Below are 57,671 nucleotides of genomic sequence, written 5' to 3' on the forward strand. Positions count from 1 at the left end.
ACCACTCCGACCCATCCCGAACTCGGTTGTGAAACGCTGCAGCGGCGAAGATACTTGGGGGGTAGCCCCCTGGAAAAATAGCTCGGTGCCAGGGCTATTATTAAAAACACCCCCTCTGCCCACGTGGTAGAGGGGGTGTTTTGTTGAGAGTTGGAATCGCTTTCGGTGACCGTTTACGATTAAGGTGTTGATTGTAGCGTGGAGCTCTGTGGCAGGGCTCTGGGTTGCTCATCTTGAGGGACAGCGTAGCCGTGGTTCAAGACATTCAAGAATTTCAGATTTCCCTGACTCCGATTGGAGCGTATCAGTACCTTGTTCGCACGGAAAAGGTCTCTCCAGGCGTGCCGTTGGCGGAGGAGCAGGTGACTTGGCCGATTGATGTGTGGATGCGGCAGGCTCAGCGCTGTATGGTGAGTCCTTTGCTGGGTTTGTTATCCAGTGATGCGTTGGAGCCACAGGATCTTCAAGAGACTGGAGCGGCTCATTCCTCGTCGTCGGGCTTGCTGCATCTTGGGCATCAGCTCTATCAAGCTTTATTTACGGGCAGTTTGCGAGATAGCTGGGTAATTGCTCAGGGGATTGCCAATCATCGTAATACCTATTTACGGCTGCGTTTAGGTCTCAAGGGAACGGATGTGCTGGCCTTGCCGTGGGAGGTGATGCATGATGGCGATCGCGCTCGTCCTGGGGTGATCTATCCTGTGGCGACAGGAGAAATTATGTTCTCTCGTTACCAGGCTGGAGTGGCTTCTGCTTCTGCTTTACGCAAGTCTTGGACGGAGCGGGATCCAATTTTGCGCATTTTGTTGGTGATTGCCTTGCCTGATGACCAGGAGCGCCTTGCCTTGGCTCAGGAAGTGCAGCATCTCAAGCAGGAGTTAGAAAACGATCCGGTGGTGCCTGATGTAGGGGGCGATCGCCCTCCTGTTCAATTAACTATCTTAGAGCAACCAGATCGAGAGCAACTCACCCAAGCCTTAGAGCAAGGACAGTATGATGTGCTGCACTACTCGGGGCATAGCGATCTGGGCGAGATGGGCGGAGATTTATATCTTGTTAACCGTCATACAGGGCTAACTGAGCCGCTGAGTGGACAAGACTTAGCGGGATTGTTGGTCAATAATGGCATTCGCCTAGTGGTGCTCAATTCTTGCCGAGGAGCCTATAGTGCTTCCGCTAATGCTCAAGGCGAAATGGGAGCCAATAATCTGGCGGCGGCGATCGTTCGCCGTGGGGTGCCGGCTGTACTGGCTATGGCTGAATGTATCCCTGATAATGTGGCGCTCACGCTCACTCAGTTGTTCTACCGTAACCTCCGGCAAGGGTATCCCATTGACTTGAGTTTGAATCGAGCCAGGCAGGCTTTGATGTCGGTGTATACATCTCACTACTTGTATTGGGCTCTGCCGGTTTTATACCTGCACCCTGATTCGGATGGCTACTTGGTATGGAACGATCGCCTGCAGATTGAGCAACCGGGGGATTGGTTGGGAGATGAGGGAGGGCTGTTGCCAGATTGGTCTGATACTCTAGAGCCGCTTTCCCCCACTGAGCCAGCTCCGTTGCCGAGCGCCAAGGACGAGACCCAGCGTTCTGATTGGGCTGATCACCGCAAACCGTTAGGTCAGGAAGGAGACAGGGATGAGATAACTGCCGTTTGGGAGCAAGAGCCTGATTTGCTGGATGAGCTACCCAATGAAGATGATGCTTTGGTGGTGTCTGACTTAATTCGGCAGCTTTCCGACTCGCCCACCCCATCGATCGCCTCCCGGCAAGATGATCAACAGCCTGACTTAGCCACATCTGAGCAATCGCTTCCTGAGCAGCAGGCGACGGTTGAGAGACCATCTGAGAGCAAGGACATGCCGCTAGCGTCGCGGGAGACGGTGAGTGTATCGCCGTCGGTGCCAAGTATCTCACCTTGGGTGGGGTTGCAACGGGCCAACTGGCGCTGGCGGGTGATTGCCGGGGGCGTAGTTGTGCTGCTGGTGCTGGGCGTGCTGCAGTGGCAGCGATCGCCTCAAGATGTGCCTGCCGTTGTGCCTGGAGATGAGCCGAATGCCCTCAATGGTGAGGATCTGCCCGTGGATGATGCTTTAAATCAAGAGACCCGAGAGGCGATTGAAGCTCTTCAGCAGGGAGAGATCGATCAGGCTAATCAGTTCATTACCCAGCTCTTAGATGAAGGCAACATAACTGCTGCTGCGTCTGCCTTAGAGTCAGCACCTGTAGACGATCTTAACGATCCAACCGTGAGCTTTTTACGCGGGCGACTGTCTTGGCAAGCGGCCAAGCTGGAGGATCCCAACTTTAATCCTAGTGATGCTATTTTGCTATGGCAAACGGCAGTTCAGGGGCGTCCTGACTCCGTGCTTTACGGTAATGCCTTGGGTTTTGCCTATGCGGAGGATGGGCAATGGGAACAGGCGCTTCAGGTTTGGCAAGAGACCTTAGATCGCCAGGGGGCCGATCCGGTGGTGTTGATTGAGTCGGATGGCTGGATTGAGATCCTGGAGACTCCGTCCTTGCAAGGGTTGGCAGGGGATCGGGATCGGCTGACCACCTATGCTGGACTGGCGATCGCCCTCTATGAATTAGCCGAGCAAGGGCAGTTAGCAGAACCGGATCGAGCGGTGCAGGTGGCGATCGCTCTTCGAGAACAGATTCTGGAACAAAACCCGGCTGAGTTTCAACTGACGAGCTTAGAAGTCGATTGGCTATGGACGCCCGCAATGAGGGAACGCTGGCAGCAGCTTAGAGTCTAGATATGGGAGCCTACCGACGCTTGCCGCTCCGGGCAATCATCATAGACCCTAGAACAGACGTGAAGGCGATCGCGCCTAGGGCCCAAAATGGGGATGTGGAGCGATTAGACGGGACAGCCGTGGCAGGTGGCGCAAGACCTGCATCCTCACGGGCAGGCGAGAGCGTTGTAAATAACGGATTGGATAGGAGGGCCAGAGCAATGGACGATACGATGACCGTCACTACCCAAGCTGATCCCCACAACACCCATGGATGTTGAAGGGATGTTGATACCATTTGCCTGAGCCAAGACGATGAGGATGGCGGGCTGCTGCCATGCAGATGGAGGGGAGTTTCTACTTCATGGATCGGGGGAATTGGGCGGGACGGAGGACGACGTTTCATGGTTCATGTTAATACGCTGGAGCTGCTAGCCAGGAGATCAACAGACCAAGCAAGGAGCCGACTAGAACCTCTAGAGGGGTATGACCGAGAATTTCCTTGAGGCGATCTTCATTAAATTCGGTGCGATCGCTGAAGAGTTCGTCAATCATTTGATTAAGTAGTCGAGCCTGTTTGCCTGCTGCCTGCCGCACTCCCATTGCGTCATATAACACGATGATAGCGAACACAGAGGCGATCGCAAATTCCACGGTTTGCCAGCCGATACTTTGCCCTACTCCAGCCGCTAGAGCGGTGACCAAAGCAGAATGGGAACTGGGCATTCCTCCCGACTCAACGATGGCTCGTACGTTGAACTTTCCATGCTGAATGAGTTCAATAAACGGCTTGATGCCTTGGGCGGTAATGCAGGCCAGGAGTGCCACAATTAGAATGCGGTTATCTAGAATCGCACTAATGTCTTGCATCAATTTTCCTCATGGATAGGTAGGGACGCAGTAGGGGGTAGGAACTGGAGCAAGACAGCACTCATGGATTCGTTCGTTACTGCGGGACACTTAGTTACTGCGGGACACAATGTAGTCGGCTAGCGAGAGGAGGGGCGCTGCTGCAGGGCCAAAGGAGGTTAGATTAGCCTTGGCTGCATCGATTAACTGTTGGGCCTGGCGACGAGATTCATCTAGCCCCCAGAGACTGGGATAGGTTGCCTTTTGCGCCAGCAGATCTTTACCGGCTGTTTTACCCAACTCCTCTTGCGTAGCGGTAATATCCAAAATATCATCGACAATTTGGAAGGCTAAGCCAATATTTTGCGCATACTCCGACAGGCATTGCAGTTGAGGGTCGGACGCTCCTCCCAGAATGGCACCGCAGACAACGGATGCTTCCAAGAGGGCACCGGTTTTGTGGCGATGGATAAACGTCAAGGTTTCTACCGAGACATCGGGTTTGCCTTCACACTCTAAATCTACCACCTGGCCTCCCACGAGCCCGGCAGCACCCACAGCGCGCCCCAGCCGAGCAATCACCTGCAATACTCGCTCGGCAGGCACCCCTTGCGTTTGGGTGGCGATAAACTCGAAGGCATAGGCCAGCAGCCCATCACCGGCAAGGATTGCAATATCTTCGCCATAGACCTTATGGTTGGTCAGCTTGCCGCGTCGATAGTCGTCATTATCCATGGCTGGGAGGTCATCATGGATGAGAGACATGGTGTGGATCATTTCCATGGCGCAGGCGCTGGGCATGGCCATGGTGGTTGTCCCGCCTATGAGGTTACAGGCAGACAAGCAGAGAATTGGCCGCAGACGTTTTCCTCCCGCTAGGAGTGAATAACGCATCGCGTCATAGATTTTCTCAGGATAAACAACGGCGATCGCCTCTTCTAGGGCCGTTTCTACAACCTGCTTCTGCTCCTCTAGATACTGCTTGAGGTTGAAGGCGACGGATGGAGGGTTGTTGGTAGACACTATCCCGAAACTCCTTGGGGTAAAACGTTGAGCGGTGTGTGGGCAAATTCAAAGGGGGATTTGAGGGGCAGGATTTGAAGCTACTGAAACCGTTGCTGATAGCTCCAAACGGTATTTTGCAGCAGCATAGCGACGGTCATGGGGCCAATGCCACCGGGGACTGGGGTGATCCAGCTAGCAATGTCTTGGACGGCATCAAACTGGACATCGCCTACGAGGCGGCTTTTTCCTTGGGTATCTTCTAGGCGGTTAATGCCTACATCAATGACCACTGCCCCCGGTTTGACCATGTCTGGGGTTACCAACTCAGGACGTCCGACGGCTGCCACCAGGATATCCGCTTGGCGGGCGATCGCCCCCAGGTCTGGCGTGCGCGAGTGGGCGATGGTCACCGTGCTATGTTCAGCCAAGAGCATCAGGGCCAGGGGTTTACCTACCAGAATACTGCGCCCTAGCACCACAGCCTGTTTACCAGCGACGGGGAGCTGATAGTGATGTAGCAATCGCATGACGCCGGCAGGCGTGCAGCTTTGTAGCCCTGGTTCTCCCCGCAGGAGGCGACCCATGTTCACAGGATGTAAGCCATCGGCATCTTTGTCGGGATGAATTTCGTTGAGCAGGGCAACGCTGTCGAGATGATCCGGCAGCGGTAGCTGTACCAGAATGCCATCAACGCGATCGTCGGCATTCAGAGCATGGATCATCTGGGTTAACTCGGCTTGGGTCGTGCTCTTGGGAACATGTTGACCAAAGGAAGCAATACCCACGCGATCGCAGGCCCGTTCTTTGCCCCGCACATAGGCTGCACTAGCCGGGTTATCGCCCACCATCAGCACGGCTAGACCGGGCGATCGCCCAACGACGGGGGCAAGGGTGGCGACTGTGTCTTTTAGCTCCTGCTGTATGCTTTGGGCAAGGGCTTTACCATCGAGTAATCCAGCCATGGTAGAAGATAGACGTCAAGATAGGATGGAGAAACAAGGTGCTGCACCATGGAATCATGGTTAGAGTGGTGCATCATGTCCCATTAGTTTCTCAGATTTGGTTCACCCTGGGGCCGTTCAGAGGATAAATTGCCGGATTGATGGGGCAAGATAGTGCTGGATGGCTACTAGATGGCTATCCAAAGCAGAGCCATTTCCGTCAGATAACATCAACATCCTCTAGATGCCCAACGCCATGGGAAACGTTCAGGTAAAAGAGGTGTCGGTGTCGGTTCCGTCATGCTCCAAATAGGTCATCATCATGGGTAGGCAACGGTGGATGAAATGGGGATTAGGGGCGATCGCAGCCACGATGCTGGGCTGCGGTAATCCACTGGCACTGTTGCCGGGCATGAACCTAACCATGACCATTGAGTCTATTCCTACGGATGCTGCTGGCCAAGGGCACACCGTCATTGTGCGTGGCACCGTGGGCGATCGCGTGCCGTTGATAGGAGCACAGGTTTACCAACTCCAGGATAGAACGGGAGACATTTGGGTACTGTCATCCGATGACACCATCCAAACCGGTGAGCAGCTCAAGATTCGAGGCAGGGTAGAACACCAGCCCATCTCAGCCGTAGATGGCGACCAGAGCCAGGTTTACATCCAAGAATTGGAGCAACTAGAGCGATCGCCGCAGTAGCGATCGCCTCCAGCGCCCAACCGCTAGCCCCGGAGATCAGGGTTGAGTCGTTTGCTCACCCAACTGATGATCCCGCTCAAAAGGGCACCAATCATCAAAATGCCGATGGCTGGGGTAAAAAGCGGTTCCCAAAGGCGATACCAAAGATCTAGACCTAGGGAAACCCCAACGCCTTTGCCAATGACCGCGATCGCCAGCCAAGCAAAGCTGAATAACACGAGGAATAGATTAGCCATCAGGGCCAGGTTAATCCAGCCAAAAATTCGATCTTTCATCACAGAGTTCAAATACAACGAAGGACGCTTAACGACATCACCGCTCTAGTGTTAATTCTTAACAAAGCGATCGCCCTTTCGTACATTAGATGGCAAGCATTTTAGATGGCAAGCATTTTAGATGGCAAGCATTCTTAATGGTGGCTTGACCTAGACAGCGGCTGATCCCTGAGCCGCCGTGCAAACTATCCAGATCTCCATGGGCTAGGGCCGACCCCGACCCATAGGTGAGAGCTAGGGTCGTGAGGTTGAGTCGCGTAGCCTCCATCAACTCTCTCAAAAAATATGGCTGCATCTTGGGAAGATCACAGCCACATCTGTAGAGACAGAACAATTAAAAAAATTGTCAAGGAATCTAGTTTCCTACTTGCTCGTCTATGAATTGCTGCAAATTATCTGGGTCTACATAGTGGCATGTGGCATCGTCAACACAAATTAATGCCCAGCCGGAGTCGTCAATACCCATGAGTTTGTAAGACCCATCTTGAATGAAAAACCCGCGATGATTACGAGTGTCAGGCTTGATACCAACAACCTCAGTGTTCGTAAACATAGAACCAACTCCCTATTTAAAAACTGACGATCAATACTTAAAGTGGTAAGCGATGAGCAATGCTAATCTTTCACTTCACCGAATCTTATCATTAGAATCTTGGAGAATTTATTAAATTAAGTTGAGCGTTCTTGATGTTTTTGTTGTTAAAACGTAATAAACGCCTCAAGAATGGACGAAAAGTAAGATTCAGGCAGATATATACGAGTTTACGACTTGGATTGGATTCGTAATTCTTAATATAAGACAGTCCTGTGTGAGAGATAACCGCAGGTGTAGCTGAATCATGGCATCCGGTCATGATTTAGGTTTTGGCCCACCGGAATGCATTGTTGGATGGAAGATGGTGTTCCTCATGCCGGTGGTGCTCAACGTCTCAGCCTAGCTGCCGAAAATCCAGTTATAGACGCGCTGGGCATGTTCCCAGTCTGGTTTGCGGTTCAAGCCATCGGCAAAGTTTTTCTCAACTTCTTCCTTGAGTTCGGGTACAGCCATTACCAACTGGGTAGCAACTTCAATATGTTGCCGTACGCCTTTTTGCCCTTTTTCTAGCATGGCGATCGATAAATTGACCCGTGCTTGAGGATCTTGAGGATTGAGCTTGACGGCCTTCTGGGCTGCTTTGATGGCAGAGTTGGGCTTGTCTTCTAGCAAGTAGAGCCAAGAGAGGCACGTCCAGGCTGAGCTACTTTTGCTGGCGCGATCGCATACTTCTTTGAAAACAGGAATCAAATCGGCTGGAGATTCCCCGGCTTGATACCGTTCTAGTCCTTGGTCAAACAGGGTATCAACGTTTAAGGTCTCAACGTTTTCCATCATGGTTTTGCATACTCTACATTGGTTTTTATCATAGTCTCAGGGGGGATCCCCACGCCTTTCTGCGGCTAGAAAGCTGAGATATCTCTCGTTGGCGGACGGATTGTCCGATAGAAAAAGCCGCTATGAAAAGCGGCTTAGAGGCATGATGTTACGAGGGCGATCGCTCCCGCTTGCAGGAAGGCGACCTAGGAAAAGGATTTTCCACAGCCACAGGTTTGGGATGCATTGGGGTTGGTGAACTGAAAACCACCGCCGATCAGCGCATTGTTGTAGTCCAGCATCAACCCGTATAGGTACAGCATACTTTTAGGATCACAGACAACCTGAAAGCCGTCGTAGTCAAATACTTCGTCGGTTTCTTGGATATTTTCAAGGCTCTCAAAGTCCATGGTGTAGGACATGCCTGAGCAACCACCCTGACGCACCCCAACTCGCAAACAGAGGTCTTCACCCTGTTGCTCACGGAGAGCCCGAACATGGGCTAGGGCAGCATCCGAGATCATGATGCCTCGTTTAGCAGACTGAGTTGCTTGTGTCATGGGATTTTAACGACTCCTTTGAGATAGCGGTAGCTGGCAGATGGACTTGATCGACGAGGGCGGCAGCCCAGGGTGACTCGTTCTACCATCTTGCCCTAGCGGTTGAGAGAGGTATGAGATTGAATAGAGTGAAGGTTACACGATGGCTTCGATTCCAGAAGATCGTAGCTGCTTCTAGCATAGGGCCGTGGTCGTTTAGCAAACTACAAACAACGGTTGGCAGGTAGCCCTAGAGGTTAGTAGGTATTGCGCTATGGCTGTGCTTAACATCACCCTACACCACGGTTTATGGAGAGCCACCGACTGCCTAGAATGCCAAAGAATTGTTTCACGGTAGTTTCATCCATACTGTTCACCGCTGCAATTCACTATTCTGATGGTAGCGGATTCAATGAAGTCCTGTCTTTACGTAAATCGAATGACTAGGGTAGCGATCGCTCTATTGCTTCACCCCTAACAGCGGCAACATGAGCGGCTGTAAGAATAGACCAAGATAGCCGCAGGGACTAGGTGGCAGTCGTCATAGGTCATGTAGGACGGATCAGAATCATGGGTTCGCGCTATAAGAAAATTATTGTTCCCATCAACTTTGGCAAGCGCTACCGTTAAAAACGTTGCCTTGAAAGTTGCTTAGGTTGTCTCTGTACGCATTACTTATTAATTCTATGACTGCGCTGAATCGTTCAACCCGTCGCCGACTCCAGAAATTGCCTCAGTCTTCTAGTGTTTGGGAGGGCGATCGCTGTGCTCTCGGCAGTCGAGCATCGATTGCCGATATCGGTGCCAATTCCAAGGGTGATGAATGCATTTTGTGGGTCGATGGTACCGATGCAGTGGTGCGGTCGATGGAGTTGGTGTCTAGTGATACGGGGCCTGAGGTGATCGTGCGTGGGCTGTTGCGATCGATGGAATCGCCCCATAGTCCCTCCCGTCCTAGCCGACCCAAAAAGATTTTGGTGCGCAACCGTGAAATTCAGTTTTACCTGCGCGGTGTTTTACAGGGGCTCGACATCATTGTTGACTATGTGCCTGAGCTACCGCTGATCGATGAAATCTTTCGCGGGCTGTACGATTTTGTATCGAACCGTGCGCCCCAGTTGCCTGAGGCCTATGCTCAACCCCTCCTTGAGGTTGCGGAAGGACTTTGGCAGGATGCACCTTGGCAACGCCTGGATGAAGAGAAGATTTTAGAGATTGTGGTTAAGCAGGCGGAAGTCACAACGCTCTATGCCTCTATTTTGGGCATGGAAGAGATGGAGTATGGGATTTTAATGTACCGCTCCCTCGATTCTCTGAAGGCATTTCGTCAGCAGGTGATGACCCTATCCGATGAGTCTCCCCAGCTCTTAGAGGAGGCCTTTTTGTCCCAAGATTGCCTATTTCTCACCTACGATGTGCTGGAGGAGGATGACCTTGAGATCGTTCTAGATCCCAAGGCAGGGGAGGATGGCAGTACGGTTGAGCCTCATTTTGGCAACCTGCATCCCTTAGAGGGAATGCGTCCGGTGCTGTATGACGAGGAAGCGGTAACGGTGCTGTTGGCCCTATCTGCCCTGCGTCGGTTCTTTCGTAACCATCTCGCAAGCCTCGCCATCGATCAGTTTCCGAAGAAAACGGGTCGCTATCGGATTCCTAATCCCACGGAGGACTCTGAAAAAGTGTTGGTGCAGGTTTCAACCTTGCCAGATGTGGCAGATGACCTAGCGGCCATGGCAGACGATCTGGCTTCAGACGATGATATCGACTCCCTACCGTTCTTGAGCAGCGATCTCATGCCTGAGGATGCTTTTTATAGCTTGGGAGCCATGCCCTGGGAGGTTGTTGCCATGGTGCGGAAGCTGGCCCGCACCTACCAGGCAGCGACGGATGCTATTCCTGAAGCGGCGGATGGGTTGCCGATTGTGTTGATTCAAACGTCTCGACCCAAAGCGATCGCCATGATTGAAGCGTTGCAGGCTGGGGGTGGGCTGCAGGGGATTGGGTTTAGCCCTGGGGAAGATCCTTTTGTCGGGGCGCGCTATGACCTGGGTATTTTGCAAACGATTAATGGCGAAAACCATCTATTTGGCGAGTTTGTTGACGACGATCCGGTGCATATTCAGGCGCGGAAAAAATGGGATCGGCGCTGTCAACAGACCTCTGGCATGTGCGGATTGGTGATTGCTCGGGGGCTTAAGGGGGCATCTCGCGGCTCGCCGGGCATGAATGACATGATGGCCCTATTTGAGGTGCGATCGCTCTCCAAGCAAGATTTAGGGCTAGGGATGCTGCAACTCATGCCCAGGTTTGACCTTTGATCCAGCGGCACATCGACCGTCTGGAATCTAACCGTCTGGAATCTAAAAACTGTTAACGACCGTAACAAGAACCCTGAAGAACTGTTACAGATCCATACGAAGGTGAACGGTTGGTAAAACATGAGTGATAGCATTCCTTAAAAATGCTCAGAGTAAAAACTCATGACGGAAACGCTTACTGGACAAACTCCTATTTTCGGTGGCAGCACAGGCGGTCTGCTCACCAAAGCTGAAGTTGAGGAAAAGTACGCTATCACCTGGACTAGTTCTAAAGAGCAGGTGTTTGAAATGCCGACCGGTGGAGCCGCCATCATGAAAGAGGGCGAAAATCTGCTCTACTTGGCTCGCAAAGAGCAATGCTTGGCGCTGGGTACACAGCTTCGCACTAAGTTCAAGCCTAGAATCGAAGACTATAAAATCTATCGCGTTTACCCGAGTGGGGAGATCCAATATCTCCATCCCGCAGATGGAGTGTTCCCTGAGAAGGTGAATGCTGGTCGGGAATTTAATGGCAAGGTTGATCGCAATATTGGCAGCAACCCTGAGCCGGCTACGATCAAATTTAGCGGCCGTCAACCTTTTGACGCATAAACTGGGATGCCTTCGGGCTATGCCTAGTATTTGATCTGTAATCTAGCGTTCATAATACTGAGTTGGAGGCAATGGTTATAGTTGCCTCCAATTTTTTCGTTTCAGGGGTTCTCTAACAACAGCCTGACGACAGTCTGACGACAAGTGGACTATCGTCTACCGGCTCGGTGAACCTTGAGCCAAGCGGCATGATAGATTTTTAGGACGCGATCGCCAACGAGAAGCACAGCATGATTTTTCCGACGTTTGAAGACTTTTCAGCCTTGGCCCAAGAGGGAAATTTCGTTCCGGTCTATCAAGAATGGGTCGCCGATCTCGATACGCCCGTGTCGGCTTGGTATAAGGTCTGTGCAGGGCAGCCCTATAGCTTCTTGCTGGAGTCGATTGAGGGGGGCGAAACCATTGGCCGCTATAGTCTATTGGGGTGCGACCCTGTATGGGTGCTAGAAGCAAGGGGCGATCGCACCATTCAAACCCACCGCAGTGGCGAAACTCAGATCTTTGAGGGCGATCCCTTCACCGCCCTATCAGACTGTTTGTCTCCCTATAAGCCGGTGACCTTGCCCCAGCTCCCGCCGGGCATTGGCGGCCTATTTGGCTTTTGGGGCTATGAGCTGATTCATTGGATTGAGCCACGGGTGCCGGTGCATCCGCTCACGGATGACGACTTGCCCGATGGTCTCTGGATGCAGATTGACCATTTGCTGATTTTTGACCAAGTGCAGCGCAAGATCTGGGCGATCGCCTATGCGGATTTACGCGATCCAGACACCGATCTGCGCCAAGCCTATGATCAAGCCTGTGCCTGCGTGAATCGCTTGGTGAGCAAGCTGCAACTGCCGTTGACCAATCAAGACACGGTGCTGGAATGGACGCCGCCGTCGGATGCGTCCCGCGCTCCCCTCAACTACACCAGCAACACCGAGCCGGAGCACTATTGCCGCAACGTGGAAACGGCCAAGGCCCACATTCGCGATGGCGACATTTTCCAAGTCGTCATCTCCCAGCGGTTGACAGCCCAATACACCGGCGATCCCTTTGCGCTATACCGTTCCCTGCGCTTGATTAATCCATCGCCCTACATGGCCTACTTCCAGTTTGGCGACTGGCAAATTATTGGCTCTAGTCCAGAGGTGATGGTCAAGGCCGAGCGATCGGCAGAATCGACGGAGGCGATCGCCACCCTACGACCCATTGCCGGCACTCGGCCGCGCGGCAAGACGGTGGCAGAGGATCGGGATCTGGCTACGGATTTACTCCAGGATCCTAAAGAGGTGGCGGAACACGTCATGCTCGTAGACTTGGGGCGCAATGATCTGGGGCGAGTTTGCGTAAATGGCAGCGTCACGGTGGATGAGCTGATGCTGGTGGAGCGCTACTCCCACGTCATGCACATCGTCAGTAACGTGGTTGGTGCTCTGTCGCCCAGCAAAACGGCTTGGGATTTGCTCAAGGCTTGCTTTCCGGCAGGAACCGTCAGCGGTGCGCCCAAGATTCGCGCCATGGAGATTATCCACGACCTCGAACCCGATCGCCGGGGCCCCTACTCCGGTGCCTATGGCTACTACGATTTTGAAGGACAGCTCAATACAGCGATCGCCATTCGTACCATGGTGGTGCGCCGTCAAGCAGATGGCTCCCATACGGTCAGCGTGCAGGCTGGCGCGGGTCTGGTAGCCGACTCGGTGCCCGAACGGGAGTATCAAGAAACCCTAAACAAGGCGCGCGGCATGTTGGAGGCGATTCGCTGCTTAGCTGGATCGGCGCAGTAATTTAGGCTGGCAGCAGGAATTCCCAGTCCTCGAAGTAGTGTGCTGTTAGGAAAAGCCGTAACGCACCGTCTTGTAAAACGTTGACGCGTTAACCTACCGCATCCTCCGAATCAATAGGGTTGTCTGCTCGTTGAATCAAAGTCCCTCGCCCGACTTGGGAGAGGGATTTAGGGTGAGGGTTACAAAAGTGAGATGCGCCTGCCCTGTTTCTTGCCTGGATCGTGGCTGCTCTTAAGTGGGTATATTAAGGGAAGAGCGAGGCGCTCAGGATGCGCCATCAACCGTTTGACAAGGGTTCTGTAATTTACCCTTGCCGTGGCTCAAGGTACATAAAACGTTACTAGATGGCTCCAGGCGGGTAGAACATGTTGGACTCAGATGCTGGATAGGCTCCAGCCATCTGGTTTGGCCATGGGCCATGCTTTGAAGCAGATCTAGGAGTCAATCGGTACGCCTGCAACCTTATGGCTGCAAGGTTTTGACTATCATGCCTATGGGAAAGTTATGTTCTGTCAGCCTCGGGCGATCGCTCCCAGTTCTTCCATAAATCACCCGGAGGAAGGGTGATCGGGGTCGCTTCTGTTGATAGGGTAATCGACAGGGCAAGAAGACCTAGTTGCTAGCGAAGTATCGTTCTAAAGCCCGCGATCGCCCCCTATTGTTGGTTTTAACGTCGTGAAACGTCCGTGAACACGCCACCCTCCATTCGTGATCATCATCGCTTGCCCTCGGAAGAGGTGCCCCTGCCGGTAGGGGATAGATTGGTGAAGCCTGCGAGCCCGTCGTCCTCTTGGTCTCGGCGACTGCGCTGTAGACTGCGCTATGGCTGGGGCTGTTTGTTGGGTGCGGCGGTGCTGTGGAACGGTGGATCGGCGATCGCTGCTGAGCAGGTGGCAGTACGCTTAGGCCCGCTAAGACAGTCGGTGGCGATCGCTGACCTAGAAACTTTTGCCCAAACGGGAACGGTGCCCCCCTCTCTTCACCTCTATTCCGCCTTCATGGGCGATGATGTGCGCCACACCCTAAATGGCTACCTACAGGTGGATCCAGCGGTAGGGGAAGTGCTAGTCCAAGACCTGCTCAACTCCTCAGCGGGCGATCGCCTGCTCTCGATGCTAGAGGTGATTGTTGTAGACAGCACCCCCGAGCAGTTGCAGCAAACTCTAACGACGGCTGCCCAAACCTCTAAGGGGCTGAGTCTGCTGGGCATTCTCAAAAGCTTCCCCGAGGAAACCGTCACCCTGGATCTGCAGGCGGCGATCGCCATGGCCTCCCAGATGAGCTTGCCCTATTGGCAAAGTCAGTCGCTTCGTTCCACCCTAGAGCGAGAATTAACGGCGGAAACGGTGCCTTTTCATGGAGCCTTCGATCCCACAGAATCAGGCTACCGTCCCGTGCGCCGTCAGACCCTGAACTTGCGCGATCGCGAACGCAACCGCACGATTCCCGTCGATTTATACTGGAGCGATCGCTCTAGCGGCCCCCTCGTAGTTCTCTCCCATGGCTTTGGAGCCGATCGCCGCTTCTTCAACTACCTGGCCAATCATCTCGCATCCCATGGGCTAACGGTGGCCTCTGTCGAGCATCCTGGGAGTAGCGTCAATTGGCTGAATGACCTAGCGCTAGGGCAATTTGAGCGAGACAATAAGCCCGGAGACTTGCTACCCGCCACCGAGTTTGTCGATCGCCCCAAAGACGTCACCTTTGTGCTGGATGAACTGACGCGGCTCAACCGCTACTCCAGCATTTTGCGAGATAGGGTCAACACTAGCCAAGTTGTGGTGATTGGCCATTCCCTGGGCGGCTATACGGCCTTAACCTTGGCCGGCGCTCCCCTCAACCTAGAGCACCTGCGGCAGTTTTGTAACGATCCTACCATTCTTGGCTTTGCGCCCTCCGATTGGCTGCAGTGTAGCGCTGCCGACCTGCCCGATCAGCAGCTTAATTTTCGAGATGAACGGGTGGCGGCGGTGATGGCCATGAACCCAGTGATGGGGCGGATGTTTGACGAAGCCAGTTTGGCTCAGATCACCGTGCCCACGATGATTTTAGTAGGTACGGATGACCCGATTACCCCCGCCATTAGCCAGCAGTTGTTGCCCTTTACCTACCTACAATCTGAGAAGTATTTGCTGTCGGTGATTGGCGGTACCCATTTGAGTGTGGGCGATCCGAGCAACCTCAACTATGCTCTCACCCAGAATATTTTTGTGCGAGAACGTGCTCAGCAAGACACGGAGCCGCTGCGGCATCTACTGCGAGGATTTAGCCTAGCGTTTATTAAGCAGCTAACGCCAGAAGCGGATCTCTACGCACCCTTTTTGGATGCCGCCTACGTTCAATCCTTTTCCTCGGACACGTTAAAGCTCCGGCTCAATCAAGAACTGCCAGAGGACTTGCCCACTTGGATGCAAAAGGCGGCACCGCTAGAGCAATTGGTGGCCTCCACCCTGAGTAAATCATCCCAATCCTCCCAGGTGATGTGCCGCTCGGGACGGTGCCTATTCGATAAACTGCCGTTGGTGATGTTGATTTTACCCGGTGGGCAATTATTGGTGGCTGGGCATCGATTCTTTAGCCAACATCGTCAGCGCCGTCGTTGGTTTGGGGGGCGATCGCGCCCATAGACCCGATCCGTAAATATTTTTGGGTACGGATGAAGAAACCGAGAGGCGATCGCTACACTGGTTATACAGCCGATCTAGACGTGTGAACGATCTGCCCATCACGGCTGCCAACTTACCAGGTTTTCCGGATTGTTTGAAGAATTATGACGCGCTCGATAGGGGGCATGGAGCTTTTGTATCTATGTCTAGAGGAGCGATCGTCTAGGGACGGGATCATGGGTGATGAATACGCCACAACCATGTGATCTAGCGTAAGGGCTGCTCCCACCATGATGAATATGCCATCAATGTGGGATCGCAAGTAGGAGCTGCTCCCACTTGGTTACGTTCTGATCGTCAGCTTGTTGGCGGATCATCAAACCTGTTGCCCAGGATAAGCGATGCGTCACATATCTAGATCTGGAGGCGATCGCCCTAAGTCTGTTGGAGCCTTCGGGGTGCAGTGTATTGAACCATCACAAAAGCGCAGATGCCTTGGCATTTGACTGCTTCCCCCGAATGTATTGGACGTGAGATTGCCGCGATTTCCTCGTGCCATTCGATGGGGGACGACCTGTGGATAGCCTTGATTTTTTTGAACAGTTACTGTCAAATCAGGGTCTATGGCTACTAAGTGGTTTAGCCACCCTAGCCTTAGGCTGCTTTGTAGGCGAACCGGTGATGCTGTCGCTGGGGCTTGCGGCGCTGATTACGGCGATCGCCTCAGTTCATCCAGCCTTGAGTTACAGCCTACAGATTGTAGTATGGATCATCCTTTCCATTGCCTTCACGGTTCTCATGCAGGGATTTATTCCTCGGGAGTCGGATGTGCTGCGGCTGCCTGTGGAAGCGACGGTGCATGAAGAAATACCGATCCAAGGCTATGGTCATGTTTGGTATAACGGTGCCCTCTGGAAAGCCTGCTGTCATTTAGACTATGGGGCGATCGCTCCTGGGCAAATTGTCTTAGTGGTGGGCCGCCAAAATAATACCTTGATTGTGGTGCCGACCTATGTGCCGCTGCCGCCCTCCCGTCTTTCGTCCAACGGGGCAGAGCGGTGATGGAGGTGGCCTGAATCCTTGTGGGATGGGAATGCTAGAATGCGCCTAGCTAACGCTAGCTGGCTAGAGAGAGATATCTAAACCTAAATGATGGAACGAGCCACGCTGGCCCTAGCGTGTAGCCCTTACGGTTGAATCTATGTCCTGCTGGCGATCGCCCTCTTTGCCCACATCCTTGCCCGCATCCTTGCCCATATCCTTGCCCGCATCCTTTTACCGCAGTCTATCCTATGGCTCCTGAGATTACTGTCCTTGCTGCATTGGTGCTTGCCGTTGTTGGGTATATGGTGGGCTCGGTCAAAATTATTAACCAGGGCAACGAGGCCTTGGTAGAGCGGCTGGGACGCTTCCATCGTAAGCTGACGCCGGGGCTGAATTTCATCGTGCCGGGCTTAGATAAGGTGGTGTGGGAAGACACGACCCGTGAGCAGGTGCTCGATATTCCGCCCCAGGAAGCGATCACCAAAGACAACATTGCCTTGGGCGTTGATGCGGTGGTGTATTGGCGTATTTTGGAACTGCCGCAGACCTATTACGCGGTGGAGGACATTGAGAAAGCGCTGGCTGACCTGGTGACGACCACCTTGCGATCAGACATCGGTTTGATGGAGCTGGAGGAAACCTATTCATCCCGAGGGCGCTTAAATCAACGGTTGCTCTATCAGCTTGATGAAGCGACGGCTCCATGGGGCGTGAAGGTATTACGGGTGGAAGTGCAGAACATCACCATTCCCGAGCGGGTACGGGAGTCCCTTGAGCTAGAGCGGGCATCCCAGAGTAAAAAACGGGCAGCGATCGCTGAGGCGGAAGGGAAGAAGCGAGCCGCCATTGAAGAAGCCCAGGGTACCGTTGAGTCGATTCGCCTCATTTCCGATGCGTTGAAGGAGCAAACGAATCCCCAAGCGGTATTGCAATACCTAGTGGCTCAAAAGTACATGGAGACCAACTACCGTTTAGGTCAAAGCAACAACGCTAAGATTCTCTTTATGGATCCGAAGGCGATGACCGAAGGCATGGCCGAGCTGATGTCTCCTGGCCACGAGCCGCCCAATGGCGGCTCCCAGCCACCGTCAGGCGAACCGTCGAATCGTTAACATAGCTAGCGTCTAGAGCAGCGATCGCTCTTGGGCAATGGCGCGGCGCAGAAGATTACGGTAGGCACTATCGGTGACGTTATACGCCCCAAACCGCGCTAGATGAGGATTCATCATCTGGGCATCGAAGAGCAAAAACCGTTGCGATCGCAGCCGTTCAACCAGCTTCACCATCGCCACCTTAGAGCCATCAGGAATGCGGTAGAACATCGACTCGCCAATAAAGGCACCGCCAATCACAATGCCCAAAATGCCGCCCGCTAGCTCATCGTCTCGCCAGGTTTCAATGCTATGGGCCCAGCCAGCTTCGTGGAGCTGCTGGTAGATCTCCTTGAGTTCCTCAGAAATCCACGTCTGGTCGCGATCGGCACAGCCATTGACGACGTCTTGAAAGGCGCGATCGATGGCCAAGGAAAAGCAGTTTTGATTCAAGACCCGCCGCAGCGACTTGGGATAATGAAAGCGATCGTCGAGGGGGATGAGGGTGCGCTGACGGCTGGCATACCAGTTGAGGTTGTTGCCCTCCTCATCGGCCATCAAAAAATAGCCTTGGGCATAGCCGTGAATCAAGGTGGGGATGTCATACTGGGAAGAACTGATCAAGCGCGTCTGAGCCTCACGGATGATGAAAGACTGACAACGTTGCCGATCACCCCTAGGTATGGTTCTCTAGTCACGCTCCTATGCTAATGATCAGCCGGCTGATCACCCTAGATAGGCGTAGACTCCAGAGCATCCCAGATGCGATCGCCAAGGACTGAACCCATCATACGACCATTCAAACCTCGGCGTGGGGCTAACCTATCTGCTGAGAGCGATCGCTTGATTGGGCTGCACCTGATCAGATTCCAGGGATGCGATCGCAGCACACCGTTTGATATGTTGATGTTGAGGTTGATGTTGAGATTGAGATCTGTTTATGGCTGAATCAATTCCAGCAATTACCCTACCGCCGGCTGATAATCCTCAACAGGAAGGCATTTGGCTGCAGCAAGCCTTACACCAATGGCTTGACCAAGAATTTTTGCCGGAGCCTGCCAACGAAGAGATTGCGGCTCGGGCGGCTCAGGTGTTTGTGCGCCATCGCATGGAAGGGGAAAATGATGTGGGGTCGCTGTTGATTGCCGTGCTCACCGAGATGCAGGCGTTTGACTTCTCCAATAGCTTCTACGGCGAGTTTGCCGTGGCCAACGCCATGAGCGATTTGCTGTTAGATAGCTTGGGTATCGATCGCTGCTGTGGTCAGTAGTTGGGCATTGTCATCAGAATCCGGTTATGGATCCGGTGAGGGCAGTGGCGATCGCCCAGCCATCGACGAGGAGCAGGAGTAAGGTAAGGCTCAGCAAGATCAAATACATCCAAGGCTGGGACAGAGGCCGCACATCGCTGGTGTCGATGGTGGTGTAGGCTTCAACCTGGCGCACGAGTTCGGCAAAGCCCGCCACCCGCATGGGTAGCAGATAGGCGCGATCGCGTTCGGCGGTGACGAAGTAATACACTAGACCACCCTGCCCCGTGGTGCGCGGCTTCAGGGCTTGAATGCTGCTCCAGTTGAGCGACCAACCCCGGCGAAACAGGCTCGGCACCCAGCGAGGATAGGCCACCTGAATGGTGGTGGGCGTAATCACTACCCGCTCACTCAGGGCTGCATAAAGGGCGATCGCTCCTAGCACTAGACCCACGATGAAAACCCAAGGAGAAATAGGAGCTTGGGTGGCGATCGCCAAGATGGGTAGGGGAATAGTCAGGGCAGTATAAAAGCTGAGGAGCGTCAGCCGAATGAGCGGCGAGATCCGAAATGTTCTGGAGGTTTGCTCTTGATTTTGCCCATCTGCAACCGTGGTCATAGACGATGTCATCTCATGAATATCCGTTTCTAGTGTAGCTAGTTTGCGATCGGGGGCAAGGCAGCTCGTATCGCTGGTCATCAGCCTCTGAATTGTTCAAGAAACGTTGAGATGGAGACCCAATCCAAGATTTCCCCTTTCATAATGGGTATCAGGGGATTGCTGATTTGAACCATGAGCCCTGTAGAGATACATCAGGGCTAAAGCCGCACGCAAAATTTGTACGAGATCTCGTTTTTGGCGTATGGGTTGCGATCCGTAGTGAGTTTACGCCTAGAGTCTCAATGGTTACACTGGAAGCCTGAGCAAGCCCATTGCTAATTGCATCGACTAGAGCAGGGTAGGGGGCGATCGCTTAGGCAAAAGGGTGCATGACTTAGATAGGTACTAGCTCAAGAGATCTCCATGGGTGGGTTAGCCCCTTCGTCACAGGATGAGCTTGAGCGGTATTCTGGTTGCTGGATATATAGGTTGCTGGACACATATAGATGTCCCAGTCGTCACTCTATGACCATACGAGGCCTTCCGATGGGTGTGCTGGTATCGTCCTGGCCGTGACCCGTACAGCCTTGGGCAGCATGAATTGCCGACAGCCACATGATCACTCCTGTCTTGACTATTGAAGATGTTTAATCCCACGACGACCCTGATTAATGCCTTTGTACAAGAGCTACATCAGGGCTATGAACAAAACTATGGTGGTCTGAAACCCGACTACGCCAACATCATCAGTTGGTCGGGGCGGATGGCGCTGGAAAATATCGCCAACAGCGACGCCCTCTACCACAACGTTGAACATACCCTGTTGGTGACTCTTGTGGGGCAAGAAATCTTGCGCGGCCGGCATATCCGTGAAGGGGGTGTGTCCTGTGAAGACTGGATGCACTTCATAATTTCGCTGCTCTGCCATGATATCGGCTATGTCAAAGGGGTGTGTCGCAATGATCACAACGGTTTCTATTCCACAGGGCTAGGTACCGAACTGGTAGAAATTCCGCCCGGTGCCACCGATGCCAGCTTGGCTCCCTACCATGTGGATCGTGGCAAGCTGTTTGTGGCGGAACGATTTAGCGGCAACCGTCTCATTGATGCCGAGGTGATTAAGTCCAACATTGAGCTGACGCGATTTCCGGTGCCGGAAGATGGCGATCATGCGGACACCAAAAATTATCCTGGCTTGGTCAGAGCGGCTGATTTAATTGGGCAACTGAGCGATCCGCGCTATCTCAAAAAAGTAAGTGCCCTGTTCTACGAGTTTGAAGAAATGGGGTTTAATGAGCGCATGGGCTACAAGACGCCGGGTAATCTACGGCGTAGCTACCCTAAGTTTTATTGGTCTGTGGTCTACCCCTACATCAAAGACTCTTTGGGATATCTCTCGTTGACCCAAGAAGGACAGCAGGTGATCGCCAATCTCTACTCCAATGTGTTTGTGGTGGAGCATGAGGGCGAGGACGGCACGCTCCAAGGGTGAGATCTGCTACCCAAACTCTTTATCAAACGTGAGGTTAAAGGCTAGGCTCTGTTTAAAACCTGCTAAACCCCTTGATCTTTCGTACGAGAGAATCAGGGTTTGGATGAGTTTTAAACCACTCCCTAGTACTCTGAGGCGTCAGTAACCCGCCTATGAGCTGAGACGGGAAACCTTGTGTCTCCCGGATCCTTTTCGTTTTTCTGTTTTCGTTTTTCTGTTTTCGTTCTTCTGTCTTCCGGCACTAGGGCGCTTAGAGACTAGGGGTGACGGGCTGAGCAAGCTCGTTTTGCACAAGGGTGCGGATGGCGCGAAACTGAGACTCGGTCAGCATGGCGATGGGATGCTGGCGGGTGACCACGGCCACGGCTTCCCATAGATCTAATCCTTGATAGAGACAGAGATAGCTGGCACAGACGGTGGGCGATCGCTCCACTCCGGCTAGGCAATGAACATAGACGGTCTGGCCGCGCTGAATGCGGGTGTGGATATGGTGAACAATATGACGCAGTTGGCGTGGATCGAGACCAAAGATGTAGCTGCTATCGGGAAGAATGAAGCGCGCATGGTCAAACTGCTGGGGGATGTCTGTGGGAATGAGCCCTTCTGAGGGGGCGCAGAGCGACACCACCGACTGAATGCCCGCTTGATGAAGGCTGGAGTAATTTTGGGGAGTGGGGAGTGGGCCAACGGCAAGCTGTTGGGGCAGGATCCAATCTAGGGCAAGGGCAGCGATCGCTGTTCGGGGGTTAGGATGTTTGGACGGATGCGACGGTCGAAATACAGCCTGAATATGTTTCAACATAACGGTGGTTGCCAAGATCTAAAACAATAGCCATGCATCCCCAGAATGAGAGTGCAGACATCCAGCAGGGATTGTGCTGCCTTCAGGGAAGGCTATGCAGGTGCAAGCTCAAGATGATAGATGTGGCAAGTTTTGGACAGCGATGAAATGGGGCAGGATTGGCTAAGTTCCTGCGTCCAGATGCGTTCACGTTGTCCTTGCGAACAAAAAACGTGAGCCCGTTCTGCAAAAACAGCAAGGTTCACGCTTCATGCCATAGCTTTCTTTTTTCCCAGGCTAGGTATCAGATCCGGATAGTTTTCCCAACCGATGTCGCTAAACCGACCTCGCCGTCAACTCATCTAGCCAAAGCGACCGGTGACGTACTCTTTGGTAGATTGCTGTGCTGGGTTTTGGAAAATGGTGCTGGTTTGGTCATACTCAACTAAGTAGCCCACCTTGCCGCCTTTGTCCGTGGCTTCCGCATTATAGAAAGCTGTATAATCTGACACCCGAGATGCTTGCTGCATATTGTGAGTGACGATGACGATGGTATATCGTTCCTTGAGTTCATGCAGCAGTTCCTCAACCCGCAGGGTCGAAATTGGGTCTAATGCAGAGCAAGGTTCATCCATGAGAATAATCTCAGGGGAGATTGCAATGGCGCGAGCAATACACAGCCGCTGTTGTTGACCGCCAGAAAGAGATAGACCGCTCTCCTTCAGCTTGTCTTTCACTTCATCCCACAGCGCTGACCCTCGCAGGGATTGTTCAACCAGCTCATCCATATCACCTCGGTAGCCATTAATCCTGGCACCAAAGGCAATGTTTTCATAGATGGACTTGGGAAAGGGGTTCGGCTTTTGAAACACCATGCCAATGCGTCGCCGCACTTCCACTGGGTCCATGCTTTTGGCGTAGAGATCTTGACCGTGGAAGGTAATCCGGCCTTGAACCCGAGCTGTGGGGATCAAGTCATTCATGCGGTTGAAGCAACGCAGCATGGTGCTTTTGCCGCAGCCAGATGGGCCAATAAACGCCACGATTTTGTTTTTAGGGACATCTAGCGATACATCCCGGACAGCAAGGCTCGACCCATAGTAAACATTGACGGCCTCAGCCATGAGGGCAGGTTCAGTTGCCATACTGGTTGTAACAGAGTCTTGCATCATTTTGTGTGTCAGGGTAATTCAACAGATTGCTTCTGGGGTCGGGCTTGGATAGGGCTTGTAACGTAGAACTGAAGCTTCAAGGCTAGTAATGGGTGGGGGATGGGGGAGCGATCGCTTTCCCATAGACAGGATCGACAAGACCCTTAGAGTCGTTGTTGAAACTTGTTGCGTAGGAAAATAGCGGTCGAGTTCATCAACAATAAGACAGCCATCAAGACAATAATCGCCGCCGCTGAGTTGACATGAAACTCTGCCTGAGGGCGAGAGACCCAGTTGAAGACCTGGATCGGTAGAACGGTGAAGGGGCTTTGAGGGCCTTCGGGCAAGAATGAGATGAAGGTGAGCGCCCCAATCATGATCAAAGGAGCGGTTTCCCCGATCGCCCGCGACAGGGCCAAAATCGTGCCGGTGAGAACACCCGGAAACGCCAAGGGCATCACCTGGTTGAGCACAACTTCCCAGCGAGTGGCACCCAGAGCAAACCCAGCCAGCCTGAGGCTGTCGGGCACCGATCGCAAGGCTTCACGGGTGGAAACGATGATAATCGGCAAAATCAACAGCGCTAGAGTTAGTGCTCCAGAGAGAATGCTACGTCCGCCTGTGATCGGCTCCATGATCCGCACAAAGACTTGTAGACCCAAGAGACCATAAATAATGGACGGAACACCCGCCAAGTTATTGATGTTGATTTCAATCGCCTGGGTGATCCAATTATCCTCTGCAAACTCTTCTAAGAAAATCCCTGCACCCACACCCAAAGGAAATGACACTATGGCCACAATAGCCATGACCCAGATTGTGCCGACGAGTGACGATAAGATGCCTGCATCGGCCGGACGACGGGAAGGAAAGTTGGTGAAAAATGACCAATTGATGCGCGGTAACCCATCGATCAACACATCGACTAGAAGAACAACCAAAACCAAAATGGCGATGGAGACGGCCACAATGGTGGCACCTTTAAAGATGCGGTCTAAGCGGTACCGAAACTTAATGTTGATATTGAACAATGAGCCAGCATCTGCGATGGATGACAGATTCCCAGCAGATGCCTGTGGTTCTTGCGTGGTCATTCGTACTTCTCCCGAAACCGGCGGACAAACCAGAAGCTAAAAATATTGAGGGTTAGGGTAATGACAAATAGGGTCATGCCCACGGCAAAGATCGTTTGATAGGCTAACGACCCGGCGGGGGTATCTCCCAAGCTAACCTGGACGATAAAGGCAGTCATTGCCATCACAGGAACCAAAGGATTGAACCCTAATGTCGGGTTTTGACCAGCCGCTAGGGTGACAATCATGGTTTCCCCGATCGCTCGGGAAATAGCCAAGATCAAGGCTGACACAATACCCGACAGGGCTGCTGGCAAGACAACGGCAATAATCGTTTCGCGCTTGGTGCTACCCAGGGCATAGGCTCCATCCCGGAGACTACGAGGCACGGCAAACAGGGCATCCTCACTCAGTGAGGCCACAAGCGGTGTGATGGAAATACCTAAAACAATGCCCGCACTAAGGGCATTAAATCCTTGAAGTCCTGGAATAAATTGATCCCAGTTTGGGATGATGCTTTGAAGCCAAGCGGGCGTTGCTGTTCGCAGCAATGGCGAGACAAAGAGCAAGGCAAAATACCCGAAGACAACACTTGGCACCCCAGCTAGGAGTTCGAGCGCGGGCTTGAGCACTGCGCGCACCTTAGGAGAGGCATACTCACTGAGGAAAATGGCAGATAGGAGACCCAGGGGCAGAGCAACCACAATGGCGATAAAGGACACCATCACCGTTGCACTGATGAGCACCATGATCCCAAACTGGGCACTGGAAAATAAAGGTGTCCAGCGAGTTTCTGTCAAAAAACGCCACAGAGGAACTACTTGGAAGAACGCAACGGCTTCAAAAATAAGCGTTAGGACAATACCAATCGTGGTTGCCACGGAGACCATAGCAAAGGCTCCGAAGATCATCTTAACGATAAATTCGGTGCGCTTGCTTACGGCTCGATTGGGCCGCCACAGGTCGGACTCTGAAGGTGTGCTAGCAGTCATGCCATGAAAAAAGTGATTGTATGGACAATAAATTGTAGTGTGCCACTGCCTACGGCTGGTGCTCCTGAGTCTTGATGGAAGCTAGGTTTGGCGTGAGTTAGACGCTTTGCTTAATACTTAGCTGACGTGCTCAACAACGACTATAGGACAGCGACATAGGCCAAGACGGTGACTGCTATGGTGATGATTCATCCTCCATAGCAGTCAGTATGTCATGAAAGGCTTGCTACTAAAGGCTTGCTACTAGAGGCTACTATTACAGCACATCAGCTAGCTTAACGCCTACAGCAGAACCACCTTCAAACACAGATCCGGTTGTGCCGGCTGCTAAACGCTCTTGTGCAGCCTCTAGGACGGCATCAGGCAGCGCCACATAGCCGACTTCTTCAACTAGACCTTTGTTTTCGAGAGCAATTTGATACTCGGCGAATGCAAGCACGGCTGGGTTGTCGAGAGAGGTCGTCTTAACGTAGAAGAACTCAGGACGGGATAGGGGCTGATAGGATCCATCGCCAATGGTTTCTGGGCTGGGTTCAACACAGCCGTTGCCGTTATCAATGGCAACTAATCCGAGAGAGTCTTGGTTTTCTTCGTAGTAGGCATAGCCAAAGAAGGCTAGACCATTCGTGTCGCCGATCACCCCTTGAACCAAGACGTTGTCATCTTCGCTAGCGGTGTAGTCGCCGCGGCTTTCACCTTCAGCATCGAGCAAGGCTGCGGTGAAGTAGTCGTAGGTACCGGAGTCTGTGCCTGGGCCGTAGAGACCTAGCGTTGCATCGGGGAAGTCAGGACGAATTTGATTCCAGTTGGTGATTGTTCCTTCTGCTGAAGGCTCCCACATGGTCTTCAGCTCTTCTACCGTGAGGCACTGAGCCCAGTCGTTCTCAGGGTTAACCACGACGGAGAGGCCATCAAAGGCGATGGGAATCTCTACAAACTCAATGCCGTTTTCAGCACAGAGGTCGATTTCTTCTTGCTTGATAGGACGAGATGCGTTGGAGATGTCGGTTTCACCGGCACAGAATTTTTGGAAGCCGCCGCCCGAACCGGATACCCCAACGGTGACGCGAACGTCAGCGTTTTCCGCCATAAACTCTTCAGCCATAGCTTCAGAGATGGGGAATACAGTACTAGATCCGTCAACCAAGACATCGCCAGCGAGCCCAGAGCCCTCGGACGATGCTGCTGTTGAGGTACCGTCTGTCCCTTCGGTACCTGCGGTATCTTGACTGCCGCCTCCCGCACAAGACGCTGCTATGCTCAGAACCGCCATGAAAGATAAGATGCCTGCAAGGCGCTTGAAGCGGATCGTTGGTGCCATATACATAATAGTTGCTTTGTGTTGACTCAAAAGTTGGATACGACGTGATTACACGAGCCGTCCATGAGAACCTATCATCTCAACATAAAGCCTAGGTTAAGATGCCTACGGGTTCAGAGAATTGGGTTTTTTAGAAAAGAAAATCCGAGTATTATCGTATTAAAGGGCGATCGCTTGAGCATAGTACATATTCCTGCCTCAAAACCGGTTGAAGAGGCTAATTTTTATCTAAACCTCCGAAATATGATCATCATAGGGTCTGTGTGGGACACTAGGCAGAGTAGATGAATGGGGTAGGCCGATGCGCTATGTCATATATGATGGCACCTGCAATCTTTGTGTGAACTGGGTGCGACTCTTGGAAGCCATCGACCAAGGTCAACGATTTTGCTACGTGCCGATGCAGGATGCAGCTATGCTGGAGCAGTTGGACATCACGGCAGCGGATTGCGAGATGGGCATGATCTTGGTAGACGGGGCAGATGCTTCTCAGCGCTGGCAGGGCAGTGATGCGGCGGAAGAAATTGGGCGATCGCTGCCCTTGGGGGAGATGCTGGTGGCGGCCTATCGAAATGTGCCGGGGATGAAGTGGATGGGCGATCGCCTCTATGAGCAGGTGCGCGATCATCGCTATCCATGGTTTGGGCAACGGGCCCTGTATACCTCGGCCTACGGTGCCTGTGAGACGGGAAGCTGTGGTGCGGAGTCTGCATCGCCGTCGGTGCCCCAGCCAGATTGATCTAGAATTTGTCCTGAAACCAGGGGCGATCGCTTGCAAAGAGGGATGAACATACCCAGCGATCGCCATGAGTGATATTTCCCTGTTAGCGATGAGCCTTCTGACCCAGACTCAAGTGCCGGTCTGGATGTTGGAACCGCCGCCGTTGCCCCACGCATCCTTGCCGGATGCCATGACGACTTGCCAATCATGGGGACTGTCGGATGTGATTCCGCTCACCATGGCTTGCTCCCAGGTGTTGCCGGAGACCAGTCGAGAGCGATCGCTGCCCCTGTTTAGCACTGCTGTTCAAGCCCCAGAGACCCATCCAGTTGCTTGGCAGCCGGCTGTGCAACAGGTGGCGGCGGAACCCTCCCAACTTGCGGTGGCCAGCCCTGGAACGCTGAACTGGGATGAACCCATAGTTAGCCCTCGCCCCCGCCCTAGCTCTGGGGGGCAGATGTATGTACAGCGGCGGGCGGCCCTGCGGGCCGGGCAAACCTATACGCGGCTGCCGGTGGATAGCTTTCAGAGTGATTGGCAAGGGGCGACGCTACAGCCCACCTATGAGGAATGGGTAGACTTGCTGAATCAAGAGGCTCAGTCTATGGCGCGAGGGCAAGGCAGCAATCGTCTGACGGTGATGGTCGGCGATTCGCTCAGCCTTTGGTATCCCACGGAGCAACTATCAAGCGATCGCTTTTGGTTGAACCAAGGTATTTCTGGAGATACATCGGCGGGCGTTTTGCAGCGGCTGTCGGCGTTTGACCAAGCTCGTCCCGATCGCGTCCATGTGATGGTGGGCATTAACGACCTACGGCGGGGAGCGTCGGACGAGGAACTGCTGGGCAATATTCATCAGATTATGCAACGCTTGCGGCAACAGCATCCCGATGCGGAAGTGGTAGTGCATTCCATCTTGCCAACCCGGCTGCCTGCCTTGCCAAGCGATCGCATTCAGGGCTTGAATCAACAGATCGCCCGCTTAGCTCAGGCAGAACAGGTGAGCTATCTCGATCTCCAGATGTACTTTACAGATGCGGCGGGAGTGCTCCACCGTGATTTGACCACGGATGGCATTCATCTGAGTCAGCGGGGATATGCGGTGTGGCGCTTGGCGCTGCAGCAGTTTAACTTGGCTTAGGGTTGGAGATATAAAGAGGGGTAAGGGTTGAGAGCAAAGAGGCGATCGCTTGCTTAGGAATGCTAAACTATTATACAAAGTATAATTCAGCTCGGCAGTATGGATATTCAACTGAAAAAGTGGGGGAATAGCCTAGGCTTACGCATTCCCCATCGGTTGGCGGAGAGCTTTGGATGGGATGAAAACTCGACAGTGGAGATGTTGGAAGTAGATGGGGCGTTGGTGATCCGCAAGAAGGCGATCGCCACCTCTTTGGACGAGTTACTGGCCAGTATTCCTGACGATTTTTACTACCCCACGGATGTGAACGACTTTGTGAACAGTGGGCCAGAGGGGCAGGAATTGCTCTAGGAAAGGAGATCAGGATGCAGTTGCGCCGAGGTGAAGTGATTCGCGTCAATTTGAATCCCACCCAGGGAAGAGAGCAAATGGGAGATGCTCTCTCCTGCTTAGTGTTGAGCCAGATGTCTTTTAACGCGGCTAGGGGTGGCCTGGTGATTGTGTCACCCATTGCCAGCACGGTTAGACCTGAAATTAAGACGCTAATTCCTATTCCTGAAGGGTTTCGGGTGAGCGGGTCGGTGATTGCCGAGCAGATTCGCACCATCGATTTGAGCCAGCGCTGGTGGCGCAGTATGGATGAGCATTTGCCTTCGGCAGTGGTTGATCAGGTTGTGGCAACGCTGAATCTCATCATTGGCAGCTAGGCGGGGGCAGTAGGAAAATTAGGTGAATAATCCCTATCGTTTCTACGCTCTGCGTGGGAATGCTCCGGTGGCGCTCTTGCACCCAGATCTCAATGGTTGTAGGAGCGCTCGAGATAGGTGTCAACGCGGGAGCATTGGCACCATAAATCTTCTTAGCTCGAACGGCGTTGACCCAGCAAAATGGGAATCAGCAGCAGTTCAACGCCAACCAGTAGACAGATAGAAATCAGGAAAATCAGCGTGCCGATAGCGTTAAGAGCGGGGGTGAGGTTTGCGCCGAGGAAGGTGTAAATCGCCACGGGCAGGGTTTGCTGAAATCCAGATACAAACCAGGCAATTACAAATTCATCGAAGGAAAAGGTGAAGGCTAGCAGCCAAGCGCCAGCGATGCCAGGAATAGACCAAGGTAAGACAACTCGCCACAGTGCTTGCCATTCTGTTGCTCCCAGATTCCAAGCGGCTTCTTCCAAATCTTTGGGCATTTGCGATAGGCGTAACCCAATCAGGGCGATCGCTGTGGGGATCAAAATCACCACATGGGTAAGAAAGATGCTGATCAGTTTGCCTTGAAGCTGCAGACCAGACAGCAGCCCCAAAAAGGCCACGCCTAAAATTAGCGGCGGGATGATGATCGGAATAATCAGTACGATGGACAGGAGTTTTTTGCCCAGAAACTGGAAGCGATTTAGGACATAGGCCGCGCAGAAGCCTAGAACTGTGGCGGCGGCAGCGGCGGCGGGGGAAATCCATAGGCTGTAGCCGAGGGACTGGATCAAGCGTCCATCCCTAAACAGGTCGCCGTACCAGCTTAAGGTCCATCCCGTCCAAGGCAGGGTAGGAAAGCGGGAATTTTCAAAGGAGAAGATCACCAAGGTCAAAATAGGCAGCATCAGGAAGAGATACATGCCGCCGAGGTAAAGCCATCCGACTAGGCTGAGTAGATTGATGGAGCGGGTGGGACGGGCGGAGAGTTTGATGGCAGTCATGGGCACCTCAGTCGCGGGGAGGGTCGGATAGTTTCAAACCCGCTGCTAGGATCACCAACAGCAGAATCACCAGTATGGTGGCGAGGGCGGAGGTGCGGGGTAGGTTGGTAGTGCCAGCATATTCATTGAGCACTACGGTGGAAAAGAGGGGAATGGGGCCGAAAATCGATCGCCCGGTGCCGCCGCCCAAAACAATGCCAGATAATACATCGCCCGCACTAATGATGATGCCAAACAGGGCGCTGTAGATGATGCCTGGCTTGCTGAGGGGCAGCAGGACGCGCCAAAAGGTTTGCCATTGGGTGGCTCCAAGGTTGCGGGAAGCTTCCAGCAGGGCGCGATCGCTGTTGCGCAACACCAGGTAAAGAATCAGGATGACGATGGGCGCTAGGTAGTGCAAAATGCCGATGCGGGTGGCTACCTGGGTAAAAATAATCGGCAGTGGCTCTTGAATCACCTGCAGTTTTAGCAGCAGGGTGTTGAACAGGCCGTTGCGGTTGAGAATGGTTTGCCAAGCGTAGAGCCGAAGAATATAGCTGCTCCAGAAGGGGGCGATCGCCAACAGAACCGCAAAACGCTGTAGGCGTTCGGGAACACCAAACACCAGCATCAAGGCGAAGGGATAGCACAGGAGGATGGCGAGAAGCGTGGTGGTGCTAGCGACCCAGGCGGTTTGCAGCAGGGCATAGGCATAGCGCGATCGCGTGAAGAGCTGGCTGAAAATATCGATGTAGTTGTCGAAGGAAAAGCCAGGAACGGCCCGATAGTTTTCGGTCGTCCAAAAGCCAATCCAAATCAAAAACAGCAGCGGCAAGAGAAAAAAGATGCCGTTGTAGATCACCACCGGGGCCAGACCGATGTACTTGAGACCGCTGCGTTCATTGGGGGTGGCGATGGGGCGGGTAGCAGGTGGCTGGCTCATCACGCTCCCTCCAGGGATCGGGTGTCTCCCAGCAGCACCGTATCCTGGGATGACCAATGGAGGACGAGGTCGGTGTTGATGGCAATGCGCAGACTATCGCTGAAGGATTCTTGGCAAATCAGGTTCAGTTCATGACCCGATGCGGTTTCTAGGAGATAGCTCATCTGGGAGCCCATGAACTCTCGTCCTCGCAGACTAGCCCTGAGGCTATTGTCGGTTTTTTCGGTGGGATCAAGCCGCATTTTGTCGGCGGGGACGACCACGGTGACCATGTCGCCGATGCTGTGGTTCACCTGGCCGGGCTGGGCGCGAATTAGACCTTGGGGGCATTGGATGGTTAGGGTGTGGTCATCATTGAGCGATCGCACCTGGCCATCAAAGAGGTTGTTATTGCCGACAAATTCCGCCACAAAATGGCTTTGGGGATGGGTATAAAGGTCGGCGGGCGAGCCAATTTGTTCAATCCGTCCACGATTCATCACCACAATGCGATCGGCCATGGCAAAGGCTTCGTTTTGATTGTGGGTGATATAAACAAAGGCGATATTCAAGGTCTGCTGGAGGCGCTTGAGTTCCCCTTGCATCCGCAGCCGCAGATGGGCATCGAGGGCGCTCATGGGTTCATCCAGCAGCAAAATCTTCGGTTCCATCACCAAGGCTCGGGCGATCGCCACCCGCTGCTTTTGCCCACCGCTGAGCGCTCCCACCCGGCGCTTGAGAAAGTCGCTGAGGTGAACCAATTCAGCCACTTGATGCACTTTGTCTTTAACGGCAGCTCGGTTATGGGACTTGAGCGTTAGCCCAAAGGCAATGTTCTGGAAAACGTTCAGGTGGGGAAATAGGGCAAAGCTTTGCCACACCAGCGGTGTATGGCGCTGATGGACAGGCAATTGGCCAATGGGTTGCCCATGCAGCCAGATTTCCCCGGATGACATGGACTCTAGCCCGGCAATTAACCGCAGCAGCGTCGTTTTACCGCAGCCGCTGGGGCCCATAATGGCGACAAATTCGCCAGGATCTACATGCAGGTTGATGTCGCTGAGGACGGACAGTTGATTGAACTGTTTAGCGATCGCCCGCAGTTCTAGAGCAGGAGCGCTGGAGGTCTCTGCCGTCCTTGTCTGAGCGATGGGCAAGGAGGAGGGTGGATTGGTCGAGGTTGAACTCATCGTTAGTGTTAAACCACAGAGCAATAGGAAACAGTTACCCAGCATCTGGCTAGGTAGAGCCTGGCGAAGAAGACCGTGGGGGGGCGGTTTACGTGGCCTTAAATTCGTTGTAAATGTCTTGCCAAGCTTTTTCGGTTTGTTGTGTTGGAAGCTGGCGGGCGCGGGTGCGTTCTAGCTGGCTTTCTACCACCAGTTTGCTGGCGTCGTTTGGATCGGTCACATAGCCCAACAGTTGCTTTTCTTCGTCCGTGAGATGCTCGACTACCTTGAGGTTGGGGGCAAGACCTTTATAGGCTTGGGCATAGGCTAGACGGGCCTGCACCTCAGGACGGGACATGTATTCTACCCAGTTTTGGGCTAGCTCTGGGTTGGGGCTGTCGGCACAGATCACAGCACCTTCACTCCAGCGAATCGCACCTTCCTCAGGCACAACGGCGGTAAATTCTTGGTTGCCGTCGGCGATCGCATTTTGGATTACCCAGTCACCCACGGGGCCTGCCGTCACATCACCGTTGATGAACGCATTGACAATATCCTGCACATTGGGGGTCACCAGCGCCACATTGGGTTTCATGCGCAGCATCCAGGCCTTAACCTCCTCCAGTTGGGCATCGGTGAGGTCGTAGGGGTTAGGATTCTCGGGGAAGAGGGCTAAGCTAGCATTCCCCATATTGGGCAGATACCAATCAAAGAGGGCCAGCTTTCCGGCTAAGTCTTCCCGTAACAGAAACTCCCAACTGGTGACCTCTGAGGGAGGAATAATGCTTTGGTTGAAGGCAATGCCGTAGTTGCCAAAGCGGGTGCCCACTGCCATCATCTGCCCATCTTCGTAGAAGCCAGGAAAGTCTTGATAGACCGGATGGTAGTCGCTTAAGTTCGGCACGACGGATGGATCAATGGGGGCGATCGCGCCCAGAGCCATCAGCTTGGTGACATATTCTCCATCGGAAATCAGGGCATCATAGGTGCCGGCGGGCGACTGGTTGAAAAATTGCAGCATTTGTTCGCCACCCAAATAGGTTTTGAACTCTACCGTGACGCCATATTCTTCTTCAAAGCCGCGAATTACCTCGGGTTCGTCATAGCCCGGCCAGGTCAGCAGGCGTAGGGTGCTGCCTGATGAACTAGCAGGGGTATCTCCGGTGGTTGCAGCCGTGTCGCTCGAAGGGCTACAGCCGATTAGGCGAGTGGATACAGCGGCTAAGGAGGCTGTGGAGGCAAATTGGATGAACCGGCGACGGGAGAAGGCTCTCAAGAGTTGAGCTTCGCGGTTGAAGCCAGCGGAAGGACGAGGTCGTTGTGACATAGTGATGAACCGATGGAGAAGTTATGTAGGGATGCAGCCAGATGTGAAAGGACGAATCAGGGAACAGCGAGCTCAGGTCTCGTCAGAGGGCTGATTGTACGGTAGTGAATCGGAGACCCGGGAAAAGTTGTTTACACTACAGATCGGTCTGGACTGGTAGACGCCTAGCCTATCTGGGTTCTTCCGGTAAAGTGGGCAGATCAGGCACCGGCTGGAGCTGTTGCTGCCAGGATTGAATCCGCAGTTGGGCGGCGGCATAGGCTTCGGTGCGCGGTGGCACGTTTTGGGCGATCGCAATGGCATTTTCCAGATCCACCACCGCCTGCTGCTCCGCCGCGTTGAGCAGTTGGTAGCTCCAAGTGTTGATCATTTGATCGGCTTCGGAACGGCTGCTGTTGCTAGCCGGCACCTCATTGGCCAGTTGAATGGCGGCTACCAGTCCAGATATGGTGCCGCTGCTGGCGATCGCATAGGCATCTTGCAGGGGAATTTGCCCTTCCAGGCGGTTGCGCCAGGTGGTGACCTCCGCTTGGGCATCGGCCCGCAGGGCCCGACCTTCAGTAATCTGTTGCGCGGTGGAGATGGCCCCCCGCCAGTCGCCAGCATTGGCTAATTGGCGCGCCCGGTCGAGAATTGGCTGGTCTTCCAAGCGCTGCACCTGGGCCGTCCAAGTGGCAATCCGGTCTTGGGCCGTGCCGGAGAGGGTGCGCCCCGGCTGAATCTGCTGGGCAGTGGCGATCGCTTGCTGCAAGGCGGCGACGGTTCCCGGCTGGGCAAGCTGGTTGGCCTGGTCAAGAATCGGCTGGTCTTCAATTCGCTGGATCTGGCTTAGCCATTCAGCTTCCAGACGCTGAGCCTCGCCAGCCCGAGGGTTGCCGTCGGGAATCATCTGACTTTCAGCGATCGCTGCCCGTAGGTCAGATACAGTGCCGGGGCGAGCCACCTGCCGGGCCGTATCCAGACGGGTGACGTCTTGGATTTCTAGCCGCCATTGGCGAATCAAGGTCTGGGCTCGGCTATAGAGAGGGCGATCGCGCCGCAGTCGCTGGGCTTGTAGAATAGCCGACTCAAGATCTAGAGCCGTGCCGCGCCAAGCCTGGCTTTGGGCGGAGGCGATGGTGAGAAAATCCTGGGCTTCTTCCCCAAGGTTGATGGTATCGGGAATGCTTTCAATGATGGCGATCGCTCCCTCATAGTCTTCCCGGTCGAGGGCTGCTTGAGCCAGATCTAAAAAGTCTTCCCCAATGCTCTTCAGCAGCGCTTGGGCTCCATCATGGGCATAGCTGGTGCTGCCAATGCCCTGCACCAGTTGAATAGCCTCGGCCAAGCTATCTGGATCTCCCCGATCGGCTAAGCGTTGAGCCTGGCCAAGAATCTCGCCATCCTTGCGGGCAACAGTGATGACTTCCTGGAGCTGCTCATGTCGAACGGTGCGCCAGTATTCATTCTCCACGTAGAGAAGCTGGTTGGAGGTGCGGAAGGCTTCTTGGTAGCTTTGATTGCGCAGCGCCGTTTCCACCGCACGGTAAATCGCTTCGCCTTCCGACCAAATGCGTTGCCAGTCCTGCACCTGATCATCTACGAGGTCGTGGGCGGCTAGATGCTCGGGAATGCGTTCTGCGATGGCGATCGCCTCCTCCAACTCCCCAGACTGGAAGGCTTCATCACCTAGCTCAAGAATCATCATCGACCAGGTTTCAATGGAGTCCTGAATTTCCTGCTGTAGGGGATGATCCTCAGGCAAACTTTCCACTAGCTGGATGGCTTCCAGCAAATCATCCACCGTGCGCTTATTAGCCGCGATGTCGGCGCAATACATGCGCAGGGAGGCGGAGGCGGTGGGCCAAAAAATAGCCGGGCAATTGGGCAGGGCCGGAATTTTGAACAGCAGAGCAGCGGCTAACAGTCCCGTGCCGGTGGTGCAGAGGACAGCCACTGTGCCCCACACTTGCCAATTGCGAATCCACTGCCAGCGCTGGCGTGGTGCTGGCGTGGGCGTAGGCATGGGCGGCGCAAACGGTGGTGGCGGTGGCGGCTGACGGATCTGGTGTTGCAGATCCTGCAAGGGATTTGACGACGGCGTGGAGCGATGGCCCGCTGACTGTTGCGGTAGGGGCGATCGCGGCAGGGGCGGCGCAGGACGAGGAAGCTGCACCGGACGACTCGGCCGATCCATGGGGCGCTGGGCTTGGGGTGGATGATAGCGAGTTTTCCGGCGATCGTGTGTCATGAATAGAACCTAAAATCTGGCAATAATACTCATGGCAAGGAGCAGACGTCTAGATACCTAAGTCAGCTCATGGTTCCCAACGGGAATGGTTGCTCTATCACGATCCATGGGGGATCTGAGAGCTTCTGCCGACGCTGAACTGGGCTACAGGCTGCACGGGATCCCGCCATCACCTCTCTCGTTGGAGTTTGCCTAGGTAACGTTTCCGGTAGATCCTGTCTGGAGATGATGGCATGGATTCTCACCGTAGACAGGCGAGTGCAGGGTGCTGGCCCAGTTGGTTAGGCTGCTAGCGGATTGACTTGATAGTAACCGTCTTCGGCAAAACTTGGCGGCTGACAGGTTGTCTAGATCGTTGCTATCCTAACGTTCCATGGTTAGAGTCTACTCAGTTTTTCAACATTCTCATCATTCCTTGACGACGGTCGGCAGGATCGACGTCAAACAACATAATTCGATACAAAAGTGACCGGACAGGACGCGACTCTGGCCCCAAACCTAAAACTAGGCCAAAAGCTAGGTCGAATTTCTCACAGATGTCCTTACTATAGTCAGGAGGTCTTTTTCCGGGAGCGATCGCCCTTGAGAGGCTCCGGATGCTCTCGATCGTTGTCAGCCAGCCGTGACGATAACGCTGCGATCGCCTTGTGTCCCAACGAGGGGATCAAGCAGATCGTCTCGTTGGGCTAGGTGCCACGGTGGTCTGATCCCGACGCCTAGATGGATGAGGGGCGATGGTTTCTATGCCGCTGCCTGCCCATCTGTCGCCGATCGAGACTGCAAAGACTCCAGTTCTTATCATCTTGGATTGAACTCATGCCTTTTCCTCGCTCCAGTGGTTTGTTGCTTCATCCCACCTCATTTCCCGGCCCCCACGGCATTGGAGACCTCGGGGGCGCTGCCTATGCTTTTGTTGATTTTTTAGCAGCCAGTGGTCAGCAACTGTGGCAGGTCTTGCCGCTCAGCCCCACGGGCTACGGCAACTCGCCCTACATGTGCTATTCCTCCATGGCGGGCAATCCTCTGTTGATTAGCCTAGATTTGTTGGTCGATGAAGGATGGCTGACCCACGACGATCTGTCGGTGTTGCCAGACTTTCCCAGCGACAAGGTTGACTACGATCGCGTCATTGCCACCAAAACACCCCTGCTCGATCGAGCTGCCGAGCGCTTTAAGGCCCATGCCTCGGATCGACAGCGCCAAGAGTTTGATGTGTTTTGCCATGCTCGGGCTTTTTGGCTCGACGACTTTGCCTTTTTTATGGCGCTTAAACAGGCCCATGGTGGCGAAAGCTGGCACCGTTGGGATGACGCGATCGCCAAACGTGATCCTGATACCCTAAGCCGTTGGCGTAAGCAGCTTGCCAACGATATTTACCACCACAAGTTTCTCCAGTTTGAATTTTTCCGCCAATGGTCTCATCTAAAGCAGTATGCCAACGATCGCCAAATTCAGATCATTGGTGACATGCCAATCTACGTGGCCCACGACAGCGCTGATGTCTGGTCACTGCCCCACATTTTCCATCTGGATCCAGAAACGGGGGAACCAGCCCTAATGGCCGGTGTGCCCCCCGATTACTTCAGCGACACCGGCCAGCTATGGGGCAATCCCATCTATAACTGGGAGGCGATGCAGGCTTGGGGCTTTAAGTGGTGGCTGCAGCGCTTGCAGTCCATGTTGGAATATGTGGATTTAATTCGGGTTGACCACTTCCGAGGCTTTCAAGCCTACTGGGAAGTGCCCCAAGGGGAAACCACGGCTATGAACGGTCAGTGGGTGGAGGCTCCGGGTCGAGAGTTTTTTGAGACCGTCAAGAAGGAGCTAGGCAGTTTGCCGATCTTGGCCGAAGATCTCGGGGTAATTACCCCCGAGGTGGAAGCCCTACGGGATGAGTTTGACTTTCCGGGGATGAAAATTCTTCACTTCGCCTTCGGTTCTGGCCCAGGCAACCCCTACCTACCGTTTAATTTCGAGCGCAACTGCATGGTCTATACCGGCACCCACGATAACAACACTACGGTGGGCTGGTTTGAAAGCCTCTCAGACTGGGAAAAAGACCATATCAGCCATTACCTAGGCGATATCAGCTATGACGGGATCCACTGGGACATGATTCGCCTGGCCCTCAGCTCCCATGCCAACCAAGCCGTGATCCCCTTCCAGGATCTCTTGGGACTAGGGGAAGGTGCTCGGATGAACCTGCCTGGTGCCCCAACCGGGAACTGGGAGTGGCGCTATAGAGATGAAGCCGTCAACCCAGAATTGGCAGGGCGGATGCATATGCTGACGGAGATGTATGGACGCCTGCCCCAGCCCCCAGCCCCCGAGGATGAGTCCGATGGGTAGCTGGGTAACTGGGGTTTGGATGCGCTTAGGCGTTAGAACCTAGGGTGTGAGTGGGGGGCGATCGCCTGATACCTGTCGAAACGCGATCGCTTCCCCATCAGGCATCAGGGCCGTTGGGGAGGACGCAGAATAGGTCACTTCTGCCACCGTACCCGGTTCTCCTAAGGGCTTAGCCTGACCATCATAGGTAACCACCAGGCCCCCAGCATTGCCGGCTAGGATCGTCAGTTGGGTATCGGCTGTCCAAGTATGGCTGCTGCCTTCGCTCAGGGTATCTTCAAAGGTCATCTCGCCATCGGAGACCACCCGCACCCAAGAAGGAGCCGTAACGCTCACATCCACCCGCACCGGACGCTGCTCCTCGGTAGCCGCGCCGGGGGCTGGTGCGGGAGTCGGCTCTGTGACTGGCTCTGTGGGAACAGGCATCGTCGTCTGTTGATTGACCAGACGCTCCTCTGCCAAGGGTGACACCGACCGGTTCATCAGATGAGATAGCCCACTGATCGCCGCCGTAATCAACAAAATATAGGCAACATACAGGTGGAGCGGCCGGAGCTGGGCTGCAGGCAGATCCCGCCATGAGATGCCGCCGCTACTGGTTTGCACCGTTGGGGTCACCGGAAAGGTGGCCGCCAGTTCAGCGCCATCTAGCCCAAGAGCATCTGCATAGCGCTTGATTAACCCGCGAATATAAACGGGTTCAGGCAAAGCATGGATATGCCCCGCTTCAATGGCCATCAGCAGGCTAGGGCGGATCAGGGTTGAGGCGTTAATCTGATCCAACGATAGGTGAGCATCTTGGCGAGCCTGTTGCAAATAAGCGCCAATTGCCGCCAATTGTTCGGCCTGGTGCGATTCTGGGTAATAGCCATGTCTACTCATAGTGCGTACCCTTGACATCAACGAAACTACCTTGTGCGAACGCGATGGAGCGGAAGATGTCGGTCGGTGGGATGGTCGGTGGGATGGTTCGTGCGATGGTTGGAAGATGGATGCAATGAATCAAGTTCACGGTGAGTCAGTTGACGGTGGTGCCCCTCAGGGAGGGGGTGGAGGGCGATCGCTCCGATAGCGGTGCGATGCAGGTGAATGACTGGATGCCCTAGCTTTTCCGCTATTCGACGAATTTGTCGATTACGTCCCTCTTGTAGAACAATCTCAAGCTGGGTGCGGTGAGCCGGATAACGCTGATGATCAAGAACTCTAACCTGGGCTGGCTGAGTACGCCGTCCTGATAGTACAACGCCGTCCCGCCATTTTTGAAGAGTGGATTGAGAAAGACAACCCTCTACCCAAACCTGGTAGGTTTTTGGAATGGTGTGGCTAGGATGGGTCAGGTGAAAGGTCAAGGAGCCATCGTTTGTGAGTACAAGAGCGCCGGTGCTCTCTGCATCTAACCGCCCGACTGGGTGTAGTCCTGTGCCATGGGATAGATGATGGGGTAGAAGATCAAGGACAGTGGTGCGATTCCAGGGATCGTCGCAGGTGGTGACGACGCCGGCGGGTTTATGAAGCAAGATGTAGATCGGCTGGGGGCGCTGATGAGATTCAAGTGGTGTTCCATCCACGTCGATGCGATCGCAGCTTGGGTCGGCTGTTTGTCCGAGAGAAACGATTGAGCCGTTCAGGCGAACGCGCCCGTCGAGAATCATTTGCTCTGCTTGACGACGAGAAGCAATGCCCCACTTTGACAATAGCTTTTGAACTCGTTCAGCCATAGACCTCGCACTGGAAGATCACATCAAGAACCTGGCAATAGGAATACGCACAATTGAGTATTCCTCTAACCCTAGTTTAGTTCATGTACAAATATTACAAGATGTCTGCCCAGAACCCTATCTTTTTCACGAAAGTCTTGGGATCTGAGGTAGAGATTCAGAACCACGAGGGGCGCGTGGGCTCAAGGGCTTGGTTCCATGGGTAGGATCCATGAGGGTCAATGGGTAGAGTCAATGAGTAGGATCAATAGGTAGGGTCAGACGCAACCAGGCTCCATGGGTTTCAGGATGGTTGCTGGCAGTGATCTGGCCGCCGTGGGCGGTGACAATTTGTTGGACGATGGACAGCCCTAAGCCGCTACCGCTGCAGTGTGGTACGGGGGAGACTGGCGGGCGATCGCCTTCTGACAGATCGGGTTGTGTGGCCGAAACGGTGAGATAGCTCTGCCGCGATCGCGAGGGATCAGCACGGTAGAAGCGATCGAAGACATGCTCAATGGTGTCGTTGGGAAAACCTTCTCCGGCATCAATAAAGTCGATGATGATGTGGGATCCCGGTGCATCAATGTCGGTGGAGCTGGTTTGGGAACTAAGGCTTGAAGAAGATGACAGCCGGCTATCCACGGGGGGATCTGGGTCAAGAACACCTCCGGCAGCGTCAGACCGTCCGGCCGCGGCGGGATCAGGCTGGATGCTGAACTGCGCTTCTACGGCGATCGCTGCCGCCACGGGACTATATTTAATGCTGTTGTCGAAAAGATTGATAAAGACTCGATACATGCGGGCTTCATCGACATTGGCGTAGAGTTTGTCTGGCCCGCTATAGGATAGGCGAAGTTTTTTTTTGCGTGCCAAGGGTTCAAGATTGAGCCAGGCCGTTTGCAAAAGTTGAGCTAAGTCGGTGGGGCTACGCTTCAGTTGTCGGAGCGATCGCTGCTCTAGCTGGCTGAGGTCTAAGAGATCTTGGACGAGATTGCTCAGGCGAACGGTTTCGTTAACTAAGCGCTCTGCCCAACCGTTGAGGGGGGGAGAAAGGCGATCTTGGAGGGTCTCGGCAACCAGGCGAATGGATGTTAAGGGGGTTTTGAGTTCGTGGGCCACGTCAGAAATCCAGCGATCGCGCTGCTGTTTGAGCATGACCGCCTCTTGGCGATTTTCTAAAAACACACCCACATGGCGATTGGACAGCATCATCCCATAGCCGCGCAGAGCCCGAGGCTGGGGCTGGGAGCGAGCGTAGAGATCCGAGGAAACGGGGTAGAATACCCAGTCAGCCTGCTGGAGCCGCTCGGCGTGGCGCGTTTGGTCAATCAGCTCGTCTAAATCGTAGGAGCGTACGAGCTCTAAGAGGAGACGTGGTGGAATGCCCTCCTGTCCGGGAATATTCAGCAACTGCTCGGCTTGAGGATTGGCCCAAACCAGCCGGTTTTCATCATCCACATGCAGGTAGCCGATGGGGGCCGTGTGCAGGATGCGCTGAAAGACCTCAATCTGTTTAGCCTGCTGCTCGATTTGCTGTTGCTGATAGGTGATGGCGAGCGACAGTTTAGACTCCAGCGAAAAGGGGGAACTGGGCTCTCCCTCCGAGCGCAGATTGGATAGTAGGGTTTTGAGTTTGACGCGATCGCGCTGTCGCTGGTAGAACAGCCAGAGGAGGCCAACTACCAACCCCAAGATAAATTCCAAGATTCCCACAATTTGCCTTGCTGATCTGGGTGGTCTAATCGGTTAGCGCATCAGACGTCAGTTGATGCGTTTCCCCATTATCGACAGTTTTATCGGGACTGGTTGTCCCCGATCCTATGATCATACTTTTTTTATGGGATAGTCTTTCACCACCTCTAGACGCAATCGATAGGACGGTGGTGCTCCTGAGCGATCGCGTCCTAGCCAAACCGATAGCCAAAGCCGCGCACGGTGAGCAAATATTCTGGATTACTAGGATTCAGCTCTAGCTTTTCCCGCAGCCAGCGGATGTGGACATCAACCGTCTTGCTGTCGCCCATAAAGTCTGGCCCCCAGACGCGCTCAATCAACTGCTCCCGCGACCAAACCCGGCGCGGATTGCTCATAAACAATTCCAAAATTCGATATTCTTTGGGCGACAGGCTGATCTCATGCCCCCGCACGGTCACCCGGCATTCTTGGGGATAGAGCGTAATCTCTTGGAAGCTGAGAACTTGAGATTGCGGTTGCGGTTGATTATTGCGATGACGCCGCAGCAATGCCCGGCAGCGAGCAATCAGCTCTCGCATACCAAAGGGCTTGGTGAGATAGTCATCCGCCCCAACTTCTAACCCCACCACCCGATCTGTTTCACTGCCCTTGGCGCTCAGCATCAGAATAGGAACGCTGTTGCCTTCGTGGCGAATTAATCGACATAGATCAAGTCCGTTCACCGACGGCAGCATCAAGTCTAGGATAATCAGATCCACAGGCTCTGCATCCGAGTCTTGAGTACGGCGAAATTGGCAGGTGAGTTCCATGGCCATGCGCCCATCTTCAGCGGTGAGCACCTCGTAGCCTTCTTCGTTTAAAGCTAGGGCAATGGTTTCTCGGATGAGTTCTTCATCTTCGACTACTAAGACTCGCCCTAATCGAATATCCTGAGACGGCTTTTTCGCGTCCAGCGTCAGCATTGGAGTTGTCCTATAGTGCTGTATTCGGCAGTTCAGCTCAATCCTACCAGACTCCCATCCTGCTTTTTCCTGCCTGTGATGGGTAACTGACAATTTTTAACTGTGATTTAAGTTACTAAACCTTCCTGATCTTGATTGTAGCTAGGATAATGCTAGGCGAATCAGGAAAATTTCCCCTGAGCTTGGGGGGCGATCGCGTGGGGAGATGCCAAATTATGTTAAACCAGATACATCGCAATCCCCCGATCGTGATGCTAACGCCTGCCTCGCAACGGTATGGTGTTTCAAGACCGCGATTGAGCGATCCCCATGACGTTCTAGGGTGCTTTGGGCGTCATGCATGTCGTAGACTGTCGGCGATCGCCTGGATGCTGCGCATGATCTGGGTTCTGCGGGTGAACATGGCTTGCCGTCTTGCAACATTTCTTAATGCAAGATACAAAAAGAGTGGGACGTGATGGAGGGCGATCGCCCCATGAGCTGGTTGGATTAGCGCGCAATCTTGGGTTTAGAGCCGTTGATCTCGGTTGGTTTGGGACTATGAGGATGTATTTCCTTGGCAAATCGGTTGAGAATAGAGAAGTAGGTTTCTGGGATCATCATCTCCAGGGAGGGGAAGCCAGCTTGTCAGTTGTATGTTTGATCCGTGAAAGGAGAGTGGCCCGCCTGTGATCAAGAATTTCACCCAAGACTTGAAAAACGATTTAATTGCAGGCTTGTTGGTCATCATTCCGCTAGCCACCACCATTTGGCTGACGATTACGATCGCCAGTTGGGTGTTCGATTTTTTGACTCGAATCCCCAAACAGGTGAACCCGTTTAATGATCTCAACCCATTTTTGGGAAACCTGCTGAATTTGTCGGTGGGCTTGGCGGTGCCCCTGTCCTGCATTTTGCTGATTGGTTTGATGGCGCGGAATATTGCTGGGCGCTGGCTCCTTGATCTAGGAGAGCGAATCCTGCAGGGCATTCCCCTGGCTGGATCGGTCTACAAAACCCTCAAGCAGCTCCTAGAAACCATTTTGCGAGACTCCAGCGATAAGTTTCGTCGGGTGGTGCTGGTGGAATATCCTCGGCGGGGCATGTGGGCGATCGCCTTTGTGACGGGGGCGATCGGCGGTGGCATTCAACCCCAGTTGCCCGAACCCATGCTCAGCGTGTTTATCCCAACCACACCTAACCCCACCACCGGCTGGTATGCGCTGGTGCCCGAAAAAGATGTGATTACCTTGGCGATGTCTACAGAAGATGCCTTTAAGGTCTTGATTTCTGTGGGGATTGTGGGGCCGAGTATGGGCAATGTACAAACCAGTACCCTGGGCGATCGCTTGCAGGACGGGGCGGCCATCCCCGATCTTGCGCAGACCTATTCGATGGTGCCTGCTGACGAAGAATAAGGGGACAAGGGTGAACGGCGGCTCTGGTCTAAGGTGAGGGGCTGGCTCAGTCGATTCGGTCAATATCCTGCCATTTAGAATCTTGCACGGCACAATGGAATGAATTCATGGGTTAGCCCACGAACAACTCTTTTCCGCCCATCTCCTAGCCCTTGTTCCTACAAAGAGGCGTAGGAAGCAGATGCTTTCAAAGCCCCTCTCCCAAGGCGGTAGAGGGGTTTGGGGTGAGGGTCTTCGAGGTTTGTCTATTGGCCAACCTATGAGTGTCTTGATCCCGGCAGATGATCTCGGCAGAATGGATGCCAAGGGCAACTTTTTATCGGGTGTATCGGTCGGTGATACCAGAGTTAGCCATCCTGGGGCTGGCTCACTAACTATCCAGTGCTGTGAGTGTGTGGAAGCATTATGACTCGGTCTTTTCCCCAATGGCTACGGTCTAGAGCCATAGAGATATCTCGCCAGCCGACGGCGATCGCTGCCATTGCGTCGGTGGGCTTTCATGGTGCGCTTTGGTTTGTGATGCCCTTGCTGCCGGCTAATTCTGCCCCCGATGAGCCGGGTCTGCCAGAATCTGTAGCGATGGTGGAACTGACGCCAGAAGAGATGAGTCGGGTGCCCGATTTCAGCCAGTCTCAACGGCTGAGATTGCCGCCTGCTGGTGCTAATAGTGATCTGCCGGAGTTGGAGCAAGATTTTAACTCTGGTATCCAAGAGTTTGAGCTAGACAGTGATACGAGTCGTAACCAGAGTAGTTGGTATTCTCCCTACGACGACTACCTCTATGCGCCGCCGCCGGTCTATGTGCCATCGCCGCCGAGATCTAATTCCTACTCGTCTGGGACAACTCAGCGGCGATCGACCAGCCCAGCCCAGCCCCAGCCCCAATCTCCAGCAACTCAATCGCCGCCTGCCCAAACCCAGACTCCAGAGACTCAGCCTACGAACGATCCTCCAGCTTCGGCTCAGCAGCTAGAAGATAATCTGCAATATAGCGGCGAGACGACCAGCCTGCCTGATTTAATGGCGGCGAACCCCAACGACGTGGACAACGACGTGGAGGAGAGTGCTGAACCGGATGAAGCCGCTGGCGGGGATGAGGCCGTTGAGGACGATGGAGCCGTTGAGGACGATGGAGCGATCGCTGCCATCCAGGCTGAGCGAGACGCCATGAACGACGAACTCTCGGTCACGGAACTACTAGCCTATTCCGACCTAGGTACATCGCCTCAAGATGCCTCGGGGGCCTTAGGAACCTTTGTGGAGCGCTGGAGACCCACTCTAGAAGAGCAGGGCGTTGAGGAGTTTGCCCTAGGACAGTTAGAACTTACGGGGGACTTTCCTGGGTTGGCTTGTTCCCTAGAAGCGTCGCCTTTTTCTCGCTACGGCGTGGCGCTGGATGAAGCGGGTGAGTTGCTCGATGATCCGAGGTTGATTCAAAGTTCGGGATATCCAATCTTTAATCGATCGGCGTTGGAAACGTTGATGGAGTACGAGTTTGAGCCAAGTGATACAGCCCGGATCGAGCTGGTGACGGTGGTCTTTAATTACGATGAAGAGGTCTGTGCTCAGATTGCTTTGCCTGAGGGAGAGTCAAGCGATCGCGCTGAATCTAGCGAGACTATCTCAGAGGAGACTCAGGCGACTGATGACGCTCAAGATGATGCAGGCCTTGATGGAGATGAGCAAGAAGACTCTCCAGAGTGAGATCTATCGTGAGTCCACCGTGAGATCTACCGTGAGAGCCCTTTTGTGACCTATTCGGAACTCGATGGCTCCGGATGATCGTCCGGCTGCGGTGGATGAAAGTAGTCGTAAATCTGCTGGGCTAGCTTGGGGCCAATGCCCGATACTTCTCCAATCTGAGCGGGACTGGCCTGGCGAATGTAGTCGATGGAGCGAAAGTGGGCCAGCAGTTGCTTTTGGCGGTGGTGGCCTAGACCGGCGATGTCATCCAGGCGCGATCGCGTCATGCGATCGCTACGTTTTTGGCGATGGAAACTGACGGCAAAGCGGTGGGCTTCGTCGCGCAATCGTCGTAAAAGCTGCACGCCAGGCTGTTCTGCCTCGGTGGTCAACGGCAAGGATTCGCCAGGCAGAAAAAGCTCTTCCCGCTGTTTCGCTAGGCTGACAACCCGCACCTCATCAAGCAGGTTCATGTCTCGCAGCACCTTCACCACGGCGGAGAGCTGACCCTTGCCGCCGTCGATCATGATCAGGTCGGGAAAGTCGCTGACTTTATCGCTGGATTGATGGGGTAAGGGGGTAGGTGTGGGAGCGATCGCCCCTGGAGACTGGGCATAGCGGCGGAAGCGGCGCTGGATCACCTCGGCCATGCTGGCGAAGTCGTCGGAATGGCCGGCCCGCACCTGGGAAGATTTGATCTTGTAGTGGCGGTAGTGCTGCTTGGCGGGCAGACCGTCTACAAAGACGACTTGGGACGCGACGGCGTCGGAGCCTTGAATATGGGAAATATCGTAGCCTTCAATGCGGTGGGGGATATCGGGCAGGTCGAGCAGGTCGGCTAGGTCGAGGAGTGCCTGCTGGTTGCGATCGGCAAACCGCTGGGTGCGGGCCAGCTCATAGCCGGCGTTGCGTTCCACCATGTCTAATAAATCGGCTTTGCCCTGGCGCTGGGGAACGGCGATCGCCACCTTGCGCCCCCGTCGGCTGGAGAGAAATGCTGCCAGCATGTCAGCGTCAGGTAGCTCATGCTGGCAGAGGATTTCAGCGGGAATTTCCACTGCATCTACGGTTTGGTAATGGTCTTCCAACACCCGCTGGAGAATGGCACCGGGGCTGCCAGACTGAGCATCGGCGAGGAAGCCCAACCGGCCCACTAGCCGTCCTGCCCGGATTTGGAAAAGCTGGATGCAGGCATGGTGGTCGTCGGCCATAAGGGCGATCGCATCCCGCGATACCGTATCGTCCGATAGCGCCACCTTTTGGTCGGCTCCTAGAGACTGGAGTCCGCGAATTTGGTCGCGTAGACGAGCGGCTTGCTCAAAGTTGAGGTCTGCCGCTGCCCGTTCCATGTGCTCCGTGAGCAGGTCTTCTAGTTCACGGGTGCGCCCTTGGAAAATCATCGCCACCTTTTTGATGATCTTGCGATACTCCTCAGGAGTAATCAGGTGCTGGCAGACGCCTGGACAGCGGCCAATATCGTAGTTGAGGCAAGGACGATCTTTAAACAGCGGTTTGGGGCGTTGCCGCAGGGGAAAGAGGCGTTTGACAAGGCTGAGGGTGCTGCGCAGCACGTAGACATCCACGTAGGGGCCATAGTAGCGATCCTTCACCTGCCCCGATCGTCGCTTGCGGGTGATGAAGATACGGGGATAGTCTTCTGCCCAGGTGATGCAGAGGTAGGGATATTTCTTGTCGTCCTTGAGCAACACATTGAAGTGGGGCTGGTGCTGCTTAATCAAATTGGCTTCTAGGGCCAGGGCTTCGGCTTCGGTATCGGTGACAATAAACTCAATCTCCACCACCTGCATCACCATCAGGGCCGTGCGCGGGTTATGGTCATGGCGATCGCGGAAATAGGAACGCACCCGCGATCGCAGCTTTTTGGACTTGCCGATATAGAGAATATTGTCAGCGGCATCCCGCATGAAATACACGCCAGGGGTGAGCGGAATCTCTTTGAGACGCGCTTCTAACCGCTCGGGATGTTTCACCAGCGTGGGGGTTGTGGAGCCAGTGGTCACGGTAGGTTGAATAATCGTTGCTAGACAGTGGACAAGGGAGACTATCCTATAGCATAGCGAGAAGTGCTGCCGACCGAGGGAATCTGCATTCTGGCTGCTGCTTCCTGGCTAGATCCAGTGGTTTAGATCCAGATATCCGCAGGTTGTGGGATGCAGCACGGCCGGCTCGCGATCCTCAATCTTGTTATGGAGTATTCCAGATGTCTGCGGATTCAGACCTGACCCTAACCCGGATTTTAATCGTCGAAGATGATCCCATGATGCAGCTTGGGCTAGAGCAATCGCTCTCCAGTCAGCCTACGTTGACGGTCGTAGGACGGGCAGAGGATGGCTACACGGCGATCGCCCTGGCCAAAACTCTCACCCCCGATATTGTGGTCATGGATATCGGCTTGCCCCGTCTGGACGGTATTGCGGCTACCCAGCAGATTAAAACAGCCCTGCCGACAACGCGGGTGGTGATGCTCACCTCCCACACCTCTGAAACGGAGGTGATTAGTGCGTTGTCGAGTGGTGCGGATGCCTATTGTGTGAAGGGTACCAGCGTTGAAAGTCTACTGGCAGCGATCGCTGCGGCAACGGAGGGGGCCAGCTATCTCGATCCCCAAGTGGCCCGCTTAGTCATGGATCATCTCAAGCCGCCGACCCAGTCCTCTAGCGGCATGATTGGCCAACTATCGCAGCGGGAAATGGAAGTGCTGACCCTGATGGTGGAAGGGCATAGCAACCCAGAGATTGCCGCCCAGCTCTTTCTCAGCCCCAATACGGTGAAAACCCACGTGCGCGGCATTATGAACAAGCTAGCCGTGGATGATCGGGTGCAGGCGGCGGTGGTGGCGCTGCGATCGGGGCTGGTGCCCTAGTAACGCAAGATAGAAGAACGAAGATAGAAGAACGAAGACAGAAAACCGACAAGGAATTTTAGGACGAACAAGGTTGCCCGCCTCAGCACATAGGTGGGTTACTGACGCCTCGGAGTACAAGTTGCTGCCCTAGTTGCTGCCTAAAACAAACAGGCTGAGCATGGTGGCTCCGTTCCACAAGCTGTGGAGCACCATGGGGGCGAGCATGTTGCGCGATCGCGTATAGACCACACCCAAAATACAGCCGAGCAGCGTCAGAGGGAGAACTTCCGAGAGGCTGAGGTGGGCGATCGCAAACACCAGACCGCTGACTAAAATGGCTCCCCATACGGGGAAGTAGCGCGTTAAGGATGAGAGCAAGAAGCCGCGAAACAGCAGTTCTTCAAACACGGGCGCGGCGATGGAGGCCGTGAAGAAAAAGATGCTGAGGGAGATGGGATCGCCTTCTTCGAGGACAATTTGTAGCAGCGGATTACTGCCCCCTTGTCCCTGCCAAATTTGTTGATTGAGCAGCGACACTACAATCATCAGCGGTAGGGCCACAAAGTAGCCACCCACGCCCCAGGCCAGCCAGCGATCGCCCAAGCTAACGCGAAACCAGTCTTTGGGCAGGGGAAAATAGCTGCGAATGGATAGATAGAGCACCAGCAACCCCAAGCTGGACATGGAGAGGTAGTAGGTGAGGGTGTAGGCGGCCTTGGCGCGGATGCCAAAGGCCAAAAAGCTGAAGCCCACTAATCTCAGCAGTAGGGGAATGGCCAATTGCCCGACCAGGAAAAATCCTACGATCAGCACCTGCCAGATAATTTCCCAGTTCCAAGGCGTTTCCCAGGCCAGGCTACCGTTTTGGGCAAGAAGCGACTCGGATCCTTTCAAGACGCGCTGTACCACGATCACAATCAGCAGCACAATCCCAATCAAAGACCCCACCACCGGCATCAGACCAATCACCGCCAATTTACCTAGGGTTGATTGAGCGATCGCTTGCTGGAGCGTTTGTAGCTCTGTTAAGGCCTCGGTACGCTGCTGGAGGGTGTAGAGCCGGGCAAGGGACTGGTAGCGAAACCAGCCGTCTAGATTTTTTTGTACATTTGCCTCAGCTTCGGGCAAAATTCGGGCGGGCTGGCTCCAAAGTCCTGATAAAATTTCGGCGGTGAGCCCGAGGGACGGATCCGTGGCCGCTGCGGTGGATTCAGGACTCGGCGGGGGCGATCGCTCCATCACCTGCTGCCAAAGCTCTAGGGCCGATTGGGTCTCATCTTGATTGACCTGGAGAAGGCCGATGCGAACATCTAGTTGGTTCAGCAAACTCTGCTGCTGCTGAATGGCTCGCTGCAGGGTCTGTGTTGATTCGGCGGCGGCTGGCCTGGAAGGCGTGGCGATCGCTGGTGGACTGGCACCGGCTGCATTGGTGTTGAGATCATCGAGTCGTTTCTGAAAGCCCTGTAGAGACGTTTCGGCAGACTCCCGCACCTCTTGATATTGCTTCAGCGCGGTCGCAAGGGGATTCGCGCCCACCAGCACATTTTGCACCGGCGGGACGTCGCCGGCTTCGTTGCTGCTCGATACTATGTCCAATTCAGCCGCATTCAGCAGCAGATCGGTTTGGTAGAGCTGCAATCGGCTGGTGATTTGCGGTTCATTCCAACTTGCCAACAGTAGCGTGCTGACTTGCAGCACGACCAGTACCGTCAGAATGCCTAGAATTATTGGCCGCAACGGCATGGATCGTTGTTCCGTCATTCCCTCTCCCCGTCTCACTAGATCCTGACCAATGGCGGTTCTCGGAGACCTACGCCCTGGCACTGATTGGCATTATCGCACTGTTCGCGGAAGGGTTGTTATGGCCCCAAGGGGGGATAGTGCAGTGGATAGCTCAGGATAGAGCCAAAAAATAGGGGCATTGCCTAGCAATACCCCCTGGAAAACTATGATGCGCCCTAAGCTGCTACCGTGACTGGTTGGCAGCGATCGCCTTCAGCATCTATACCTTAAGCATCCATGGAGGGAGTGCGATGGCTGATGTTGTAGCACAGGGCCAAGAGCACACCGCCTGCAGCAAATTTCAGCACTTCTAGGACGAAGTAGCCTTGGTGCATAGCTGTCATGGCATCGGGTACGGTGGCAGCGTCAAAGAGGTTGAGATTGAGACCCAATTGGCTCATGGCTGGAGAAAAGACGTAGGTTTCCAGCAAGCAAATGCTCACCAGTACCGATGCGAGAGCGATCGCCCATTGGCGTGTGGTCGCTTGAATCACCTGGAGACGGGTGAGCAGCAACATGCTGGTGACCACCACGGCCGCCATGAGGAGCTCGACGCGGTTAAAAATCCAGAACATCAAATAGCCAGCGGAGGCAAAGTCAGGCTGGGTCATCATGCCCGTTAGGTAGAGGCTAGGCATCATGACCATATCGACCACGATGCTGCCCCCTAACCAAATGGCTAGAGAGGCTAGGGCCACAATGACCCAGCGGTTTGGACGAAAGGATGGTTGGGAAAGCGTAGCCATAGGATATCGACTCCATAATGCCTGTGGATGGTGTGGGTCAATCCATGCCCCATGGTTGGAGTGGAGAGATCACGGGGATGGCAAAACCTTTGATGGGATGACGGTTTCGCTCTAGCCCTCTAGTTGTACGATAGCGAAGTCATGGGTGGAAAACCGTGAATTTTCGTGTCACGCCAGTGTCCCAATGGGCTGGTATGGCTGGATTGAGTCTGATCGTTGGGCAGCGATCGCTCCGCTGCAGAATCGACCTGGATAGCCCAATCTCAGATGTACCAGAGGCTTGACCGATTGGATCGATGTTGCTGGAGCAGGGCTAGGATAGGAGCGATCGCTTTACGCATTGTTGCGATCGCTTCATGCATCTTTAAACATGCCTTGTTAGCAAGGGGTAGCTGATTGGGGAATTCAAGGCTAGAGGGGAGCGATCGCCCCGGTTCTGATGCCGCGCATCCTCCGCGCAACTTCCCCGCAACATTGCAGATGTCTAAAATCTCGCATATCTTAGGGTGACGGACGCCTCCAGCCGGTCTAACGTCCATTCAGCCGATGCCCCGAGGTGCTGGTCTCGTGCCGTTCCGCGATCATGGACTCCGTCAACCGTTGAGCAGATGACCCGCCCGCTCACGGCCCCCTGTGTTGCCCAAAGCTGGCTAATCTGTGTGTTCTATATCTAGGTTTTAGGGGTGGGTAGCTGAGCTACGGATCAATGCACCCATAGGATATATCGGGATCCATCCCATCGAGATCTATGGCATCGAGATCCATCGAGGGATAAGACTACGTTGGGGCATCCCTCGCCTCAAGGTTTGACCACTGCTGTGGCGGTGCGGATATGTTTAGAGTCTGTTAACGTCTGTTGAGGTGAATTGAGTCTGCGTCATGACTGAAGCCAACATTCCTCCCATGCATTCGTCGTCGTCCCAGGAGCAGACCTCTGCCGAGCGTCGTGATCCGGTGCAACACCATCGGGAAGCGCCCCCTCTCTCCGCCGTTGGGGATGAACCCACGGCCCATCTTGACGATTGGCAGTTGGTCGATTTTCCCAACGCCATTAGCATTGATGCCATGGAGCGGCGAGCGATGTACGACAGCGGCGATGTGCAGCCTCGGCTGACGACGACATCCCCAAGCGATCGCCCTCGACCCTTGACGGTGTTGCCCGATCTCTCTTCAACGGCTAGCACCGCCCCGCCCTCTTCCGATCCATCGGCCAGTGAGCCCCCTGCGCCACCGGAGGTGTCGGATCTGATTGCCTTAATTCAAGATCTCAACCAGTGTAATCATGCGTTGCTGGAGCGGGTGAATCAGCTTGAGGTCGCGTTAGACGATGCCCAGACGGCGGCGGGATTAGGGGGCGATCGCCCGGATTCTAGTTTGGAACCACCAGCCTTAGAACTAGCGGCCGATCAGCTATCCCCATCGCCTCAAGGGGAAGTGTCTCGCCAGCAGCAGCGTCAGCAGATCCGCATTGACACCCTCACGGCTCAGTTTACGAGTAGCCAGCAGCGCATTGCTGAGCTAGAGCGGGAATGTGCCCTGACCCAGCAGCGTTACCAAGCCCAGACGCAACATTTGACCGAGCTAGAAGCGGTTTGCCGAGACCTGCGATCGCGTCTCCATCGCCAGCAGCGCTATACGTTGCAGTTCAAAGTTGCTTTGGAAAAATCCCTAGAAGTGCCTCTGCCGAGCTATCTAGAAGGGGCGGAGGCCGCCGATGGCGAGGTGCCCGCGGTCTTGCAGGAAGCCAGGGGCATTCGTCCTTGGTCAGCCCAGGCCATTTCCGAGCATGTTTCCAAGATCGAAGCCCGTCTCCAGTCTGCCCTGCACGACGTGCCGCCCATCTCGGCAGAGGAGCCTCTGGATACCATGCTGCCGGTTTCGCCCCTTGTGGCTCCGCCCGCTACGCCACCGATTGATGTGTCCACGGAGTTGCCCAAGGATCTGACTGCGACGGATCTGGCTGCCGTCTCAGAGGCTGCCAAGGCTGTGCTCAGTCCTGTCAACAGCTTCGCCCAGACGCCTCTCCCGCCCAAGTTGACAGCCCTGTCCCAGGCAAAACGCAATCCGGAAGAGCCGTCCAGCTTGTCCTTGCCTGGGGAACAAGACAAACCGGCTCCCCTCGATCCTGCCTTGCTGCTACAGCTTGATGCGGCGGTGCAACCTTTGCTGGATTCGGTGATGGAGGTGATTAAGGCAGAGCAGCCAACCGGAGCGGCCGCTACGCCACCATCGGCTACACCGCCTGAGACGCCCAAGGCTCCGGAGGTCGAACTGGCCGTCGATGATGTACCGTTGTTTGAAGATCTCTCCGCAGACAGTACGGTTTCGCCTGAGGCAGAAGAGTCGCTGTGGCAAGATCTGGCGCGGCTGGTGGATATTTCCACCGATGATGTGGTGCAGGCGAGCCTATCGGGCAATTTTGATGCCTTTGCGGCGATTAACTACGACGCCGTGCCGGGGGGAACGTCGTCGAAGACTACGGCACCTAAGGCTGCTGGACGTCCGTCCTTGTCCTTGCCCCAAGAACAAGCGATCGCCCCACCGCCAACTCCACCAACTCCCCCAGCTCCCCCCTCTCCTACCCTAGAAACCTCCAGCCCTCGGAAGAAGCGGACGTCCCTAGCTTCGATTGATCTCCCCACCTTTCCCCGCGCTTAGAGCGTTGGGCTTGGGTTCGCCTAGAGTTGCATAGCCGAGGTGGATCTCTCCTGGCTGCAGGTGGCGATCGCTCTCCGTTTCAGCTTCCCGCACCTCCAGATCTCCCTGGGGTGAAATGCCGATCACCTGCACTTGCCGATCTCCTAGGGGTACCCATTGTCCGAGATGGCTGAGGAGCTCGTGGTAGTCAGGGGCGATCGCTGCCATGCCCACCTGCTGCCATAGGCCATAGGCGCTCAGGAGTCCCCACAGGACTTGGGCTACCACCTGTTCCATGGAGGGAAGAGGCGATCGCCCTTGGTCGATCAGCCAATCCTGCAGCGCGATGCCATGGGCTGGGGTGGCGTTCCTCCAGTTGAGCCCCACGCCGACCACGGCCTGCTGTACTTGACCTTGGCGCAGACGGGTTTCTGTCAAAATGCCGGCAAGTTTGCGTCCCTCGATCACCAAATCATTGGGCCATTTAATCTGCACCGGAATCGACCCCTGCCGCAGAGCCTGGGCAATGCCCCAACTACAGCAGAGGGTGAGCTGTTGCGCGGCCTGGGCACCGCAGTTGGGACGTAGCGCCACCGAGAGATAGATGCCCCCCGCTTCAGACTGCCACACCCGCCCGCGCTGCCCGCGCCCAGACTGCTGCTGCTGGGCGATGACGACGGTGCCCTCGGCGGCCCCTTGCTGCATGAGGTCTGCTAGGAAGAGGTTCGTAGATTCTAGAGTGCTGTAGGCGTAAATCTGAGGGGCGATCGCTGCCGTAGGGGCAAATCTAGGGGAGAGGCGGGTGCCGCTACGGTAGAGATGCTCCAGCTCTGTCTGCACGATCTGCTGCTGAAAGTCTGTCCAGATGGGCTCCGGCATGGGTAGGGCGTTGGGATTGACGAGATGATTTAGGGCGATTTAGATGGGTGCATCCCACTTTTATAGCCCTCACCCTAAATCCCTCTCCCAAGTCGGGCGAGGGACTTTGAATTCGGCTCCCCTTCTCCCTTTTTTTGGGAGAAGGGGTTGGGGGATGAGGGTCAACTTGCAAAACTGGGATGCACCCATTTAGATTGACTGTAATGGGGGCTTGTAGGACGTGACCAGGACTTCGGTGATCCTGCCCCGCCGCTGAGCATTGCAGTTGACCAAGCGAACCGCCGAAATGGTGTGGATATGGGCGCGATCGCAGGTGCTATAAAGGTCGCGAATGAAGGGACAGTCGGAATTGGATAGCATCACCTGGACGCCTCGTTCCGCTAAGGTGACAAAGGTTTGAAAGAGACGGCGTTGTTCGGCTTCGCCAAAGGCATAGCGGTTATAGCCGGTGAAGTTGCTGGTGGCGCTGATGGGATGGTAGGGCGGATCAAAATAGACAAAGTCGCGGGGAGATTGGGCAATGTCTAAAACATGGTCAAAGGTCTGGCGGGTAATGATGGCTCGTTGCAGCACCGCAGAGGCGGCGTAGAGAACATCGGGATCAAAAATTCCGGGATTTTTGTAGCGCCCCATGGGTACATTAAATTTCCCTTTGGAATTCTCGCGATACAGACCATTGAAGCAAGTCTTGTTGAGATAAATCAGCCTGGCTGCCCGTTCCTCGGGCGATCGCCCCTCGCTGGCCCGCACGTCGTAGTAATGCTCTGAACAATGGGCCCGTCGATGCTCTGCTAGGTGGTGGAGCACTTCATCCACGTTCTGCTGCACACATTGATAGACATTGACCAGTTCAGGGTTAATGTCAGTCAAATAGGCTTGACGCAGGTGGCTGGATAGGAAAAAAAAGACCGCCCCGCCCCCCAAAAAAGGTTCGTAGTAGGTGTCAAACTGCGTTGGGAAGAAGGCTCGATACTGCTGGAGCAACTGCCCCTTGCCGCCCACCCATTTTAAGAACGGTCGGGGCGCGATCGCAGCGGAGGAGGGACGGGGTAAGGACATGGGCATGGCTGAGGCAGCTCAGGGTTCGGGTTTGAAGCAGGAGAGACTGGTTAAACAGTAGCGCCCTGGAGGCAGGTATGATTCGTGTTGACTGATAGACTTGAGGTACAAAACACCATGGAATCTCTGACGGCGGGCTAGTGTTCCAGGCATTCAGTCCGTACAATGGGGAGAGACTAGCGCACCATGGTTGCGGTTTAGATATTAGACTTGCCCACAGGAGCCATCATTACTTGGGTCGTCTTGAGCGCTGCTTGGGCGCTACCTGGGCGATCGCGTCTGCTTGTATTGACAGTTTGTACTGACAGTGTACTATCCCAGTGGGCACCTGCGCACTTATTTTTATCCCACGATTATGCAAGACTTTTTTCAAAACGTTTCCCGCTATCCCCGTTATTTAATCACCTTTAGCCTGGGTGTGCTCTATACGTTTGTAAAGCCGTTGATTCCGCTGTTTGAACGGCCCACCACGGCGGTGGCTCTCGTGGGGCTCATGGTCGCTTCCTTTGCGTTTCTCACCTTTACTCTGCGGGCAATGCTAGGGTTGAATGCGGGCTAGTAACCCACCCCAAGATTAAACCTGTACCCGTTGGGAGGGACACCTATGGCAAAGAATCGTCGCGTAGAGCGCGTAGCCGAGCTGATTCGGCGCGAAGTCAGCCAGATGCTGGTTGCCGATATTAAAGATGAGCGGGTGGGGATGGGCATGGTGAGCGTCACGGATGTGGATGTGTCCGGCGATCTCCAACATGCCAAAATTTTTGTCAGCATTTACGGCAGTGATGAAGCCCGCACGGAAACCATGGAAGGGTTGCGGTCTGCCACAGGATTTGTCCGCAGTGAACTGGGAAAACGGGTGCGCCTCCGCCGCACGCCTGAGGTGCTGTTTGTGGAAGACCGGGGCATTGAGCGAGGCAGTCGAGTGCTGTCGTTGATCAATCAACTCAGCCAAAACCCGTCACTCCTCGACGATGAGCCCGCAGGGGCAGAGCCGGTGGCTGTGGATGACGCTGATGGTGACGACGCTGATGGTGGTGATGATTAAGGGCATAGCGTTGATCGCCTATCCTGCTGCGGTCGATCGGTTGAGCCGGTCGTGGCGGATGATGTTGGGGGCGATCGCCCGATGAGTTTGCCGGACTGGAACAGTCTGCCGCTGCCTCAACAGGTGGCGCAGATGATTGTGGTGCGAGCATCGGGCTACTGTTTTGATCATCAAATTCAGTATCCAGCCTTAGAACCGCCTGCAGAAACCCTGCGCCACTGGATCCAAAGCCTGGGGGTGGGGGGCGTCATTCTCTTGGGTGGCAGTGCGGTGGAACTGGCAGTGCGATCGCAGCAGTTGCAGGATTGGGCCGCGGTTCCCCTCTTGCTGGCAGCAGATATTGAGGAAGGGGTGGGTCAGCGCTTTAGTGGAGCCACCTGGTTTCCGCCGCCTATGGCCCTAGGGGCGATCGCTGGTCATGATCTGCAGGGAGCGATCGCTGCCGCGACGGATTTCGGGGCAATCACGGCCCAGGAGGCCCTGGCAATTGGCCTGAATTGGATCCTGGCTCCGGTGGTGGATGTCAATTCCAATCCCTTAAATCCGGTGATCAATGTTCGGGCCTTTGGCGATCAGGTTGAGGTCGTGGGTCGGCTGGCGGCTGCCTTTGTGCAAGGGGCTAAGCAGCAGGCCATTCTCACCACCGCCAAACATTTTCCTGGCCATGGCGACACCACCACGGATTCCCATCTCGATCTGCCGATTTTACCCCACAGCTTAGAACGGCTGCAGGCGCTAGAATTTCCGCCCTTCCAGCAAGCGATCGCTGCGGGCGTTGATGCGGTGATGACGGCCCATATTCAAATTCCGGCCCTCGATGCCAACTATCCCGCCACCCTCTCTCCCCTGCTATTAACCCATTGGCTACGGCGGCAGTGGGGGTTTGAAGGGTTGATTGTGACCGATGCTTTGGTGATGGGAGCGATCGCCCGCCGCTATGGGCCCACCGAGGCGGCGATCCAGGCGATTCGAGCGGGAGCCGATTGTTTGCTGATGCCCGCGGATCCGGTGGCCACGGTGCAGGCGATTTGCCAGGCGGTGGATGCTGGGGAGCTACCCCTAGAGCAGATCCACGCATCCCTCGATCGCCTCTGGCAGGCCAAGCACCGCATCCTCGGTCATCGTCTACCGGCGGGCGATACCTCCCATCAGTGGGAAACCCTGCCACCGCCGCCGTTGGTGTTGGATGCCATCGCC

The 57,671-nt window shown here is 54.5% G+C and carries 52 protein-coding genes (1 of these 52 running past the window's edge); 22 read left to right on the forward strand and 30 right to left on the reverse strand.

Annotated features, from left to right (window positions below):
- Positions 1–251: 251 nt before the first annotated feature.
- The gene (locus JUJ53_RS07320) at positions 252–2,765 is read left to right on the forward strand and encodes a CHAT domain-containing protein (RefSeq protein WP_204151342.1); all 2,514 of its coding nucleotides are present in this window, start codon (positions 252–254) and stop codon (positions 2,763–2,765) included.
- Positions 2,766–2,775: 10 nt separating this feature from the next.
- Here JUJ53_RS07320 and JUJ53_RS07325 read toward each other — a convergent pair whose 3' ends face one another.
- From JUJ53_RS07325 to folD, 4 genes are all read right to left on the reverse strand, one after another.
- The gene (locus JUJ53_RS07325; RefSeq protein WP_204151343.1) at positions 2,776–3,150 is read right to left on the reverse strand and encodes a hypothetical protein; all 375 of its coding nucleotides are present in this window, start codon (positions 3,148–3,150) and stop codon (positions 2,776–2,778) included.
- Between the two features lie 8 nt (positions 3,151–3,158).
- Entirely contained in the window at positions 3,159–3,614 is a 456-nt protein-coding gene (locus tag JUJ53_RS07330; RefSeq protein WP_204151344.1) for a divergent PAP2 family protein, read from the reverse strand.
- 90 nt (positions 3,615–3,704) lie between these two features.
- Complete coding sequence (gene crtE / locus JUJ53_RS07335; protein WP_204151398.1) at positions 3,705–4,619, reverse strand: geranylgeranyl diphosphate synthase CrtE; 915 nt, start codon at positions 4,617–4,619, stop codon at positions 3,705–3,707.
- A 77-nt stretch (positions 4,620–4,696) separates the two neighbouring features.
- Complete coding sequence (gene folD, locus JUJ53_RS07340; protein ID WP_204151345.1) at positions 4,697–5,560, reverse strand: bifunctional methylenetetrahydrofolate dehydrogenase/methenyltetrahydrofolate cyclohydrolase FolD; 864 nt, start codon at positions 5,558–5,560, stop codon at positions 4,697–4,699.
- A 319-nt stretch (positions 5,561–5,879) separates the two neighbouring features.
- On the opposite strand from folD, the gene JUJ53_RS07345 reads away from it, so the two are divergent.
- Positions 5,880–6,245, forward strand: a complete 366-nt coding sequence (locus JUJ53_RS07345) for a hypothetical protein (RefSeq protein ID WP_204151346.1) — start codon at positions 5,880–5,882, stop codon at positions 6,243–6,245.
- A gap of 23 nt (positions 6,246–6,268) precedes the next feature.
- Here the strand turns inward: JUJ53_RS07345 and JUJ53_RS07350 are convergent, their stop codons facing one another.
- The 5 genes from JUJ53_RS07350 to JUJ53_RS07365 form a co-directional block, all read right to left on the reverse strand.
- A complete protein-coding gene (locus JUJ53_RS07350; protein ID WP_204151347.1) occupies positions 6,269–6,520 on the reverse strand; it encodes a hypothetical protein in 252 nt (83 codons plus the stop codon).
- Positions 6,521–6,605: 85 nt separating this feature from the next.
- On the reverse strand, positions 6,606–6,788 hold the full coding sequence (locus JUJ53_RS07355; RefSeq protein ID WP_204151348.1) for a hypothetical protein: 183 nt from the start codon (positions 6,786–6,788) through the stop codon (positions 6,606–6,608).
- A gap of 87 nt (positions 6,789–6,875) precedes the next feature.
- Positions 6,876–7,073 carry a hypothetical protein gene (locus JUJ53_RS24600; protein WP_239124855.1) on the reverse strand — a complete coding sequence of 66 codons (198 nt, stop codon included), beginning with the start codon at positions 7,071–7,073 and terminating at the stop codon, positions 6,876–6,878.
- 381 nt (positions 7,074–7,454) lie between these two features.
- Positions 7,455–7,892: a hypothetical protein gene (locus tag JUJ53_RS07360; RefSeq protein ID WP_239124856.1), complete on the reverse strand. Its 438-nt coding sequence runs from the start codon at positions 7,890–7,892 to the stop codon at positions 7,455–7,457.
- A gap of 185 nt (positions 7,893–8,077) precedes the next feature.
- Complete coding sequence (locus JUJ53_RS07365) at positions 8,078–8,431, reverse strand: iron-sulfur cluster assembly accessory protein (RefSeq protein WP_204151349.1); 354 nt, start codon at positions 8,429–8,431, stop codon at positions 8,078–8,080.
- Between the two features lie 665 nt (positions 8,432–9,096).
- On the opposite strand from JUJ53_RS07365, the gene JUJ53_RS07370 reads away from it, so the two are divergent.
- The 6 genes from JUJ53_RS07370 (at position 9,097) to JUJ53_RS07395 (ending at position 17,853) form a co-directional block, all read left to right on the forward strand.
- Entirely contained in the window at positions 9,097–10,728 is a 1,632-nt protein-coding gene (locus JUJ53_RS07370; RefSeq protein WP_204151350.1) for a hypothetical protein, read from the forward strand.
- Between the two features lie 162 nt (positions 10,729–10,890).
- Complete coding sequence (locus tag JUJ53_RS07375; RefSeq protein WP_204151351.1) at positions 10,891–11,319, forward strand: photosystem I reaction center subunit II PsaD; 429 nt, start codon at positions 10,891–10,893, stop codon at positions 11,317–11,319.
- A gap of 230 nt (positions 11,320–11,549) precedes the next feature.
- Positions 11,550–13,091, forward strand: coding sequence for an anthranilate synthase component I (trpE, locus tag JUJ53_RS07380; protein ID WP_204151352.1), 1,542 nt, complete (start codon positions 11,550–11,552; stop codon positions 13,089–13,091).
- Between the two features lie 686 nt (positions 13,092–13,777).
- Positions 13,778–15,718, forward strand: coding sequence for an alpha/beta hydrolase (locus JUJ53_RS07385; protein WP_204151353.1), 1,941 nt, complete (start codon positions 13,778–13,780; stop codon positions 15,716–15,718).
- Positions 15,719–16,273: 555 nt separating this feature from the next.
- Positions 16,274–16,759 (forward strand): NfeD family protein, encoded by a 486-nt coding sequence (locus JUJ53_RS24605; protein ID WP_204151354.1) that lies wholly within the window; start codon positions 16,274–16,276, stop codon positions 16,757–16,759.
- Between the two features lie 230 nt (positions 16,760–16,989).
- Positions 16,990–17,853 carry a stomatin-like protein gene (locus tag JUJ53_RS07395; protein ID WP_204151355.1) on the forward strand — a complete coding sequence of 288 codons (864 nt, stop codon included), beginning with the start codon at positions 16,990–16,992 and terminating at the stop codon, positions 17,851–17,853.
- Positions 17,854–17,865: 12 nt separating this feature from the next.
- Here JUJ53_RS07395 and aat read toward each other — a convergent pair whose 3' ends face one another.
- Complete coding sequence (gene aat / locus JUJ53_RS07400; protein ID WP_343327913.1) at positions 17,866–18,453, reverse strand: leucyl/phenylalanyl-tRNA--protein transferase; 588 nt, start codon at positions 18,451–18,453, stop codon at positions 17,866–17,868.
- A gap of 319 nt (positions 18,454–18,772) precedes the next feature.
- Between aat and JUJ53_RS07405 the strand changes: the two genes are divergently transcribed.
- Positions 18,773–19,102, forward strand: a complete 330-nt coding sequence (locus JUJ53_RS07405; protein ID WP_204151356.1) for a hypothetical protein — start codon at positions 18,773–18,775, stop codon at positions 19,100–19,102.
- A 13-nt stretch (positions 19,103–19,115) separates the two neighbouring features.
- On the opposite strand, the gene JUJ53_RS07410 is transcribed toward JUJ53_RS07405, so the two are convergent.
- On the reverse strand, positions 19,116–19,700 hold the full coding sequence (locus JUJ53_RS07410; protein WP_204151357.1) for a hypothetical protein: 585 nt from the start codon (positions 19,698–19,700) through the stop codon (positions 19,116–19,118).
- A gap of 625 nt (positions 19,701–20,325) precedes the next feature.
- On the opposite strand from JUJ53_RS07410, the gene JUJ53_RS07415 reads away from it, so the two are divergent.
- Entirely contained in the window at positions 20,326–21,174 is an 849-nt protein-coding gene (locus JUJ53_RS07415) for an Npun_R2479 family HD domain-containing metalloprotein (RefSeq protein WP_204151358.1), read from the forward strand.
- A 250-nt stretch (positions 21,175–21,424) separates the two neighbouring features.
- Here the strand turns inward: JUJ53_RS07415 and JUJ53_RS07420 are convergent, their stop codons facing one another.
- The 5 genes from JUJ53_RS07420 to JUJ53_RS07440 all read right to left on the reverse strand — a co-directional run bounded on the left by JUJ53_RS07420 (position 21,425) and on the right by JUJ53_RS07440 (position 26,492).
- Positions 21,425–21,976: a dual specificity protein phosphatase gene (locus tag JUJ53_RS07420; protein WP_204151359.1), complete on the reverse strand. Its 552-nt coding sequence runs from the start codon at positions 21,974–21,976 to the stop codon at positions 21,425–21,427.
- Positions 21,977–22,317: 341 nt separating this feature from the next.
- Positions 22,318–23,100, reverse strand: a complete 783-nt coding sequence (gene pstB / locus JUJ53_RS07425; protein ID WP_239124857.1) for a phosphate ABC transporter ATP-binding protein PstB — start codon at positions 23,098–23,100, stop codon at positions 22,318–22,320.
- A 170-nt stretch (positions 23,101–23,270) separates the two neighbouring features.
- On the reverse strand, positions 23,271–24,200 hold the full coding sequence (gene pstA, locus JUJ53_RS07430) for a phosphate ABC transporter permease PstA (protein ID WP_204151361.1): 930 nt from the start codon (positions 24,198–24,200) through the stop codon (positions 23,271–23,273).
- Positions 24,197–25,171, reverse strand: a complete 975-nt coding sequence (gene pstC, locus JUJ53_RS07435) for a phosphate ABC transporter permease subunit PstC (protein ID WP_204151362.1) — start codon at positions 25,169–25,171, stop codon at positions 24,197–24,199. Before pstC ends, pstA begins: the two co-directional genes overlap by 4 nt.
- A 256-nt stretch (positions 25,172–25,427) precedes the next feature.
- A complete protein-coding gene (locus tag JUJ53_RS07440) occupies positions 25,428–26,492 on the reverse strand; it encodes a PstS family phosphate ABC transporter substrate-binding protein (protein ID WP_204151363.1) in 1,065 nt (354 codons plus the stop codon).
- Positions 26,493–26,793: 301 nt separating this feature from the next.
- Here JUJ53_RS07440 and JUJ53_RS07445 point away from each other — a divergent pair, with 301 nt between their 5' ends.
- From JUJ53_RS07445 to JUJ53_RS07460, 4 genes are all read left to right on the forward strand, one after another.
- Positions 26,794–27,231, forward strand: coding sequence for a DCC1-like thiol-disulfide oxidoreductase family protein (locus JUJ53_RS07445; protein WP_204151364.1), 438 nt, complete (start codon positions 26,794–26,796; stop codon positions 27,229–27,231).
- Between the two features lie 67 nt (positions 27,232–27,298).
- Positions 27,299–28,354, forward strand: coding sequence for a GDSL-type esterase/lipase family protein (locus JUJ53_RS07450; protein ID WP_204151365.1), 1,056 nt, complete (start codon positions 27,299–27,301; stop codon positions 28,352–28,354).
- A gap of 99 nt (positions 28,355–28,453) precedes the next feature.
- A complete protein-coding gene (locus JUJ53_RS07455; RefSeq protein ID WP_204151366.1) occupies positions 28,454–28,705 on the forward strand; it encodes an AbrB/MazE/SpoVT family DNA-binding domain-containing protein in 252 nt (83 codons plus the stop codon).
- A gap of 14 nt (positions 28,706–28,719) precedes the next feature.
- On the forward strand, positions 28,720–29,061 hold the full coding sequence (locus JUJ53_RS07460) for a type II toxin-antitoxin system PemK/MazF family toxin (protein ID WP_204151367.1): 342 nt from the start codon (positions 28,720–28,722) through the stop codon (positions 29,059–29,061).
- A 152-nt stretch (positions 29,062–29,213) separates the two neighbouring features.
- On the opposite strand, the gene JUJ53_RS07465 is transcribed toward JUJ53_RS07460, so the two are convergent.
- From JUJ53_RS07465 to JUJ53_RS07485, 5 genes are all read right to left on the reverse strand, one after another.
- Positions 29,214–30,047 carry an ABC transporter permease gene (locus tag JUJ53_RS07465; RefSeq protein ID WP_204151368.1) on the reverse strand — a complete coding sequence of 278 codons (834 nt, stop codon included), beginning with the start codon at positions 30,045–30,047 and terminating at the stop codon, positions 29,214–29,216.
- A 7-nt stretch (positions 30,048–30,054) separates the two neighbouring features.
- Positions 30,055–30,969 carry an ABC transporter permease gene (locus tag JUJ53_RS07470; protein ID WP_204151369.1) on the reverse strand — a complete coding sequence of 305 codons (915 nt, stop codon included), beginning with the start codon at positions 30,967–30,969 and terminating at the stop codon, positions 30,055–30,057.
- Positions 30,969–32,138 carry an ABC transporter ATP-binding protein gene (locus JUJ53_RS07475; RefSeq protein WP_204151370.1) on the reverse strand — a complete coding sequence of 390 codons (1,170 nt, stop codon included), beginning with the start codon at positions 32,136–32,138 and terminating at the stop codon, positions 30,969–30,971. The genes JUJ53_RS07470 and JUJ53_RS07475 overlap by 1 nt, the downstream gene beginning before the upstream one ends.
- An 88-nt stretch (positions 32,139–32,226) precedes the next feature.
- The gene (locus JUJ53_RS07480; protein WP_204151371.1) at positions 32,227–33,444 is read right to left on the reverse strand and encodes a spermidine/putrescine ABC transporter substrate-binding protein; all 1,218 of its coding nucleotides are present in this window, start codon (positions 33,442–33,444) and stop codon (positions 32,227–32,229) included.
- Between the two features lie 169 nt (positions 33,445–33,613).
- Positions 33,614–35,674 carry a chromosome segregation ATPase gene (locus tag JUJ53_RS07485; protein ID WP_204151372.1) on the reverse strand — a complete coding sequence of 687 codons (2,061 nt, stop codon included), beginning with the start codon at positions 35,672–35,674 and terminating at the stop codon, positions 33,614–33,616.
- Positions 35,675–36,490: 816 nt separating this feature from the next.
- On the opposite strand from JUJ53_RS07485, the gene malQ reads away from it, so the two are divergent.
- Positions 36,491–38,023, forward strand: coding sequence for a 4-alpha-glucanotransferase (gene malQ, locus JUJ53_RS07490; RefSeq protein ID WP_204151373.1), 1,533 nt, complete (start codon positions 36,491–36,493; stop codon positions 38,021–38,023).
- Positions 38,024–38,062: 39 nt separating this feature from the next.
- On the opposite strand, the gene JUJ53_RS07495 is transcribed toward malQ, so the two are convergent.
- The 4 genes from JUJ53_RS07495 to JUJ53_RS07510 all read right to left on the reverse strand — a co-directional run bounded on the left by JUJ53_RS07495 (position 38,063) and on the right by JUJ53_RS07510 (position 42,380).
- On the reverse strand, positions 38,063–38,905 hold the full coding sequence (locus tag JUJ53_RS07495) for a RodZ domain-containing protein (protein ID WP_204151374.1): 843 nt from the start codon (positions 38,903–38,905) through the stop codon (positions 38,063–38,065).
- A gap of 26 nt (positions 38,906–38,931) precedes the next feature.
- Positions 38,932–39,741, reverse strand: a complete 810-nt coding sequence (locus tag JUJ53_RS07500) for a pseudouridine synthase (RefSeq protein WP_204151375.1) — start codon at positions 39,739–39,741, stop codon at positions 38,932–38,934.
- A 231-nt stretch (positions 39,742–39,972) separates the two neighbouring features.
- Positions 39,973–41,436 carry a HAMP domain-containing sensor histidine kinase gene (locus tag JUJ53_RS07505; RefSeq protein WP_204151376.1) on the reverse strand — a complete coding sequence of 488 codons (1,464 nt, stop codon included), beginning with the start codon at positions 41,434–41,436 and terminating at the stop codon, positions 39,973–39,975.
- A gap of 191 nt (positions 41,437–41,627) precedes the next feature.
- The gene (locus JUJ53_RS07510) at positions 41,628–42,380 is read right to left on the reverse strand and encodes a response regulator transcription factor (protein WP_204151377.1); all 753 of its coding nucleotides are present in this window, start codon (positions 42,378–42,380) and stop codon (positions 41,628–41,630) included.
- 668 nt (positions 42,381–43,048) lie between these two features.
- Between JUJ53_RS07510 and JUJ53_RS07515 the strand changes: the two genes are divergently transcribed.
- Positions 43,049–43,777: a DUF502 domain-containing protein gene (locus JUJ53_RS07515; protein ID WP_204151378.1), complete on the forward strand. Its 729-nt coding sequence runs from the start codon at positions 43,049–43,051 to the stop codon at positions 43,775–43,777.
- Positions 43,778–44,182: 405 nt separating this feature from the next.
- Positions 44,183–45,481, forward strand: a complete 1,299-nt coding sequence (locus tag JUJ53_RS07520; RefSeq protein WP_204151379.1) for a hypothetical protein — start codon at positions 44,183–44,185, stop codon at positions 45,479–45,481.
- A 50-nt stretch (positions 45,482–45,531) separates the two neighbouring features.
- Here JUJ53_RS07520 and uvrC read toward each other — a convergent pair whose 3' ends face one another.
- Positions 45,532–47,481 (reverse strand): excinuclease ABC subunit UvrC, encoded by a 1,950-nt coding sequence (gene uvrC, locus JUJ53_RS07525; RefSeq protein WP_204151380.1) that lies wholly within the window; start codon positions 47,479–47,481, stop codon positions 45,532–45,534.
- A 200-nt stretch (positions 47,482–47,681) separates the two neighbouring features.
- Here uvrC and JUJ53_RS07530 point away from each other — a divergent pair, with 200 nt between their 5' ends.
- The gene (locus tag JUJ53_RS07530) at positions 47,682–48,344 is read left to right on the forward strand and encodes a response regulator transcription factor (RefSeq protein WP_204151381.1); all 663 of its coding nucleotides are present in this window, start codon (positions 47,682–47,684) and stop codon (positions 48,342–48,344) included.
- 129 nt (positions 48,345–48,473) lie between these two features.
- On the opposite strand, the gene JUJ53_RS07535 is transcribed toward JUJ53_RS07530, so the two are convergent.
- On the reverse strand, positions 48,474–50,087 hold the full coding sequence (locus JUJ53_RS07535; RefSeq protein WP_239124858.1) for a type II CAAX endopeptidase family protein: 1,614 nt from the start codon (positions 50,085–50,087) through the stop codon (positions 48,474–48,476).
- 248 nt (positions 50,088–50,335) lie between these two features.
- Positions 50,336–50,854: a DUF4149 domain-containing protein gene (locus JUJ53_RS07540; protein WP_204151382.1), complete on the reverse strand. Its 519-nt coding sequence runs from the start codon at positions 50,852–50,854 to the stop codon at positions 50,336–50,338.
- An 879-nt stretch (positions 50,855–51,733) separates the two neighbouring features.
- On the opposite strand from JUJ53_RS07540, the gene JUJ53_RS07545 reads away from it, so the two are divergent.
- A complete protein-coding gene (locus JUJ53_RS07545; RefSeq protein WP_204151383.1) occupies positions 51,734–53,512 on the forward strand; it encodes a hypothetical protein in 1,779 nt (592 codons plus the stop codon).
- Here the strand turns inward: JUJ53_RS07545 and JUJ53_RS07550 are convergent.
- Positions 53,474–54,370, reverse strand: a complete 897-nt coding sequence (locus JUJ53_RS07550; RefSeq protein WP_204151384.1) for a biotin--[acetyl-CoA-carboxylase] ligase — start codon at positions 54,368–54,370, stop codon at positions 53,474–53,476. The genes JUJ53_RS07545 and JUJ53_RS07550 overlap by 39 nt on opposite strands.
- Positions 54,371–54,559: 189 nt before the next feature.
- Positions 54,560–55,429, reverse strand: coding sequence for a DNA adenine methylase (locus JUJ53_RS07555; protein ID WP_204151402.1), 870 nt, complete (start codon positions 55,427–55,429; stop codon positions 54,560–54,562).
- Positions 55,430–55,784: 355 nt separating this feature from the next.
- On the opposite strand from JUJ53_RS07555, the gene JUJ53_RS07560 reads away from it, so the two are divergent.
- The 3 genes in view from JUJ53_RS07560 to JUJ53_RS07570 are tightly spaced (at most 51 nt apart) and all read left to right on the forward strand, a layout consistent with a single transcriptional unit that may run on beyond the window.
- Positions 55,785–55,988: a DUF751 family protein gene (locus tag JUJ53_RS07560; protein ID WP_204151403.1), complete on the forward strand. Its 204-nt coding sequence runs from the start codon at positions 55,785–55,787 to the stop codon at positions 55,986–55,988.
- A 45-nt stretch (positions 55,989–56,033) separates the two neighbouring features.
- The gene (gene rbfA, locus JUJ53_RS07565) at positions 56,034–56,474 is read left to right on the forward strand and encodes a 30S ribosome-binding factor RbfA (RefSeq protein ID WP_204151385.1); all 441 of its coding nucleotides are present in this window, start codon (positions 56,034–56,036) and stop codon (positions 56,472–56,474) included.
- Between the two features lie 51 nt (positions 56,475–56,525).
- Positions 56,526–57,671, forward strand: partial view of a glycoside hydrolase family 3 N-terminal domain-containing protein gene (locus JUJ53_RS07570; RefSeq protein WP_343327912.1) — the 5' portion only. The gene runs 537 nt beyond the window's last position; 1,146 of the gene's 1,683 nt are visible here — the first part of the coding sequence; it begins with the start codon at positions 56,526–56,528; its stop codon lies off the right edge, out of view.

Origin of the sequence: Leptolyngbya sp. CCY15150, assembly GCF_016888135.1 — a bacterium.
Taxonomy (GTDB): Bacteria; Cyanobacteriota; Cyanobacteriia; order RECH01; family RECH01; genus RECH01.

Bases quoted from the DNA above. Each gene is read 5' to 3' on its own strand.
- JUJ53_RS07370 (WP_204151350.1), top strand. From the start codon at position 9,097: ATGACTGCGCTGAATCGTTCAACCCGTCGCCGACTCCAGAAATTGCCT.
- JUJ53_RS07325 (WP_204151343.1), bottom strand. From the start codon at position 3,150: ATGAAACGTCGTCCTCCGTCCCGCCCAATTCCCCCGATCCATGAAGTA.
- JUJ53_RS07520 (WP_204151379.1), top strand. From the start codon at position 44,183: ATGACTCGGTCTTTTCCCCAATGGCTACGGTCTAGAGCCATAGAGATA.
- JUJ53_RS07395 (WP_204151355.1), top strand. From the start codon at position 16,990: ATGGCTCCTGAGATTACTGTCCTTGCTGCATTGGTGCTTGCCGTTGTT.
- JUJ53_RS07345 (WP_204151346.1), top strand. From the start codon at position 5,880: ATGAAATGGGGATTAGGGGCGATCGCAGCCACGATGCTGGGCTGCGGT.
- JUJ53_RS07500 (WP_204151375.1), bottom strand. From the start codon at position 39,741: ATGGCTGAACGAGTTCAAAAGCTATTGTCAAAGTGGGGCATTGCTTCT.
- JUJ53_RS07480 (WP_204151371.1), bottom strand. From the start codon at position 33,444: ATGTCACAACGACCTCGTCCTTCCGCTGGCTTCAACCGCGAAGCTCAA.
- JUJ53_RS07550 (WP_204151384.1), bottom strand. From the start codon at position 54,370: ATGCCGGAGCCCATCTGGACAGACTTTCAGCAGCAGATCGTGCAGACA.
- JUJ53_RS07540 (WP_204151382.1), bottom strand. From the start codon at position 50,854: ATGGCTACGCTTTCCCAACCATCCTTTCGTCCAAACCGCTGGGTCATT.
- JUJ53_RS07410 (WP_204151357.1), bottom strand. From the start codon at position 19,700: ATGACCACGGTTGCAGATGGGCAAAATCAAGAGCAAACCTCCAGAACA.
- JUJ53_RS24600 (WP_239124855.1), bottom strand. From the start codon at position 7,073: ATGTTTACGAACACTGAGGTTGTTGGTATCAAGCCTGACACTCGTAAT.
- JUJ53_RS07535 (WP_239124858.1), bottom strand. From the start codon at position 50,087: ATGACGGAACAACGATCCATGCCGTTGCGGCCAATAATTCTAGGCATT.
- JUJ53_RS07375 (WP_204151351.1), top strand. From the start codon at position 10,891: ATGACGGAAACGCTTACTGGACAAACTCCTATTTTCGGTGGCAGCACA.
- JUJ53_RS07405 (WP_204151356.1), top strand. From the start codon at position 18,773: ATGGCTGAATCAATTCCAGCAATTACCCTACCGCCGGCTGATAATCCT.
- JUJ53_RS07445 (WP_204151364.1), top strand. From the start codon at position 26,794: ATGCGCTATGTCATATATGATGGCACCTGCAATCTTTGTGTGAACTGG.
- JUJ53_RS07545 (WP_204151383.1), top strand. From the start codon at position 51,734: ATGACTGAAGCCAACATTCCTCCCATGCATTCGTCGTCGTCCCAGGAG.
- JUJ53_RS07355 (WP_204151348.1), bottom strand. From the start codon at position 6,788: ATGGAGGCTACGCGACTCAACCTCACGACCCTAGCTCTCACCTATGGG.
- JUJ53_RS07460 (WP_204151367.1), top strand. From the start codon at position 28,720: ATGCAGTTGCGCCGAGGTGAAGTGATTCGCGTCAATTTGAATCCCACC.
- JUJ53_RS07360 (WP_239124856.1), bottom strand. From the start codon at position 7,892: ATGATGGAAAACGTTGAGACCTTAAACGTTGATACCCTGTTTGACCAA.
- JUJ53_RS07470 (WP_204151369.1), bottom strand. From the start codon at position 30,969: ATGAGCCAGCCACCTGCTACCCGCCCCATCGCCACCCCCAATGAACGC.
- JUJ53_RS07475 (WP_204151370.1), bottom strand. From the start codon at position 32,138: ATGAGTTCAACCTCGACCAATCCACCCTCCTCCTTGCCCATCGCTCAG.
- pstA (WP_204151361.1), bottom strand. From the start codon at position 24,200: ATGACCACGCAAGAACCACAGGCATCTGCTGGGAATCTGTCATCCATC.
- JUJ53_RS07530 (WP_204151381.1), top strand. From the start codon at position 47,682: ATGTCTGCGGATTCAGACCTGACCCTAACCCGGATTTTAATCGTCGAA.
- JUJ53_RS07365 (WP_204151349.1), bottom strand. From the start codon at position 8,431: ATGACACAAGCAACTCAGTCTGCTAAACGAGGCATCATGATCTCGGAT.
- JUJ53_RS07560 (WP_204151403.1), top strand. From the start codon at position 55,785: ATGCAAGACTTTTTTCAAAACGTTTCCCGCTATCCCCGTTATTTAATC.
- JUJ53_RS07495 (WP_204151374.1), bottom strand. From the start codon at position 38,905: ATGAGTAGACATGGCTATTACCCAGAATCGCACCAGGCCGAACAATTG.
- JUJ53_RS07350 (WP_204151347.1), bottom strand. From the start codon at position 6,520: ATGAAAGATCGAATTTTTGGCTGGATTAACCTGGCCCTGATGGCTAAT.
- pstC (WP_204151362.1), bottom strand. From the start codon at position 25,171: ATGACTGCTAGCACACCTTCAGAGTCCGACCTGTGGCGGCCCAATCGA.
- folD (WP_204151345.1), bottom strand. From the start codon at position 5,560: ATGGCTGGATTACTCGATGGTAAAGCCCTTGCCCAAAGCATACAGCAG.
- JUJ53_RS07440 (WP_204151363.1), bottom strand. From the start codon at position 26,492: ATGGCACCAACGATCCGCTTCAAGCGCCTTGCAGGCATCTTATCTTTC.
- JUJ53_RS07455 (WP_204151366.1), top strand. From the start codon at position 28,454: ATGGATATTCAACTGAAAAAGTGGGGGAATAGCCTAGGCTTACGCATT.
- JUJ53_RS07415 (WP_204151358.1), top strand. From the start codon at position 20,326: ATGTTTAATCCCACGACGACCCTGATTAATGCCTTTGTACAAGAGCTA.
- JUJ53_RS07510 (WP_204151377.1), bottom strand. From the start codon at position 42,380: ATGCTGACGCTGGACGCGAAAAAGCCGTCTCAGGATATTCGATTAGGG.
- malQ (WP_204151373.1), top strand. From the start codon at position 36,491: ATGCCTTTTCCTCGCTCCAGTGGTTTGTTGCTTCATCCCACCTCATTT.
- JUJ53_RS07330 (WP_204151344.1), bottom strand. From the start codon at position 3,614: ATGCAAGACATTAGTGCGATTCTAGATAACCGCATTCTAATTGTGGCA.
- JUJ53_RS07420 (WP_204151359.1), bottom strand. From the start codon at position 21,976: ATGTTGAAACATATTCAGGCTGTATTTCGACCGTCGCATCCGTCCAAA.
- trpE (WP_204151352.1), top strand. From the start codon at position 11,550: ATGATTTTTCCGACGTTTGAAGACTTTTCAGCCTTGGCCCAAGAGGGA.
- JUJ53_RS07450 (WP_204151365.1), top strand. From the start codon at position 27,299: ATGAGTGATATTTCCCTGTTAGCGATGAGCCTTCTGACCCAGACTCAA.
- rbfA (WP_204151385.1), top strand. From the start codon at position 56,034: ATGGCAAAGAATCGTCGCGTAGAGCGCGTAGCCGAGCTGATTCGGCGC.
- JUJ53_RS07465 (WP_204151368.1), bottom strand. From the start codon at position 30,047: ATGACTGCCATCAAACTCTCCGCCCGTCCCACCCGCTCCATCAATCTA.
- JUJ53_RS07555 (WP_204151402.1), bottom strand. From the start codon at position 55,429: ATGTCCTTACCCCGTCCCTCCTCCGCTGCGATCGCGCCCCGACCGTTC.
- pstB (WP_239124857.1), bottom strand. From the start codon at position 23,100: ATGGCAACTGAACCTGCCCTCATGGCTGAGGCCGTCAATGTTTACTAT.
- JUJ53_RS07485 (WP_204151372.1), bottom strand. From the start codon at position 35,674: ATGACACACGATCGCCGGAAAACTCGCTATCATCCACCCCAAGCCCAG.